Genomic DNA, 57,671 nt, shown 5'->3' on the forward strand with positions numbered 1-57,671 from the left:
CATGTATTAGGCACGCCGCCAGCGTTCGTCCTGAGCCAGGATCAAACTCTCCATAATAGAGAACTTAAAAAGCTCATTTTGTTTTGCTGGCATCATCATTAAATGATGTCAAAATTGTTTGCTATCGAACTAACCGAAGTTAGTCTTTCAAGCTATATGTCTTAACGTTTTGCATGTTCAGTTTTCAATGTTCATGTTGCCGTCTTGTTTTGACGACTTTATTAGTATAACTTCTTTCAGATTCGAAGTCAACAACTTTTTTTAAATATTTCAAATTGTTTGACTGTCGTTCTGAAGGACAAGTATTAGTATATATAGTAATAAGATAAAAATCAACTACTTTTTTTAAAAAAGACTCGTTTGATAAATTGTTCATCCATAACAAATAGTAAAATCCCTATCATAACAACGATTCCACCGACTAATTGAATCGTTGTTATCAGTTCATTAAATATGTAATAAGCCAATATTGCAGCTCCAACTGGCTCAAATATAATGGCAATCGACAGTGTATTTGTACTTACATACTTTAGAGACCAGTTAAAAAGAGTATGCCCTAACAGATTTGGTATTAATGCTAGTAATAAAAACCAAAACCAATCTATTGAAGGATGACCAACAAACGACTCCCCTTTTATTAGTACATAAAAAAACAATGTAATGGAGCTAATACCATAAACAACATACGTATAAGTAATAAGTGATAGACGCTTACGAACATCTTGTCCAAAAAGTAAATAAGCCGTCACTAATGCACAAGCAATAAGAGCTAAAACATCCCCAAATAATGCAGTCCCGCTTACTTTGAAGTCACCCCAACTGATAATCACGCTACCAGTAATTGCAATTAGTCCTGATAGAAATGTCTTTAGCGTAATTTTTTCTTTAAAAAATAAGTATGTTCCTGCAAAAGCAAAAATAGGTTGCAACGTTACTAAAACTGTAGAACTAGCTACTGATGTGTAATTTAATGATTCGAACCACAATATAAAATGAAAGGATAAAAACACTCCTGCTATTGTGGAAAAAATCCAGTCGCGTTTGCTCATCAATTTTAGTTCTCTAAAATATTTCATGAAAAATAAAGGTGTCATGAGTAATACTGAAAAAAACATACGGTAAAATGCAATAACTCCTGATTCAGCAGAAGCTAATTTAACTAGTATCGCAGATATAGAAACAGATATTACTCCAATAATAATAGGTATGTAGGGGTTGATTTTAGGCTTTTCCATTTGAAGCACTTCACTTTCTTACTGATATTGCGTTTATAGATGTAGGAATAAAAGGTATTGTATATCTTAACCTTAACATTTCCACATACATTTTATTATACACAGAAATAAGAAGTGGGGGAATAGCACATGGAATTGCTTCAACATTACGTTTACGATACTGAAATATTATTTAAATTATGTTTTGCTGCGTTATTAAGTTTAATAATAGGTATTGAAAGGGAACTAAAGAAGAAACCTATTGGTTTAAAAACAAGTATTGTTATCGCAACCTTTAGTTGTTTATTAACATATATTTCAATTGAATCGGCCTATACCGCTCACTCTCGTGACGGTATCAATATTACAATGGATCCTCTTCGTCTTGCTTCTCAAATAGTAAGCGGGATTGGTTTTTTAGGTGCTGGTGTAATTTTACGAAAAGGAAACGATAGTATCACAGGTTTAACAACTGCTGCAATGATATGGGGTGCAGGCGGGATTGGAATTGCAGTTGGCGCTGGGTTTTATATAGAAGCTGCATTAACTGTTTGTATTGTGCTAATTGGCATTGAAATAATCCCTCCACTTCTGACGAAATTTGGACCTAAACGATTACGCTCAAAAGAATTATTTTTGAAAGTACTAGTCCCTAATACAGAGAGCATTACAAAGATCCATCAATTATTAAATGAACGTGGAGTATATATTGAAAGTATTCGGATTAAAGACATGATTTTAGAGAATAATGCAATAAAACATGAAATTGAAATGCGTTTATCCATTCTTACCCAAAAAAATACAATAGAATTTTATCACATGATGAAACGTGAGGACTTTATAGAACGTATAGAAGTCGAATCCATCTAATAAAGGAGAAACTATATGAGTGAATTTTTCAAACTACTTAAAGGCGGTAATAAACCTTCTTTAACTGCGGCGATCGTTAATACAATAATTGCAGCATTAAAAGCTGGTGCATTCTTTATAACAGGAAACGTAGCAATGTTTGCAGAAATGATGCACTCCATAGGAGATGCAGCTAATCAATTTTTCGTATTTATCGGCTCTGCACTATCTAAAAAAGCTCCAACACCAAGATTTCCGAACGGCTTTGGACGTTTAGTCAATCTAGTATGTTTAGGAGCAGTTTTATTAGTTGGTATCCTTTCTTATGAAACTATTAAAGAAGGGTGGCATCATATACAACATCCTGCTGCTTCTTCTGGTATGGCAATTAGTCTTATCGTTTTAGGAATAGGGATTATTTTAGAATTTGTTGTTCTATATAAAGCCGGAAAAGAAATTTTACACGATGTTAGTGTAAAAGGCTCCTTTCTTGCACCTCTTACAACTAGCTTCGCCCACTTAAATCGTGCTAAACCTGCTACAAAGCTTGTTTTTATGGAAGATTTAGTAGCTACGTCAGGTGGAATTCTTGCGTTTATTGCCGTATTGATTTCACATTTCACAGGATTTTTACAGGCAGAAGGAATAGCTTCTATTATGATTGGTCTTATGATGTTTTATGTTGTAGGAAAAGTGTTTCTAGATAATGCAAGAGGTGCACTTGGTGAAACGGATGAACAGATGCTAGTCCACATTGCACATATAATTTCCGAAAATCCTCATGTAAAAGATATAAGTGAATTAGAAGTAATAAAAGAAGGTGAATTTTTGCATGTTAAGTTAGTTGCAGAAGTAGATCCTTCATTATCATTTGCTCAAGTAGATGATATACATGATGTATTAAAAGATCTCATTCTGAACCAACAAGGTGTTACTGACGTAACAATCGCATTTGATGAAGATGACGGTATCAAAAAATGGGTTCACCATAAAGATCCGCAAACTATATTAAAAACACATGACTGAGCTAACGCTCTGGTCATGTGTTTTTTTATAGACATGCAGTAAGTATTTGTTTCGTATCTTCTGCATTTAATTTATTAAAATTACCATATTCTCCTAGAGCCATTGCTTTTTCAACCATTAAATCGATTTTTGAATCATCAATGTTGTAATCTGATAAATTGGTTGGAGCGTCTAATGAAGCCCAAAACTCTGCAAGTCGATCTATACCTTCCATTGCAATCTCTTCAGTTGACTTGCCAACAGGATTAACATGAAATACTTTCTGTGCAAGCTTAGCAAAACGTTCTGGATTTACGTTTACGTTATGACGCATCCATCTTGGGAATATGATGGCTAATCCTCCTGCATGAGGGATGTCGTATACTGCCGAGACAGCATGTTCGATATTGTGACTAGCCCAATCTCCGTTGTATCCCATTCGTAAAAAGCCATTTAACCCCAAAGTACCGGCAAATAAAATCGTTTTACGTAGTTCATAGTTTTCAAGATCCTTAACTAGTTTTGGTGCAGTTTCAATCACAGCACGAAGAACACCTTCAATCATTTCATCTTGTACAGGTGTATTCGTTGCTTCATTGTAGTATTGCTCAAACATATGAGACATCATATCGACAATTCCATAGACTGTCTGATCTAGAGGTACCGAAAATGTATTTACTGGATCTAGAATCGAAAATTTAGGGAACACAAGTGGATTACCCCATCCATATTTTTCTTGGGTTTCTTCATTCGTTATAACAGAACCTGCATTCATCTCAGAACCAGTCGCTGCTAACGTTAAAATGGTTCCAAATGGAAGTGCTTCTGTCGGGATTGCTTTACGCGTCACTATATCCCACGCATCTCCATCATATTTTGCCGCAGCTACGATAAGTTTTGTACAATCTATAACAGAGCCTCCTCCAACTGCTAATACAACATCAATTCCTTCTTTTTTACAAAGGTCTCCACCACGTTTTGCTGTAGACAATCTCGGATTGGGTTCAACACCTGCTAATTCAAATACTTCCATATTTGCTTCCTTTAAAGCGGACATGACTTGTTCATATAAACCGTTCTTCTTTATACTTCCCCCACCATAAACAACAAGCACCTTTTTACCATACTGAGTAAGCTCTTCAGTTAATTTGGTAATTTGACCTTTACCGAATATTAATTTGACTGGATTATAAAATGAAAAAGCGTTCATCTAAACATCCTCCTTTACCATATCTATCTAAATGATATAAAAAACCGCTTGTAATATACAAGCGGTTCGTCTTTGATCAATTATTATACCCAGCCACGGAAGCGTGATGCTTCTGCAGTTCTACGTACTCCTACCATATAAGCGGCTAAACGCATATTAATATTACGAGTAGTTGCTACATCATATATATTTTCAAAGGCTTCTACCATTTTCTTAATAAGCTTTTCATTTACTTCTTCTTCTGACCAGTAGTAACCTTGGTTGTTTTGAACCCATTCGAAGTAAGAAACTGTAACCCCACCAGCGCTTGCTAGTACATCAGGAACTAATAGAATACCTCTATCGTAAAGTATTTTTGTAGCTTCCGAAGTTGTCGGTCCATTAGCAGCCTCTACTACAATATTAGCTTTAATATTATGAGCATTTTCAGCTGTAATTTGGTTTTCGATTGCAGCTGGAACAAGAATATCACAATCTAACTCTAATAATTCTTGGTTAGTGAGCGTATTTTCAAATAGAGTTGTTACAGTACCAAAACTATCGCGACGATCCAATAAATAATCGATATCCAAACCGTTTGGATCATGTAATGCACCATAAGCGTCAGAAATACCAATAACTTTCGCGCCTTGATCACTCAAGAACTTCGCTAAGAAGCTTCCTGCGTTACCAAAACCTTGGATAACTACTCGAGCACCAGTCATATCAATTCCACGTTTTTTGGCAGCTTCGTTAATCACAATCGTTACACCTTGCGCAGTAGCGCGGTCACGACCTTGTGAACCCCCTAGTACTAGAGGTTTACCAGTAATAAATCCAGGAGAGTTAAATTGGTCCATACGACTATACTCATCCATCATCCATGCCATGATTTGCGCATTTGTGAAAACGTCTGGAGCAGGAATATCTTTTGTCGGTCCAACTATTTGACCAATAGCTCTAACATATCCGCGACTTAAACGCTCGATTTCTCCCATAGACATTTCACGTGGATCACAAGTTACTCCACCTTTACCACCGCCATAAGGTAGATCTACAATTCCAGCCTTTAGAGTCATCCACATAGAAAGTGCTTTCATTTCCTCTTGTGTTACTCCTGGATGGAATCGAACTCCACCTTTAGTTGGTCCCACTGCATCATTATGTTGAGATCGGTAACCAGTGAAAACTTTCACTGTGTTGTCATCCATTCTCACTGGAATTCGAACTTCCATCATTCGTAGTGGTTCTTTTAGTAACTCATACATCGCTTCGTCATAACCTAATTTTTGCAGAGCCTCTTTAATGACAGCCTGCGTTGATGTGAACAGGTTTAAATTTTCAGCCATTTGATTGTTTCGCCTCTTTAATTCATAATGATTTCTTCGGTACAATTGTAACATATCTTACTTGTTATTTGTCTATCAAATATTATTTAGTGAATACTTTTTTAATTTTTTCAATAGCCCAGTCTAATTCTTCTTTTGAAATAACTAGTGGTGGAGCGAATCGAATTACAGTATCATGTGTTTCTTTACATAATAATCCTAGTTCTTTCAAAGCTTCACAGTATGGACGTGCTTCTTCTGTTAATTCCATACCAATAAATAATCCACGACCACGTACTTCTTTAATAGAAGAATGTTGAATTTCTTTTAATGCGTCCATGAAGTAATTTCCTAGTTCAAGAGAACGTTCTGCTAACTTTTCATCTACTAGAACATCAAGAGCTGCTAAAGAAACAGCACATGCCATTGGATTTCCACCAAATGTAGAACCATGTGAACCTGGGTTAAACACGCTTAACACATCACGGTTAGCTACTATACATGAGATAGGGAATACTCCGCCTCCAAGCGCTTTACCTAAAATGTACATATCTGGCTCTACTTCTTCCCATTCACATGCAAACATTTTACCAGTACGACAAAGTCCAGCTTGAATTTCATCGGCAATAAATAAAACATTATTTTCACGACATAATTCACGTGCAGCTTTCATGAAACCTGCAGAAGGAATAATGATACCAGCTTCACCTTGAATTGGTTCGATTAAGAATGCAGCAGTATTTGGTGTAATTGCAGCTTTAAGTGCTTCTAAATCACCGTAAGGAATTAATTTAATTCCTGGAAGCATTGGTCCAAATCCACGTTTGTATTCAGGGTCAGATGATAAAGATACAGCTCCCATTGTACGACCATGGAAGTTACCATTACATGCAATTACTTCTGCTTTATCTGTTTCTACACCTTTTACATCATAAGCCCATCTACGAGCAGCTTTAAAAGCTGTTTCAACAGCTTCTGCACCAGTATTCATTGGTAATACCATTTCTTTGCCAGTAAGTTCACTTACTTTTGCATACCATGGACCTAATTGATCATTGTGGAACGCACGTGAAGTAAGAGTTACTTTATCCGCTTGATCTTTTAAAGCTTGAATAATCTTCGGATGACGATGACCTTGGTTTACTGCAGAATAAGCAGAAAGCATATCCATGTATTTATTACCTTCTGGATCTTTTACCCATACTCCCTCAGCTTCTGAAACAACTATTGGAAGTGGATTATAGTTATTAGCACCAAATTTCTCAGTTTGTTCAATTACTTTTTGTGAAATAGTCATGGATACATACTCCTTTGTTTTTAAAGGGTAGGTAGACACATCATTGTGATGTGTCTACCTCCGTAAATATTAAAGCATTTCAGAAGTTGTTTTTGCTTGCATATGAAGTCCGATATAGTCAGGACCACCTGCTTTTGAATCTGTACCTGACATATTGAATCCACCAAATGGTTGGTATCCAACAATTGCACCAGTACATCCACGGTTAAAGTAAAGGTTACCTACGTGGAAGTCTTCACGAGCTTTTTCTAAATTCATGCGGTTATTAGTAATAACAGCACCAGTTAAGCCGTATTCAGTGTTGTTAGCAATTTCGATTGCTTCGTCGAAATCTTTAGCTTTTGTAATACCTACAACTGGTCCAAAGATTTCTTCTTGCATAATACGTGCTGTTGGAGATAGGTCAGCAATTACTGTTGGTTGAATGAAGAAACCTTTTGAATCATCACCAGTACCACCAGATACTAGACGGCCTTCTTCTTTACCGATTTCGATGTATTCCATAATTTTATTGAAAGCAGCACCATCAATAACTGGTCCAACAAAATGTTCGTCGTTATCAGGAACACCAACTGTTAATGCGTTTGTTAACTCTTCTACACGAGCAACTACTTGATCATAAACGTCTTCAACAATTACAGCACGAGAACAAGCTGAACATTTTTGTCCGCTAAATCCAAATGCTGATTTCACGATAGATTGAGCAGCTAATTCTAAATCTGCTTCTTTATCTACAACGATTGTATCTTTACCGCCCATTTCAAGGATTGTACGTTTAATCCAAATTTGACCATCAGATAATTTAGATGATTTTTCAACGATTCCTAAACCTACATCACGTGAACCTGTGAAGCTGATTAAACGTGTACGTGGGTGTTCAACTAGGAAGTCACCAATTTCAGCTCCTGATCCTGGGATGAAGTTTACAACTCCTGCAGGCATACCAGCTTCTTCTAATACTTCAACGAATTTATAAGATACGATTGGAGTAGTTGAAGCAGGTTTTAGTAATACTGTATTTCCAGCTACCATAGCTGCAACAGTTGTACCAGCCATGATTGCAAATGGGAAGTTCCAAGGAGAAATAACAACTGTTACACCTAATGGAATATAGTCATAACGATTGTATTCGCCTGGACGGCTTTCTACTGGTTGACCATCTTTCAAACGAAGCATTTGACGACCATAGTATTCTAAGAAATCGATCGCTTCAGCTGCTTCAACGTCTGCTTCTACCCAAGTTTTACCTGCTTCTCTTGATAATAAAGCAGAAAACTCAAACTTACGACGACGCATAATTGCTGCCGCTTTGAAAAGTACATCTGCACGTACTTCTGGTTTTACTTTTTTCCAAGTGTTAAAAGTTTCATCTGCAATTTCCATTGCTTTTGCTGCAATATCTCTAGTTGCTTTAGAAACAATACCAACTACCTGTTCTTTATTTGCTGGGTTATAAGAAGTGATTTTACCTTCTGTTGTAATTCTTTCCCCACCAACAATTAGTGGATACTCTTCACCTAAATATGCGTCAACTACTTTATAACCTTCTTTAATCGCTTTTTTGTTTTCTTCTTTAGAAAAATCTGTAAATGCTTCATGTTTATAAGGTATCATGTAAATCCTCCTTTAATTGTTAGAGCAAAAAAAATTTGCGCTTTTAATTCAATTACATATATAATAATGCAAAAGATTGTTGCGTATTTCAAGTATTAAATTTTAAAATGTATAATTTTTTTTGAGGTGAGTCAGATGGATATCCAATTAGATAAGCTCCTCCCTTTTTATAAATTTGCAACGGAACAAGTAGCTGTCGGTATTCATGCAGTTGATACGACAGGAAAAACAGTTATTTACAATGAAAAAATGAAAGAAATTGAAGGATTAAATTCTGTTGATGTGGTCGATCGAACGATACTCGAGCTTTTTCAATTTGAACAACAAGATAGTACACTCCTGAAAGTACTCCATAGTGGTGAAGCAGTATTACGGGTAAAACAAACATATTGGAACAGAAACGGGCAAGAAATTACTACGATTAATGATACATACCCTATATCAGAGGATGAAAAACTAATCGGTGCCATTGAATTTTCACGGGATATTACTGCTTTAGAAAGACTCATTTATCAACCTTTAAAACGGTATAACGAATCGATTTCACTTTCTACGATTACCGCTGTCTCTCTACCCATGCAAGAAGTAATGGATCGGTCCATAAAAGCTGCCCAAGTTCGAATGCCAGTATTACTAATTGGAGAGGCTGGTACTGGAAAGGATTTAATTGCAGAAGGTATTCACAACCAGCTTTCTCCAGCAAATCATCAATTCATTTCTCTTTATTGCCATAGTTCCGATAGTCATTTAATCAATAAATTTCAAAAAGAACTAGAGAATATCACGAACTGTACAATATTTTGTGAAAGAATCGATTTATTATCCATCGAACTTCAAAATCAACTTTTGCATATTTTAAATTCGAATAAAGGTAAAAACAATTTATTCATTGCAAGCATTGGACAAGATCCTGTGGATTTAATATCCACGAATAAATTAAGTAAGGAACTATATTATTATTTTGCAACGGTAGCAATCACCATTCCGCCTCTTCGTAATCGAACAGACGATATCCTACCTTTTATTCATGATTATTTTCATCGATATCTAAATCGTTACGGCTCAACGATTCAAGAAATCGAGGATGAAGTAATACAAGCATTTTTAACTTATGAATGGCCTGGAAATTTAAAAGAACTAGAGCTACTTTTAGATGAAATAAGCTCTATGATTACAACAGAAAGTGCATTAAAGTTTGATATGCTTCCACTTCACTTTAAATTGAAAGTACAGGATTTTAATGAAACAACAAAAAAAGCGGAAGACTTTGTCGTTTCTTCTGAAAAGGAAATGCTCCCACTTGACGAGTATTTAAGGGAAGCGGAAACATATTATTTACGAAAAGCAATGGATAAATACGATGGAAATATAACAAAAGCAGCTGAAGCATTAGGTATGAGTCGCCAAAATCTACAATATCGACTGAGAAAAATGAAAAACGATAAATAAAGGTTATTGGGGAATTTGCGGTTAAACGGCGGCAATTTGCACATAGCTAAGATGAAGATGAATTTGCGTTTTCACAGATGAATTTGCGCATAATGAGATTGAATTTGCGATTTGTATATTTCCCAAAAGAATTGATGCGGAGTTTGCGATTAAGCGACATCAATTTGCACATGGCTAGGATGAAATTGCGATTAGCAGAGATTAATTTGCGCATAATGAGATTGAATTTGCGGATAACGCTTATGAACTTGCGATTTGTATATTTTCCAAAAGAATTGATACGGAGTTTGCGATTAAGCGGCATCAATTTGCACATGGCTAGGATGAAATTGCGATTAGCAGAGATTAATTTGCGCATAATGAGATTGAATTTGCGGATAATGCTTATGAACTTGCGATTTGTATATTTCCCAAAAGAATTGATAGATACGGAGTTTGCGATTAAGCGGCATCAATTTGCACATAGCTAAGATTAATTTGCGATTAGCAGAGATTAATTTGCTCATAGAGAGATTCAATTTGCGGATAATGCTTATGAACTTGGGATTTTTATAAATCCTTCAAAAAAGGGTGTTCCCTAGGATTGTTTCAACAATTCTAGGGAACACCCTTTCGCTTATTACTGAACGGATTGTTTAATCCAATCAGCTAGCTTCTCTTTTAATGTGTTAAAGCCTTCTTCGTCGTGCTCGTCAACACGAGCTTGGAGTGATTTACGTGGTCTTTCGTCTTTTTTGGGTGCGACAGGTTTTTCTTGTAATTCGCGGATTGACAAACTTATTTTACCAGCCACTTCGTCTACTTCAAGTACCTTTACTTCTACTTCTTGCCCAACGGTTAGAAATTCACCAACTTCTTTGACATAGCCGTACGTAATTTCGGAAATATGCACAAGTCCTTGTGTATCTTCATCTAAACTAACGAAGGCGCCGTATGGCTGAATACCAGTAACTTTTCCGGTGACAACATCCCCTACCAAATAATCTTTGCTCATAGTGTCCACTCCTACTTTTCTCTATGTTCGTATCTACCTAAATGGTCATCATAAAGTATAGCATAGTAGAAAGGGAGCGAGCAAAAATCACTGTGTCGGCATAAATGCAGCTCTCCAACCGTTTTCGGTGTGAATAAGTTGGAAACCGATTACCGTATCTTGCGTATATAATGTCTGATTCGGATGAAGCGTTAAAATTGCTACTCCCTCCTCAGCAGAATTCTGTTGAAAACGAATCGAAGAAATTTCATTACGAATGTCGCCAATTTTTTGCTTAGGAGCATTCATATATTCTTCTTTTGGAATTTGTTGATACTGGTCATCTTTAATATACAATTCATATTTAGTTTCATCATCTTCTAATTGTATACAATAATAATAAAGTCCAACTATTTCTTCTGCACCTGCATCTTTCAAAACCGTTTGATCATGTGTTCCGGTAAAAGATTTATACAAAGAGTGGACGTTTTGAACGAAATCATCATCTATAAGACTTTCACTGTCGTCATAAACAGGGTACTCAAGGAACTTTTCCAAATCACCAGTTATCGCTAGATGAAGTGCATCATCAATGTCATTATAGTCTAGTTTTGCCCAACTATCAGATTGTACCCAATTAGTTGCTTCAAATTCACTTACAATTGGTGTTAACAAAAAGTCGACTGGTGAATTGCTCGTTTCGGCAATCATTACTTTCCAAAGCTCTCGATATTGTTGTTTCACTGTTCCATCATGATTATAGATTGATTGATCGTTAGTCCCTTTCACAACTGCATGAAAGATTTCTGTGTAGGCTGCTTTCATTTTGTCGTTATCCTTATAGTAATCCGAGCTTTCCAATAAATAATTTTCAAATAAAAACATTAGAGCTACTGAATCCTCAATAGAATATATGAGTTCCCCTGCGTATGTGAATGGTTCCTTTTCAAGCATAATAAAATACCCTTCGGCAGATGGGGCTAAAGATTTTATTAAATTATTATACAGGTCATTTTCTTTTATTTGATAGTGCAATTCCCCCTCCACTAAGTAAAGCCACTCTTTCTCAAGCATCTTAATTTGTTCATCCGAAATACTCCTCATAGCATCATAGGACTTTTTCAAGTCTTCAATTCTATAAGAATACAAATCAAAAAATTGGGCTGTTTCTTTTTCAGGTAAAGTTATTTTATTCTGTACGAGCTCTTCTATCATCTCTGAAGGAAGATATGGATTAAATCTTAATTTTTGTATAAATTGATCTACCGTCATTTTAGCTTCTTCCTCGCGTTGGTTCTGAACGATGTTAACTTCCTCATTTATTAATGGTGCTCCTAGTATTCCAATAATAAATACACAAGCCATGCTAATTGCCCATATAGTAACATTCTGCCATTTGGAACTAATATTCTTTGTTATCTTTGTTAATGGAAGATTTTCCTTTTCAATCATTTTTATTACATCTTCAATATTTAAGGAATGTGGTAATCGATCATAAGAATTTTTCAACAAATCCAATCGTTCTTCCAGTTGTTTATCGTCCATACTTTGCACCCCCACTCATTGAAAGTTGCTTTTTTAGTTGTCCTTTTGCTCGGAGTAATCTTGTTTTGACTGATGTAAGTGGAACATTTAAAACATCTGATATTTGCTCGTATGATAAATCATGAAAGTAAAATAAAATGATAGGATGGCGATACTTTTCATCTAGTGACAAAATGGCGAGATGAAGTTGTTTATCCTCTTCAAAAACAAGTACTCGATCTTCTGCCGATTTTGAAAAGGTTGTATTTCCATCGTTGTGATGTAGCTTATCCTCTTTTTCTTTCTCCTTTGTTTCTTTTCGATAATAATCTCTCGTTGCATTTAAAGTTATTTTGTATAACCATGTTGTAAATCGCTCACGCTTGAATTGATGCAAAAAACAATATAGCTTTACAAATACCTCTTGGGTAACATCAGGAATATCATTTACTTTGACTCCACATTGAAATGCAAACTTCTCTACAGTGCGATGATGTTTTTGGATAAGCTCGGTATAGGCTGCTTTGTCGCCTAATTGTGCTCGCTCGATTAAATCGTTATCTGACATTGTTCCCCCTCACTCTCTCTGTATGGGTGATACGAAAGTTCTTTCCATTATGTTTCACAAATAACTATACATTTTATCTAAAACCTCGTGTACAATAAGACAGTCCTATAAAAGGAGGAATTACTATGACAAAACGAGATCACTTTGGTTCGAAAATAGGATTTATTCTAGCAGCAGCAGGCAGTGCTATAGGCTTGGGGGCTATCTGGAAGTTTCCATATATGGCTGGAACTAATGGAGGAAGTGTTTTTTTAATACTATTTATTATTAGTACACTTTTGATAGGCCTACCTATTCTGCTCGCAGAATTCATCATTGGGAGACGTGGGCAAGCAGATCCCGTAACTTCTTTAAAAAAACAAGCACCAGGAAAACCATGGTATCTAATTGGATGGTCTGGTTTAATATTTTCTGCTATTATTTTATCTTTTTATAGCGTTGTTGGAGGATGGATTTTAAGCTACCTTGTACGCTCTCTATTTTTTAAACTTGAAGGTGGAAGCGATAATTATTTCAGTGAGCTGTTCGGTTCTATTATTCAAAATCCTTGGGAGGTAATTATTGCACAAGGAGCATTTATGTTTTTGACGATATGGATTGTGCAAGGTGGGATTAAAGGTGGGATTGAACGTGCAAGTAAATGGATGATGCCACTATTATTTGTTTTCTTCATCGCACTTGTCATTCGTTCTTTAACACTCGATGGAGCTATAGACGGACTAAAATTTTTGTTTGTTCCAGATTGGTCTTATTTTACCGGAAAAACGATTTTATTGGCTCTTGGACAAGCGTTCTTCTCCTTGAGTGTTGGTGTAGCAGTAATGATTACATATGCTTCCTATTTGTCTAAAGAAGAAAAGCTAGGAAGTTCTGCATTGAATGTTGCTCTTATGAATATTGGTGTATCGATCTTAGCTGGACTTGTAATATTCCCGGCTGTCTTTGCACTTGGATATACTCCTGATCAAGGACCTGGTTTAGTATTTATCATTTTACCGGCAGTATTTGAACAAATACCTTTCGGTGCATTTTTTATGATAATTTTCTTCATTTTATTATTATTCGCGACACTTACATCGTCCATCTCGATGTTAGAGATAGCAGTGTCGATTGGCATTCGTTCTAAATACAATCGCCGCAGAAAAGCCTCTTGGGTATATGGCTTAATTATTTTCTTAGTTGGTATTCCTAGTGCCTTATCTTTTGGGGTGTTATCGGATTTTCATATTTTAGGAATGACGTTCTTCGATTTTGCAGATTTTATCACTAGTAGCTTCGGCTTACCTTTAGGTGCATTGTTCATCTCCATTTTTGCAGGATATAAGTTAACAAAATTGGAGCTTTCAAATGAGTTAATGTTAGGGGATTCATTGTTTAATGCATGGTATCTGATTGTTCGTTATGCTGCACCTCTTGCAATCATTGTTATTTTTGTTCAAGGGATTATTAAAGTATTTATGTAAAAAAAGTGCTTTTTCTGACATTTATTCTTTCAAGTTCTAAAAAGAATCGTGCTATAATATATAAATACTTACGACTTCTTTGAAAGGATGGATGTAATCATGAAACAACATTTACACGAACAATTACGTCAATTAAGAGAAGAACGAAATATTTCATTAGAAACACTTTCACTAAAAACTAGAATTGGTACAGGAAAACTAGAAGCTTATGAGGCTGGGATTGAAACTCCTTCTGTACAAACATTATTAAAACTATCGAATGCATTGGAAGTACCAGCATCTAACCTTCTAGACGGGTTACAAAATGCATAAAAGCTTTCGGTTTTTACACCGAAAGCTTTTTGCTTTAATAAGTATATTATGTCATTCCTTATAAAATATAGGGTGCTCTTAGGCACTTTAATTTAAATTATGCATTTCATCTCGTATTTTAAAGCTATTAATTTATATGATATCTCCACACATTTTTCGAGTGGAATCCACTGTTCAAAAGAATGTTCATAAATTGTTTGGATCCTTTTTGCTAGTTCAGAAGGGTGATCAATACTTTGTAAATCTGCAACAACATCTGCAGCTTCAGTATCATAACTATCGACGCCTAATTCAAAAGGGTCCCATTGCTGTAGTGTCCAAACTGCTTTTCTATTCATTTCAATTGTGTCCATTTATTTTCACCTTACTAGTTTTTATTAGTTAGGGTTATAATAACATAATAATCTCAAATTGAAAGGGGTAATTATTTTGCCTGATTTTACTACTGTTTATGAAAGACGTAACACAAATTGCGTGAAGTGGGATCTAATTGAACAAATCTATTCTATTAAAGATGCGTCTGAGATACTTCCAATGTGGATTGCAGATATGGATTTTGCTATACCATCTGTCATTGTTGACGCTTTACATAGAAGACTAGAACATCCAGTTTTCGGTTACTCTATAGCACCTGAAGAATCTAAAGCAGCTCTCTCAAATTGGTTATATAAAAAACATGAACTTCAAATCGAAAATAACTGGATTTTATTTCAACAAGGTGTAATTCCTGCTATGGCAGCAGTTATCGAAGCTTTTACAGAAGAAGGAGACAAAGTATTAATACATTCTCCTGTATATCCCCCATTTACGCAAGTACCAGAAAGACTAGGACGAATTGTTGAAACTTGTTGTTTGTTAGAGCAGGATAATTCATACGAAATTGATTTTTATGATTTCGAGAAAAAATTACAACAAGGCGTAAAAGCATTTATCCTTTGTAGCCCACATAATCCAGGCGGAAAAGTATGGAGCAAAGAGGATTTAACAAAAATAGCAACTCTTTGTCAACGTTATAATGTCCTAGTTGTATCGGATGAAATACACTCTGATCTTGTTTTCAAACCAAATAAACATATTCCTATTTTATCTGTTGCAGAAGATCCTAATAATATTATTACCTTCTTTGCACCAACTAAAACTTTTAATTTGGCAGGAATTCAAGCGGCTACTATTATTGTTCCTGATGAGCGCAAACGAAAAATTTTAGAAGAACAAGCAATGATGCGCGGTCAAATGGAGTTAAGTATATTTTCATTAACAGCTTTTCAAGCAGCGTACGAACATGGAGAAGCATGGTTAGATGAACTATTAGAAATAGTATCTTCTAATATGGATTATGTAGCAGAACAACTGACTTCTAATTTGAATGGGGTAAAAGTAACAAAACCGGATGCTACCTATTTATTATGGATTGATTACCGTGATACTGGATTATCTGAAAAAGAAATAATGGATCTACTTTTAACAAAGGGTAAATTAGCATTAGAACCTGGAACTAAATATGGAAAAGCAGGAGCTGGCTTTTTACGTATGAATGTTGCATGTCCTAGAAAAACTTTGGAAGATGGAGTAGCTCGAATTATCAAAGCGTTGTCATAAGAAAAGCAAAAGGAGTCACCTCAGTTTGAGATGACTCCTTTTGTTGTAGACTAAATTTAGTAATGTGAGTTTGAGACCCTGCAGGGAGCATGGTAAGGGCACTGAAAAAGTGTTATTCTAATAAATTCCATTAAATAGTCGTTAAGAGAGTTTATCGCTTTGGCATTCGCTTTCCGCGGGCGAGCAACGAGCCTCCTCCTTCGCTCCGCTTCGTGCGGGGTCTCGTCTGTCTCGCGAAGACCCCGGAGCGAAGCGAGGAGGCTGAGCTACGCCCGTGGAAAGGGAGCCGTTTCAACGATTTTCTTTTTCTTGGAGTTTCGCACAACCTCATCTGGTAGCGTCGAATAATAGGGACTTTTTCAATGCCCTCACGCGTAGCGAAGGAGTAGGCTCGGCGGCCATGCAGAGCACTAAATCCTACTTGCATAATAATTTCATAAAGTTTCATATCTATTAAAAAAAAGAGTCATCTCAATTCTGAGATAACTCCTTTTCCAATGCTTCTTTTCTAGCTTGCATTACTTTCTCTTCGATCTCTCTTGCTTTTGCAGCTTCTTTAACGGATTTTCTTTTTAGCCATCTAAAAACAAGTGTACAAATAATGATTAATAGGATTAACTCTAATACTACAGGAATGTATTCTGTTTTATCTTCTGGAAAATATAAATATAGAAAACCTGGCTGTAAAAAATGTAACATCTCGACACTTCCCTACTTATTTTTGAACGATTTCAATTGAATCAATTGTAATATCTTCTAGTGGTTTGTCATTAGCATCTTTCTCTACTGCCGCAATTTGGTCGACAACATCCATGCCTTCAATAACTTGTCCAAATACTGTATGCTTTTGGTCCAAGTTCGGTGTTCCACCAATTTGTCCGTACGCATCTGCAATCTCTTCTGGCCATCCACCTGATTTTAATTGGTCTACCGAATATTGTGATTGTGAGGCTTGGACGATAAAAAACTGACTTCCATTCGTATGTGGTCCAGCATTCGCCATGGATAGAGCTCCTCTAAAGTTAAAAAGGTTCATGGAAAATTCGTCTTCAAACTCTTGTCCGTAAATACTTTCGCCACCCATACCTGTTCCTGTTGGGTCTCCACCTTGAATCATAAAATCTTCAATCACTCGATGAAAAATAATACCGTTATAGTACCCATTTTCTGCGTGTGTTAAGAAGTTTTCTACCGTTTTTGGTGCAAGTTCAGGAAATAGCTTTATTTTTATAGCTCCCTTTGAAGTGTTCATGATAACTACTGCTTCATTTGAAGCGATTTCTGTAGAAAGTTGTGGATACATATTATTTTCTCCTTGTTGTTCAGCTTTTGTTGCTTCTTTAGACTCTGTGTCAGTTTCATTTACTACTTTTTCTTTTTGTGCATCAACTGATTTTGTACCGCATGCACTTAATAAAAACAGCGCACTAACAATACATAAAAATAATAATTTTTTCACGAATCTTTCACCCCAAATAAGTTTATCATAATGAATTCTCTTTTTCAGTGACAAAGTATCTAACTTTCTTAGATACATGAAATGCCCTATAATAGGAATTATGACAAAGTACGCGTCAAATAGAAAGAAGGGATTTGGATGAGCGTACAAAAAAGAAACTTTATCATTATGTGGTTTTCGAATTTTCTAGTTGCTGGAACTATGACGATGATTATGCCCTTTTTATCCTTATATATAAAAACAATGGGAGACTTTTCGGATGCATATGTCCAAAAGTGGTCTGGACTTGTATTTGGTGCTACATTTGTTTCTGCTTTTATTATGTCGCCTATATGGGGACGAATTGCTGATAAATATGGGTACAAGCCAATTTTGATTATCAATGGTTTCGGTATTGCAACTAGTGTTTTTTTGATGGGATTCGTTCATTCCGTCGAGGCATTTTTTGTTCTTCGATTATTCATGGGGGTTGTTACTGGCTTTATCCCAACTTCTTTAGCATTTATTAGTTCCCAAACACCCAAGAAAATTGCGGGAAAAACGATGGGAACACTACAAATGGGAAGTGTTTCTGGAACGCTTTTTGGACCAGTTTTCGGTGGTTTTCTAGCTGACACTTTCGGATTTCAATATACATTTGTCATTACTTCCTGTGCTGTATCAGCTGCTGCGTTACTCGTTATATTCGGTATCCATGAAGTGAAAAAAGCGAAAGCAAAAGGTGCTCATGAATACACTAGAAAAACAATTATCTCTGGTATTTTTCATCATAGGCTAATTTTAAACGTCTTAATGATTACATCACTTATCCAAATTGGATTATTTAGCATTCAACCACTTTTATCTTTATATGTATCTCATTTAACGAATTCAAATGAAGTTGCCCTACTTGCTGGTATTACATTTAGTGCAACTGGTGTAGGTAATTTATTGTTTGCAAGAACTTGGGGGAAACTAGGAGATTCAATAGGGTACGAAAAAATATTATCTACATTACTTGTCCTTGCATTTATTTTCATTGTTCCTCAAGCATTGGTAACAGATTTATGGCAACTAATCGTGCTGCGCTTCCTTTTCGGAATTGCTGCAGGAGGACTAATTCCAATCACCACTGCACTTATTAGAAGAGAAGCTCCAATTGAAGTACAAGGTGAATTAATGGGTTATAATACAAGCTTCCGCTTTTTAGGGAATATTATCGGTCCTATGTTTGGTGGTTTTATTAGCGGATTTATCGGTATTTCTTCTGTTTTCTTTGTTACGGGGGCACTATTCCTTATTGCTTTCCTAGTCATTTATTTTGCAAGAAAAAAACCTCTTCAAGATTTTGAAGAAGTTTTGTTAGAAGAAGAGTTACATGAAAAAGTAAGTAGCTAAAAATGAGCACACTTTCTATATGAAAGTGTGCTATTCTTTTTTTAGAGTTTATATGATTGGAGTGCAGCAGCAAATGCGTCAAGCAATAGGGTTTTTCATCATTCTTATATGCTTCCCGATGATATGGATATTATATTCTTTCATCCATTCAGAATTATTATCAGCTTCATCATATAAAGAGGATTTGGCTCAATCTATCCAATTGTCTAGTCCAACTATTTCCTCGCCTATTGTTTTGTTAGATGAAAGCGACAATGTTTTTTCAGAGGATTACGTAGAATGGCGAGATCCAATTCCGTTAGAGTCCATCCCATTATTTGCTCAAGAGTTGTTTATTCAAAGTGAGGATGTTGAATTTTATAATCATATTGGTTTTAACTTTAGTGCGATTTTTCGAGCAGTATTTGCTAATGCTTCTGCAAACGCTAGAGATCAAGGAGCAAGTACAATTACGCAGCAATTAGTAAGGCTACGATATTTATCTACAGAAAAAACTTATGAACGGAAAGTAACTGAACTCGTCTATGCATATGAGATGGAAAAACAATCTACAAAAGAAGAAATACTATCCAATTATTTAAATGAAATCTATTTTAGTAACCAAGTATATGGAATTGGAGCCGCCGCTACCTATTATTTTGGACGTCCGTTAAACCAATTAACTGAAGCCGAGCTAGCATTTATTAGTGCCATTCCAAACAATCCAACCATTTATAATCCTTTAGAGAACTTTGATGCAACTAAGAAGCGACAAGAACTACTGATAGATATACTAGTGAAAAACGGGAAAATTTCATCAGAACATGGCAAATCATTAAAGGCAGACCCAATTGTTCTAGTAACAAAAACGAAAAAGCAACTATATCCCGCTTATAGTACGTATGTGTTGGAAGAGTTAAAGGATCTCATTGCAACAAAAGAAGGATTTACGGAAAAGATAGAAGCTGCTCAAAATGAACAACAAAAACTTCAGCTCGAAAATGAGCTCCAAACGAAAGTGAACGAAGTCATTGCAAAAGGCGTTAAAGTTTATACTGCTCTTAACCCTTTGAAACAAAACGATGATGAAAAGTATGTTAATAGTCTATTAAATAAAACACCTAACCTGCAAGCAGCATCAGTTGTCATAAACAATGAAACAAGAGAAATTATAAGTTTATTTGGTGGAAAAGATTATAAAAAATTTGATTTCAATCGCGCTTATCAAGCAGTTCGGCAGCCTGGTTCTTCTTTAAAACCGTTACTTGTGTATGCACCTGTTTTCGAGATGACAACCTTAACACCAAATAATTCGATTAATGCAGGAAAACTATGTATAGGTACTTATTGCCCTCAAAACTATGGAGGAGCAGTATATGGAAATGTAACAATAAAACAAGCTTTTCGTTTTAGCCATAACACTCCTGCTGTTAGACTTTTAAATACTGTGGGGATTGAAAGTGCTTTCGCAAAACTAAATCAGTTCCAATTTAGTCATTTAACGAATGAAGATTATTCATATGCCTCTGCATTAGGTGGCCTTACAAAAGGTGTAACAGTACTTGAAATGGCAGATGCATATACTAGTTTTATTAATGGAATGTATAAGCCAGCTCATGCTATTCGAAAAGTAACAGATAAAAATGGTGTTATATTGTACGAATGGAAGGAAGATAAAGAAGAGGTATGGACTCCTAAAACAGTGCAAACAATGAGAGGTTTGCTTACAGATGTCGTTCAAAATGGGACAGGAAAAGGGATATCTACCTCATCTTCTTATGTAGGCGCTAAAACAGGAACAACAAATGATTACTACGATTATTGGATTGCTGGTCTGACAGATTCCTATACATCAGCTGTTTGGATTGGTTACGATATACCTAAGAATATGAAACAAATTGAATCAAAAAAAATCCATCATTCCATTTTCAATAAAATCATGAAAGACTAACTTCCTGCTTTTATCACTCTTCTGAGGTACAGAGACGCACTCCTGTACCTCTTTTTTTAATACAAAAAGTTGTAAGCAATATATATCAAGACCTATTTTGGATAATAGGAAAAACTAAAAAGTGAGGGATCCTCAACAATCCACACTCTACTTTTTTAGTTCAAGAAAATCGTTGAAAAAGGCGACACTCCTGCTGGAAAAGCATTAGTCGAAGACCCCACAGCGAAGCGAGGAGGCCACTGAAAAACTCAAAATTATTATTTTTATAGGAACTATTTGCTGTATATCATTCAAAGAATTTAGCGCGACGCATGAGACTCCTGCGGGAAAGCGAGACAGACGAGACCCCGCACGAAGCGAAGCGTAGGAGGAGGCTCGTCGCTCGCCCGCGGAAAGCGAATGCCAAAGCGCTAAATTCTCTTAGGACTATTTGATAGATAATTTATATGAATGACACTTTTTCAGTGCCCTCAAAGCGAGGAGGCTGAGGCAACGCCCGCGGAAAGGGAGGCCACTGAATAACCAAAATTCAGAAAATAAAGTCACCACTTGAGAAGTATATTTGTATCAAAATTGGCATGACGTCCCCATAAACACCCTAAAAAGTGAAGGAATTATGGGATATCGTTTTTATTTTTTGAAAAAAAGTGACTTTTTCAGTGACCTCCGGAAAGGGAGCCGTTTCAACGATTTTATTATTAACTGGGTTATTGGACACCCCCCTCTAGCAAAGTCAGATTATAAGGACCTTTTTAGTGCCCTCATCCACACTCTACTTTTCTAGAAAATCGTTGAAAATGGCGACACTCCTGCTGGAAAAGCATTAGTAGAAGACCCCACAGCGAAGCGAGGAGGCCACTGAAAAACTCAAAATTATTATTTTTATAGGAACTATTTGCTGTATATCATTCAAAGAATTTAGCGCGACGCATGAGACTCCTGCGGGAAAGCGAGACACACGAGACCCCGCACGAAGCGAAGCGTAGGAGGAGGCTCGTCGCTCGCCCGCGGAAAGCGAATGCCAAAGCGCTAAATTCTCTTAGGACTATTTGATAGATATTTTATATGAATGACACTTTTTCAGTGCCCTCAAAGCGAGGAGTCTGAGGCAACGCCCGCGGAAAGGGAGGCCACTGAAAAACAAAAATTCAGAAAATAAAGTCACCACTTGAGAAGTATATTTGTATCAAAATTGGCATGACGTCCCCATAAACACCCTAAAAAGTGAAGGAATTATGGGATTTCGTTTTTATTTTTTGAAAAAAAGTGACTTTTTCAGTGGCCCGCGGAAAGGGAGCCGTTTCAACGATTTTCTTATCGAAAAGTGAGAGGTAAGCTTGGAAAACCTTATCTATCCCTATATAAAAAACAAAAAGACTATAGACAACTCGTTTTGAGTTTATCTACAGTCTGAAGGATAGATACAGCAATATTTGCACTGTTCATTCACTTGTTTATAAAAATGGTAAACTTGCAATAATTCCATTGTACAGTTTAACAATCACATAAATTACTAAAGCTAAAAATAAACTCCATACAAGAATCTCAAACATGATTAAACCTATTGTTCCTAATAAACTCATCGAACTGCTTAATTTAAACACGACATAAACAAAATATATCAAAGCAGTCACTAAGAAAACAATAAGCAAAATTTGAATAGATTGAAATCCTACAGTAGAAATAACAGCTCCAATAAAGAAAATGACATAACCCCCACGTGCTTGGGAAATAGTCTTTCCTTCTAGGTCTCTCGAAAAAAATAGCATTCCTAACTCATGTATCGTTTCTGCCATAAGTTTTAACGCAGAAAACATCATAAAATAAACAAGTGCAAATACAATAAGTAAAAATAATTTCAGCTCTAAGTCGGAAAGAAATTCTCTCATCCCACTATACACGCCGATGACTTTGAATAGATCCATTGCTTTATTCATTGTAAATATAGAAAAAGACAAACTAAATAATAAAATCGTTATTAATGGTAGAAATCCAAACACGTATGGGTTTTTCATAGCTGCTCCTCTTACTCTAAAATTATATATTCTTTCTTAATAGTTAAGAGAGTTAAATAACTTTCTAATCTCCATGCAATTACTCTTTTCTCATCATATCGAAGAAAAGGTAAGTTCTGCAAGTATGTTTCGGTTTTTACGTCATGCAATTACTGGTCTTTTACGTTATAATCTTATAGATGCATTTAAATACATACCTTTGAAAGGAGGATTCCATTGTCCTTAGTTTTTGCAATATTCACACCTGTAATTGCTGCGTTGTTGATTCCTTTATTGTATAAGAGAGTTTCTGCCATTCATACAGGTTGGTTTGTTCTACTTATCCCTGTTGCTCTTGTTTCTCTCTACGCAACCTACATACCTCCTATTATAGATGGAACGACGTATAAAGACGAGTTACCTTGGATTCCATCATTAGGACTATCATTTATCTCTTACTTAGATGGTTTAAGTTTACTTTTTTCACTTTTGATTACTGGTATTGGAGCTCTTGTTGTTCTGTACTCGATTTTTTATTTGGATAAGAAAAAAGAAAAACTAGGAAACTTCTATGTTTACTTATTATTGTTTATGAGTGCTATGCTTGGAGTCGTTCAATCTGATCATTTAATTAGCTTATATTTCTTTTGGGAGTTAACATCTATATCCTCTTTCCTTCTTATTGGATATTGGTATACGAAGGATCGCTCCCGTTTTGGTGCTTTAAAGTCCATGATGATCACCGTTTTTGGTGGACTTATGATGCTCGGAGGGTTTGTAATACTTGGTATCCTTGGTGATACTTATTCGATACGTGAATTGATTGCACAAGCTCCTGATCTTGTAGACCATAAGTTTTTTGTTTGGGCGCTAGTTTTAGTGTTGCTAGGTGCATTTACGAAATCAGCACAGTTTCCATTTTATATTTGGTTACCAGATGCTATGGAAGCGCCTACACCGGTAAGTGCATATTTACACTCTGCAACGATGGTAAAAGCAGGTTTATACTTGGTTGCAAGATTCACACCTATATTTGCTCTTTCTGAAGTTTGGGTTTGGCTTGTTACCGGGATTGGTATTCTCACGTTATTATGGGGTTCATTTTTTGCTGTAAAACAGACTGATTTAAAAGCAATATTAGCTTTTTCTACTGTTAGTCAGCTTGGTTTAATCATGTCTTTATTAGGTATTGGTTCAATTGCGTATCATGTTACAGGTGATTTAGTAACTACCTTTACATTTGCAACTTTCGCAGCAATTTTCCATTTAATGAACCATGCAACCTTTAAAGGAAGCTTATTCATGATTGCGGGAATTGTCGATCATGAAACGGGTACGAGAGATATTCGAAAACTCGGTGGTCTTATGAGTTTAATGCCTATCAGCTTTACGATTGCTTTAATTGGAAGCTTATCGATGGCAGGTGTCCCACCTTTTAATGGATTTTTGAGTAAGGAAATGTTTTTAGATGCTGTTTTGAATTTAAAAAATTTTGACCTTCATGCATTGGATTCTTGGTGGATTTTATTCCCGATTATCGCATGGATTGCAAGTGTATTTACATTTGTATACAGTTTGTATTTTGTATTTCACACATTCCGTGGAAAGCATAAACCAGAGCAATTACCGAAAGCTGCTCATGAAGCTCCAGTTGGGATGCTTCTGTCACCAGGGATATTAGCTTCACTAGTAGTTATTATTTTCTTTGTTCCAAATTTTTTCGGTAATACATTTATTAAACCAGCTGTAGCAGCTATTCAGCCGCTTGCATATCAAGTACCAGCAGATGTTGGATTCACGATTAAAGCATGGCATGGTTTTGACTCGTTAGCTATGTATATGACGCTTGGAGTATTCTTAGTTGGCTATTTATTGTTCAAAACGATCCCAAAATGGTCACCTATTTATAAAACATTTCCTACCAAACTTTCTTTAAATGGAATGTATGATGGATTAATGAGACTTGGCGACAGTGGGGCTAATCGTTTTTCATCTATCTATATGACTGGTTCGATACGGTCCTATTTTGTATACATGTTTACCGCAATTATTGTATTGCTAGGCGGTACAATGTGGATTAAAGACGCATTTGTAATTAGTTACGAAAACTTGGCACCAATCCGATTCTTTGAAATACTAATTTCCATCATATTAATTGTTGGTACGATTACTATTCTAGTTACGAAGTCGAGACTAACTGCAATTATTGCACTTGGGGCAGTTGGATATACGGTAGCGCTGTTCTATATCCTCTTTAAAGCACCGGATCTAGCGCTAACACAATTGGTTATCGAGACAGTTTCTGTAGCATTGTTTTTAGGTGCATTTTACCATTTACCACAAATGAATAAGCATGAAAAAGGTAAAGAGGATAGAGGTTTCCGATTAGGTAATTTCCTCATTGCACTTGGAGTTGGTGTGATGGTGACACTGATCGCTATTTCTTCACATTCCCAAAAACTTATCCCATCTATCTCTGAGTATTATAAAGAAACAGTCTACTCTGAAGCTGGTGGAGGAAATATCGTAAACGTTATTTTAGTAGATTATCGTGGATTCGATACATTATTTGAAATAAGTGTATTAACAATTGCTTCACTTGGTATCATCGGGATGATTACATTACGACTTGCAAAAAAGAAAGGAGATAGAAAAGTTGAAAACAAATGATTTAATTATTCAAACGACAACAAAAGTAGTTTTTTACATCATCTTTCTATTCTCCATTCATATCTTTTTTGCAGGTCACTACACTCCTGGTGGGGGATTTGTCGGAGGTTTATTAATGTCTAGTGCTATTGTTTTATTACTACTAGCATTTGACTTAAAAACGGTACAAGCTATGTTACCAGTCAACTACACTGTCGTAACAGCAATTGGATTATTAATCGCTCTTGCTACAGCATCTGGCTCTATTTTCTTTAATGTTCCATTTTTTACACATGCGTTTGATTATTACAACTTACCTTTGTTAGGTAAAACTTCTATTCATACTGCTATGTTTTTTGATACAGGTGTTTACTTAGTAGTTGTTGGAGTAACAATGACCATTATTCAAATGATAGGAGGAGATGAGTAATGGAAATATTAATGTCCATTTTAATCGGCTTTCTATTCATGGCAGCCATTTATCTAATTCTTTCTAGAAGTTTACTTCGAATCATCATTGGAACAGGATTATTAAGTCATGGAACGCATCTGTTACTAATAACAATGGGAGGCTTAGGCGGGAAAAACGCTCCAGTGTTATCCGAGGGAGTGACAGATTATGTAGATCCCCTTCCACAAGCATTAATATTAACTGCCATTGTAATTAGTTTTGGTGTCACAGCATTTTCTTTAGTACTTGCTTATCGTACATATAAAGAGCTTGGCACAGATAATATGAGTTTAATGAAAGGAACAGAAGACAATGATTAATTTATTATTATTTCCAGTCCTCATACCGTTCCTTTTTGCTACTATCTTGTTGTTTTTCCCTAAGAAAGTAAAGGCACAGCGTATAATGGTTACGATTGGACTCTTACTTTCACTTATATCAGCAATCATGCTGCTTATAAAAGTAAAAACAGACGGTGTTCAAGCTATTACTTTAGGTAGTTGGGCTCCTCCTTTCGGAATCACAATGACTTCTGATATGATTTCAGCATTATTGGTTACTTCATCTATTATTATTTCTCTATTTGTTGTTTGGTATAGTTTCACCTCTATTGGAGAAGATCGTGAGAAAGCATTTTATTACCCAGCGATCCTATTCATGTTAACGGGTGTAAATGGTGCTTTTACAACGGGTGATATTTTCAATATGTTCGTTTTCTTTGAAGTATTATTAATGTCTTCCTATGTACTGATCGTATTGGGCGGAGAAAAAGTTCAGTTAAGAGAATCTATTAAGTACATACTTGTGAATATCGTATCATCTTCCTTATTTGTTATTACAGTAGGTTACTTATATTCAGTTGTTGGAACACTTAATATGGCGGATATTTCAGTTAAACTAGCTACTATTGGACAATCTGGAATTGTTACAGTAATTGCTGTACTATTTCTCGTTGTATTTGGTATTAAAGGAGCCATTTTCCCACTGTTCTTTTGGTTACCAGGGTCATATGCAGCTCCGCCCCTACCTGTACTTACACTTTTCGGAGCATTACTGACAAAGGTAGGAGTATACGCGATTATGCGTACATATACTTTGTTCTTTACAACAGATGTTGGATTCACACATGAACTACTCATGATTCTCTCTATCATCACTATCGTCGCAGGTTGTATTGGTGCACTAGCTTATTTCGATCTAAAACAAATCATTATTTACAATATTGTAATCGCTGTTGGTGTCATCCTGTTCGGTGCATCTACTATGAATGAAAATGGAATGTTAGGTTCTGTATTTTATTTAATTCATGATATTCTAATTAAAGGTGCATTGTTCTTATTGATCGGGATTATTATTAAAATTACGGGCACTTCCGATTTGCGTAAAATGGGCGGGCTAATGAAACGTTATCCTGTTCTAGCATGGAGTTATTTAATTGCCGCATTTGGACTCGCTGGGATTCCTCCACTAAGTGGATTTGTAGGCAAGCTCCTTATTGTTCAAGGTGGATTTGAAGGAGAATATTTATGGCAAAGCATTTTCATTCTTGCTTCCAGCTTAATTGTTTTACTTTCTGCCATTCGTATATTCATCTATGCATTTTGGGGTGAAGAAAAAGGAGTAAAGGATATTAGTATAAAAACGTACCGTCATTTATTAGCTCCAACCATTTGTTTAGTTATTGTAACGGTTTTATATGGAATTGGTTCGGAGTACTTAGTTCCATTTATGACGGATGCAGCAACCGTTTTACTTGATCCTTCTGTTTACACAGATGCAGTATTTGGAGGGGTGAAATAATGGCTTTTCAAATATTATTGAATGTATTTATTGCTATAACTTGGATGTTTTTATCTGTATCCTTTAAACCAACTACCTTTATCATCGGTTATATATTAGGTTTACTTATGCTACTTATGCTTAGAAAATCTTTTAGCTCCAGATTTTATTTGGATAGAATATGGGCAGTTATTAAATTAGCTTTCTTATTTTTAAAGGAACTCACATTATCCAACTTTTCTGTTTTAATGTTGATTATTAAACCGAAGATGCCGATACGCCCTGCTATTTTCGCAATGCCAACTGTGCTTGAGAAAGATTGGGAAATAACATTGTTATCGAATCTTATTACTTTAACTCCTGGGACAATAGTAATTGACGTCTCAGATGATAATAAAACTCTTTATATACACTCAATCGATTTCGATAACGTGGATGAAGCGATTAATTCGATAAAAGAAACGTTTGAAAAAGCAATTTTGGAGGTGAGTAGGTCATGACAACGTTTCTATGGGTAATAGTTGTATTAATTGGCGTATCCCTTTTAGGCTTCTTATATCGTCTTGTGAAGGGGCCTACTACACCTGACCGAGTAATAGCATTAGATGCAATTGGGGTTGGCTTAATTGCATTAATTGGCTTAATTTCTATCCTATTCGATACAGGCTTCTTCTTAGAAGTAATACTTCTTTTAGCAGTCCTCTCTTTCATCGGAACTGTTGCGTTTTCTAAATTCACGGAGAAGGGAGAAATCATTCAACGTGACCGTAATAGCTAATATATTAATAATTGCTACAATCTCTTTTGGAACGATATTTATTTTAGTTACTGCCCTTGGATTGATTCGCCTACCGGATGCATATTCAAGAGCACATGCTGCGTCGAAAAGCGCAACGCTTGGTATCATGAGCATATTACTCGGTGTATTTTTTCATTTTTGGTTAAAAGAAGGTATTTTTAACTCCCGAATATTACTTGGAATTGTGTTTCTTTTCGTTACTGGACCAGTTGGAGGTCATATGATGGGAAGAGCAGCATATTTATCTGGTGTGAAGTTGTGGGATAAATCTGTACGAGATGATCTTGCTGAAGTAGTGAAGAAAAAAAGGGAACAACAATAAAAAGCTTTTGCAACCGCATAATTCTGCTGGTTGCATAAGCTTTTGTTTTTCTATTAATAACCTCCATAATAGTTTTGATAAGGATATGGCGGATAGTAATATGGATATGGTGGATAGTAATATGGATATGGCGGATAGGTTGGCTGTCTATAACCTCCATAACCTCCATAGCCACCTAGTGAAGAACCTAGAAGTCCCCCGACAAAGCTTCCTAGAAATGGACCTCCAAAGCCCCCAATAAAGGGACTCCTAAAAAAACCACCTCGATGAAATCTTCCCATGCTGTTCCTCCTTTCATCCCAGTGTATGCGACTTAGGAGCAACAGGCTGTGCGCTTTCCCTATTCTTCTTCCGCCATTCTTTCTATCAGCGTTGCAAGTGTACGAACCATTACACCTGTTCCACCTTTAGGTCCAAAATCATGAGAGGACTTTGTATCAGATGTTCCAGCAATATCTAAATGAATCCAAGGTGTATCCTCTACAAATTCTCCTACAAATCCTCCACCAAAGATCATATGACCATCACTTCCTGGCGAATTATTTAAATCAGCAACATCACTTTTACGAATTCGTTTTTTATCGTTTTCTGTTAACGGTAATCTCCATGTAAATTCTCCTGTTTCAAGAGATGATTCCATGAATGTTTCAAAAAACTCTTCATTATTCGTAAGAGCACCAGTTTTATCATATCCGAGTGCTGTAATGACGCCTCCAGTTAAAGTAGCAACATCGACGATGAAATTTGCTCCTTGTTGCTTCGCATAAGTCACCGAGTCTGCTAATACTAAACGGCCTTCCGCATCAGTATTTAATATTTCTATTGTTTTACCACTCATTGATGTAATAACATCATCTGGTTTAAAGGCATTACCGGAAATCATATTATCAGTTGATGCGATAACAGCAAGGACGTTTTTATTAGGTCGAAGCTCACCGATAATTTTCATCGCGCCTAATACAGCTGCTGCTCCTCCCATATCACCTTTCATACCAACAATTCCAGTTTTTGGTTTAATCGAATACCCACCAGTATCAAACGTAATCCCTTTACCAACAAGAGCCACTACATCTTCCCATTTATCAGTTGCTTGGTACTTTAATACAATTAATCTTGGTTCTTCAACAGATCCTTGGTTAACTGCAAGTAGAGCACCCATACCTAGCTCTTCTATTTCTTTCTTGCCTAATATTTCAGTTTCAAAATCATATGTACTTCCTAGTTCTCTAGCATATTCACCTAACTCTGTTGAAGTTAGAATATTTCCTGGCATATTTACTAGAGTTCTTGCTTCATTTACCGCTTCTGCATAAATAGAACCTACTTCAAAATAAGAAACAACCTCTTCTAAATCTTCCTCTGATAAAAGTTCAATTGCAGGTAAATAGTAATCAGGTAGATTCGATGAAGTTTTATATCCATCATATTTGTATGCACCCATGCCTAGCCCTTCTGCTGCCAAATAAGCTACATCAAAATCAGAAATCGACTCTGTTGTAAATGAAGGTATCCAAATAGATAATGATTCTGGCTTGCTCGCTAATAACTCTTTCCCTACAAGACCAAAAATCTCTCTTACGTTATCTTGTGTTAATTGTTTACGATCACCAATTCCAACAAAAAGAATTCGTTTTAAGTCTCCTTTTCCACTAACAGGAATTGAACTAATCTTTTTTAAGTTAGATGAAATATCTCCACTTTTCACCCATTCCGTTATTTCGTTACCAAAATACCCTAAAAATTCATTCCACTTATTTGTATTTTCCACATGCTTCGAAACACCTACAACTAGGCTTTCTGATTGAATTTCTTCAAATAACACTGCATTTGTACTTATTATCATCATTTTTCCTCCTACTAATTCGGATACAATTTTATTATATAGGAAGAAGTCGTATTTTTCGAATAGTATGAATGTGTTATACTAGACTTACTTAATGTATTTAACGAAAGTTGGTGTCTACTTGGCAATCCTCCAAAACACTCCATTAATGGCTGCACTTTTTTCTATTTTCTTTGCACAATTTGTAAAAATTCCAATACATTTTTTAATGACCAAAAAGTTAGATTGGAAATTATTCACTTCTACTGGTGGAATGCCTAGCTCCCACTCTGCTGCCGTAACATCTCTTTGTACTGCAATTGCATTTGAAACTGGGCTAGATTCTCCACTCTTTGGAGTAGCAACTGTTTTTGCTGTAATCGTTATGTTTGACGCAACAGGCGTTCGCTTTCAAGCGGGACAACAAGCAATTATTATCAATCAAATGAGGGCTGACTTTCAGATGTTCGTAGAGCAAACAAAGGGATGGGCTCATAAGAAAAACGAAGAAAAGATGAAAGAGTTAAAAACTTTACTTGGTCATAAACCTATGGAAGTGTTCATGGGTGCGCTTACCGGAATTATAATATCTATCATTATTTACACAACAATCCTATAGAAAATGGCTGACTAAATAAAGTCATTTTAGACTGAAGATAAACTCGATTTTATCTTCAGTCTTTTTTCTTATTAAATAGAATGAGGACTAATTGAGTTCGGAAAAAGCCACTCGCTTTCCGCGGACGAATCGCGAAGACTCCTCGCAACGCTGCGGTCACTGAAAAGGTGTCATTCAAATAAATTATCCATCAAATTAGTCCTAAGAGAATTTAGCGCTTTGGCATTCGCTTTCCGCGGGCGAGCGACGAGTCTCCTCCTACGCTTCGCTACGTGCGGGGTCTCGTCTGTCTCGCATTCCCGCAGGAGTCTCATGCGTCGCGCTAAATTCTTTTAAATGGAATACAGAAAATAGTTCCTATAAAAATAATAATTTTAATTTTTTCAGTGGCCTCGCGACGCTCGTGCGGTGTCTTGAACGCTCCGTTTTTCCGCAGGAGTCTCGCAGCTTTTTCCTCTACTTATTGAATCAAGGAGTGCTATCCCAGATGTCTAAAACAACCAAAATGACGCGTCTAGTTAGTTACGTCTTTTTTCTTATTAAATAGAATGAGAACTAATTGAGTTCGGAAAAAGCCACTCGCTTTCCGCGGACGAATCACCAAGCCTCCTCTTCGTTACGCTCATGCGGGGTCTTGGACGCTCCGTTTTTCCGCAGGAGTCTCGCGGCTTTTCCTCTATGTATTGAATCAGGCAACGTCCGCGGAAAGGGAGCCATTTCAACTCTTATTTATTGGAATATTGAACACCCTATCTGGTAAAGCAGAATTATAGTATCTTTTTCAGTTCCCTCCCTACGCTTGAAGCACTGAAAAGCTGTCATTTATTTTAAGAAAAATACTAGAAAATCGTTGAAAAAGGCGACACTCCTGCGGGAATAGCGTTAGTCGAAGACCCCACAGCGCAGCGAGGAGGCTGAGGCAACGCCCGCGGAAAGGGAGCCATTTCAACGATTTTCTTTTTATTGGAATATTGAACACCCTATCTGGTAAAGCAGAACTATAGTAACTTTTTCAGTTCCCCCTACGCTTGAAGCACTGAAAAGCTGTCATTTATTTTAAGAAAAATACTAGAAAATCGTTGAAAAAGGCGACACTCCTGCGGGAATAGCGTTAGTCGAAGACCCCACAGCGCAGCGAGGAGGCTGAGGCAACGCCCGCGGAAAGGGAGGCCNGAAAAGCTGTCATTTATTTTAAGAAAAATACTAGAAAATCGTTGAAAAAGGCGACACTCCTGCGGGAATAGCGTTAGTCGAAGACCCCACAGCGCAGCGAGGAGGCTGAGGCAACGCCCGCGGAAAGGGAGGCCACTGAAAAACAAAAATTCAGAAAATAAAGTCACCACTTGAGAAGTATATTTGTATCAAAATTGGCATGACGTCCCCATAAACACCCTAAAAAGTGAAGGAATTATGGGATTTCGTTTTTATTTTTTGAAAAAAAGTGACTTTTTCAGTGGCCTCCGGAAAGGGAGCCGTTTCAACTCTTATTTATTGGAATATTGAACACCCTATCTGGTAAAGCAGAATTATAGTATCTTTTTCAGTTCCCTCCCTACGCTTGAAGCACTGAAAAGCTGTCATTTATTTTAAGAAATATACTAGAAAATCGTTGAAAAAGGCGACATTCCTGCGGGATTAGCATTAGTCGAAGACCCCATCGCGCAGCGAGGAGGTTTAGGCAAAGCCCGCGGAAAGGGAGCCGTTTCAATGATTTTCTTTATGATTGGAATATTGAACACCCTATCTGGTAAAGCAGAATAATAGTAACTTTTTCAGTTCCCTCCCTACGCTTGAAGCACTGAAAAAAACTGTCATTTATTTTAAGAAAAATACTAGAAAATCGTTGAAAAAGGCGACACTCCTGCGGGATTAGCGTTAGTCGAAGACCCCACAGCGCAGCGAGGAGGCTTAGGCAACGCCCGCGGAAAGGGAGCCGTTTCACCGATTTTCTTTTTTATTAGAATATTGGACAACTACCCTATCTGGCAAAGTCATTTTTATAATTGAAAATAAGAATTCTTGAGGTGATCGAAATTGATGAGGAGAAACCAAAGTGGAACGTTTTAGTATTGATTCCGTTGTCTTAATTTAAGATGATGTTTATTCAATAAGTATTAAGGATTCTCTCAATGCGCTAAACTAAATCGCTTCTACAAATTCATGGCAGAAAAAAGTAAAAAGGCATTTGGAATGAGTTCATTCCAAATGCCTTTTTTCTTCTATCTAGGATGACTTAATGATGTCATCCTTTTTCTTATTAGAACATTTGATATCCACTTTTTCGAAGGAATTTCATCACAAAACCTGCAACGATAGCTCCAACTAAACCACTAGATAAAACAATGATGTCCGCTGCATGAAGCGAAACTATTTTATCGCCCAAAGCAGAGAAAGCCATTCCTGGTTTAGTAAAATAATCAAAAAAGGCAACTTCATCAATGATTAACACAACAACAATTGGATAAAGCATAGCCATAAACCATGTCATCCGTAGAAGCATGTTTATAAGGAAGGCGATTCCAAAAAACATAACAAAAAATATGAGAACTGAAAGTATCATTTGAACGATCATAAAATCCATAATCTATTACCTCCGTAGCATCTTTAAATAGTTTACCTTAACGGAAGTTAGTATTCAATGGACTTATTCGTTTTCACTCAATTGTCATAATAACTTCATTTTTTTCCCGAACCATTGCAGCGGTTACAAGTTTCGGATCCGCCTAATCGGAGTTGGAAATAACCTTCGCCTTTACAATATGGACAGTGATTCGAAGTTTCTTCTTTTTTCAATCTCAACATTTAAATCGCCTCCTTTTTATTAAATTTTCTTAATAATCAGATAATATATCATATAATTTATTTTTTGTAAAGAAAAAACACAAAACATTTTTTGTGTTTTAGCTTATTTATTAAAAAAATAGTTTATAGCTGTTATAACCGAATATATCCCCAGGATTAATCCCTTCGATTTTCATAAATCCACTATTCATTGTATTCTGTGCAAGTTCACGAATCATAACAGAAGCATCCTTATCTACCAATAAGTCATTTGGATGAACCCACTTCACTTCGTAAAGTTCAGATAGTTGCGCTTGTAGAATTGGTGCTTCCTCTTTTGGTGAAAGTAAAAAAATAGCCATATTATCACTAATTTTATGTTGAATTACTCCACTTCTAAATCCAATCATCTTTTGAACTGTACACACTACACCAGTTTCTTCAAGAACTTCTCTACATACCGCTTCATCTACAGTCTCATCTTTATTTACAAAACCTGCTGGAAATGACCATCGACCATGTAATCCACCGTATCTTTTTTTTACGACTAGCCATTCTCCACGATTATTTACGACAACCCCTGCTACTCCTAACCATATACTTCCCCTATCTTCTCTCGCCACTTTCATATCCCCTTTAAAAAAGCTCCCACTAATTTGTTAGTGGGAGCTAAGATCATACGATTATTATAAACTAAATTTACCTTTTTTCAATACAAGTGGAATTCCACCGATCATGTAAAGTGCACGGTTATCAATGACTTTTTTCATAATAGATGCTTTAGTTCCAGTAAGTTTTCTACCCATTACATCACCAATTGCATCATGTTCTCCAAGTGAACATACTGTACCTTTTAATGCAGGAACGAATTCTTCTGTTTCATTCCCTTTCATTAGAGCAACAATATTTTTAGCAACAGTTACTGCTTGTTGCATTGCAATTTGAGCAGTTGGAGGGTATGGACGGTTAACTTCTTCGTTGATCATAAGTGCACAGTCCCCAACGATAAATACATCTGGGAATCCAGGAGCACGCATGTCTTTTTCCACTTTTACTCGAGCACGCATGTTTTCGATACCTGATGATTCGATTAGGCGATTTCCACGAACTCCAGCAGCCCATACAACTGTTCCAGCTGTAATAAACTCGAATTCCTCTTCACCTTTTTTAATTTTTACACCCTCAGGAGTAGCTTCAACTACTGGAGTTCCAATAGAGAATTCAATACCTTTAGACTCTAATTGTCTTACTGCATACTCTACTAATTCAGGATCAAATCCAGGTAATACCATTGGAGCAGCTTCAACGCAAACTACACGAACTTTTTCTTTTGGTACATCGTATTCTTTGCAAAGTTCAGGAATACGATTTCCTAATTCACCTAAAAACTCGATTCCTGAGAATCCAGCTCCTCCAACAACAATTGTTAAGCGTGTATCGTCATGTACTTCTTCTGTTGACCACGTAGCAAATTGGTATTCGATATGATCACGAATTTGACGAGCTGCATTTACGTTTGCAATTGAAAGTGCGTATTTATCTAAGCCAGGGATTCCGAAAGTTTCTCCTTCAAATCCTAAACCGATTACTAAATAATCATATGTATACTCACCAGCACTTGTTGCAACTTTTTTCGTATTTACGTCAATTGCATCAACTGTAGCTTTCACAAATTTTACTTTGCTTGTGTTAATTACATCTTTAACATCATAACGAACTTGGTCTGGGCGTAAAGTCCCAGCAGAAGCCTCATGCAACCAAGTGGACTCGTAATGGTAGTCATTTTTGTTCACTAGAATAATATCTGCTTCATCTGTTCCTACTAATTTTTGAAGGTTCACTACAGTAGATAATCCACCGTAACCTGCACCTAATACTAGAATTGTTGGTCTTTTCACGAAGATCGCAACCACCTTTAATATATTTTTTAGAAGACCTTTATGACACAAATTATTAATCACGCAGACCTTTTACTTTTGTCTAATTTGCGACAAAAAACCTTATCTCCTATATTAGCCCTTTTAACATGCTATTTCAATACATTGTTAGCGGAATGTAAATTTTAGAATTTTGTGATAATTTTCACAAAAAAGAACGTTTTCTACTAGGAGAAAACGTTCACTAATCTCTTTTAACAACTTTCTGGTGTACCTTCTTTTTTAGCCGTTCTAAATGACGACCCACATCCGCATGAAGCAATTGCATTCGGATTATCGATTGTAAATCCGCCGCCCATTAAAGACTCTTTATAATCTATCTTAGTTCCATCTAATATAGATGCATCTTCTTTTGAAACGATAATATCTATATCATGTTGTTGGAGCTCTATATCTTCTTCCTGTTTTTCTTTTTCAAAACCCATTCCGTAAGAAAGACCGCTACATCCACCACCATTTACTGAAACACGAAGCAAAGAACCTTCTTCTCCGTTATGCACCATCATTTCTTTTATGCGGTAAGCGGCCGCTTCAGATATAATTACTATTTCCTTCATCTGAAATCACCATTCCTTCCTTTTTTATATAATATCAATGTTTTCACTATATCGACAAGAAAAACAGCTTGAATAATTACTTCGCATTCAAGAGAACGATAAAGTATAATAGAACTATGCAGGTTTAGATTGAAATGAGGTTTTATAATGGAAATATCTCCATATTATCAAAAAAGTATTGAATGTTTGCATTGCAAAAAGAAATTTATTACGACAAAAGTACGAACAAAGTATATTAAGGTAGAAAAACATGATACAGACTTTCAACCAATATATCAAAACAAAGAAGTTAATCCATTGCTCTATAATATGTTTGTATGTGAACATTGTGGCTTTTCCTTTACAGAAGAATTCACAAAATACTTTGCACCTGGTGTAAAAGAGACAATAGAAGAACAAGTCGCAAGTAAATGGATATCTCGATCTTTTGGAAACGAGCGTTCTATTCAAGAAGGAATTATTACATATAAACTCGGCATTCATTGTGGAACACTAAAGAAAGAGAAATTTGTCAATATAGCTGGACTAGCTTTACGTACTGCTTGGCTATATCGTTTACAAAATAAAGAGGTGGAAGAAAAACGATTTATGGAGATCGCACGCGATCGCTATGCAGATTCCTATTCTAATGATGATTATAGTGGAACACAAATGTCAGAAACACGTATGCTCTATTTAATAGCCGAATTATCAAGAAGAATTGGTGATATTGAATATGCTACACGATATTTTTCCAAAGTAATTGAAAAACAAAATACGTCATTAGAACCAAAAGTAGTTGAAATGGCGAAAGAACGTTGGCAAGAAATCCGAGAAAATAAAGAAAAAGAAGCCAAAGTATAATGGCTTCTTTTCATATCAAAAAATAAAGTAAATTTCTGTCTTAGTTCAGTGCTCTATTTCTAATTAAAATACTTGTTCTACTTCTACTACTCCAGGAACTTCTTCAAGAAGTGCACGTTCAATACCTGCTTTTAATGTAATTGTTGAACTTGGGCAGCTTCCACAAGCTCCTAAAAGGCGTAGTTTTACAATACCGTCTTCAATGTCAACTAGTTCACAGTCTCCACCGTCACGTAGTAAAAATGGTCGTAATTTATCTAAAACTTCTTGAACTTGTTCAGTCATTGTATCTGTCATATCTATCGACTCCTTTCGCTATAATCATTATAATCAGAAGTAAGAAAAAAATCCATTAAAGAATCTGAAGGAGACATCTAATTATGGAACAACAAGTTTTAACAATTGAAATTTATGGTGCAGACATAGTATGCGCAAGCTGTGTAAATGCTCCATCCTCTAAGGATACATACGAATGGTTGCAAGCTGCTGTCGACCGGAAATTTCCGGCTCATAAAGTAACATTTACATATATCGACATTGAGAAACCAATTGAGAATGAGAAACAACAAATGATTGCGAATCGAATTGCGGACGATGAATTTTTCTATCCACTAGTCATGATTAACGAGGAAGTAATAGGTGAAGGATATATTCAATTAAAACCAGTATATGCTGCACTCGAAAAATATGGGTATGTGACTGAAGCAGAATAATAAAAGACAAGCAGCGTGAAAGCTCTGCTTGTCTTTTTTACTTATTTAATAATTTACTAGGGTGTCTAGTGTTCATGCCTAATATCTTGAAATATAAACTAGAAAATTCTTCCAGTAATAATTTGAACAAGACAAAATCCCCCTAGCAAAATGCTAGGGGGATTTAAGTATGATTAATTTTAATCTAATCCACTTTTCCTTAACCGTTATGGCGCTTATACATCCAGAGCAAACCAGATTTCATTAATCTTGCAATACGACCTGTCACTGAGATATCTGCCAAGTAAGCAAATCCTTGTTTTTTTCCTAGAGATCCCATGAAACCTTTTAATTTAATGTCCGGCATTTTTTCTGGAAGTGGCATGTCTTTCCATCGTGCTTGTAAAACTTTTACGATTTGTTCCGCTTGTTCTTCTGCTAGTTGAGCACTAGGTGCAAATGGTAGAGAAGCACAATCACCTACGACAAATACGTTTTCAAAATTAGGTAGATCATGATATTGAGTTAAGATAACACGTCCTGTATTATCCTTTTCTCCAGGTAATGCACGTACTGGTGCGGCTGGTTGGATACCAGCTGTCCATACGACAACATCTACTGGAATAACTTCTTCATGATTATATAACTTGTTTGGTTCTACTTTTGTGATGTTTGAGTTACTTACGACTTCTACATCATTTGAATCGAACCATTTTTTCACATAATTACTTAATCGTTCTGGGAAGTCTCTCAAAACACGTGGACTACGGTCAAACAGTTTAATTTTTAAATCTGGGCGGCTTTCACGAAGTTCACTCGCTAGCTCAATCCCACTTAAGCCTGCACCAACAATTCCAACAACGGAACCTGCTGGAAGTCCCCCTATTTTGCTATACGTTTCACGTGAACGGCCAATTGTCTGAATACTGTAAGTAAATTCATCTGCTCCTGGTACACCATGGTATTTATCTTCACAGCCGAGTCCAATAACTAGATCATCATAAAGAATTGCTTTTCCATCGGCTAATAATACCTTTTTACTTTCTACATCAATTTCTAGTATTTCTCCATACGTTATCGTTAATTTATGGCTTTCCGGAAAGGCTACTCGAATTTCTTGGTCAGAAGATGTTCCAGCTGCTAACGCATAAAATTCTGTTTTTAAACTATGGAATGGTGTTCTGTCTATTAATGTGATTTCTACATCATCTGGCAAATTATTTGGCAATAAGCGAAGTAATACTCGCATATTACCGTATCCTCCACCTAGCAATACTAATTTTCGCATAATATTCTCCCTCGTCTTTCAATGTCACTTAAAATTATAAATGATTGTGATGGATTTCACAATAAGACTTCTAAATTGACGAATTAATTAAAATGGAGTAGCATGACGATGTGGTGAGGTGACAGCTATGAATCCTATGGTTGAATTTTGTATAAGCAACCTTGCAAATGGTTCTCAAGAAGCTTTTGAAATCTTAGAACAAGATCCGAATTTAGATGTACTTGAATATGGCTGTTTAAGTTATTGTTCCTTGTGCTCCGAAACTTTATTCGCAATCGTAAATGGAGATGTAGTAGAAGGTGATTCTCCAGATGATCTTGTGAAAAAAATATATGCATACATCGAAGAAAATCCTTTATTTTAAAAGACTGCGAAATAAAATTCGCAGTCTTAGGTCATAGACAAAATCAGATTTCGAAGGTGCCACTTCAGACTGTCTTGAAAACGCTTGTCAGTCGAGGCGCGCCAGTACGAGGCGGAAGCGAATAGAACTTAAGTTCATGAGCTTACAACGATGTGCAAGTAACGAAGAATGAAAGCGTTTGTCAAACAGTCTGAGACTGCGAAATAAAATTCGCAGTCTTTTTATTTGATCCATTCACTTAATGATTCTAAGAAATAAGTTGGTTGCTCTAATTGATTTCGGACGTCTTCTGTTCGAATCACGCCACTGTTTACATGAGCTGTGTGAATACCCATATGTATCCCAGTTAATATATCCGTCTGATAATTATCTCCAATCATAATCATGTCCTCTTTATCAAAACCATACTTTTTTTGAATAATTTCTAACATATATGGCTGAGGTTTCCCCATAAACATAGGTTCTATACCTGTTGAATGTTCCACAAGCTTTGTGAAAGCTCCGTTTCCTGGAACTAAGCCTCTTTCGGTAGGAAATGCATGATCACTATTTGTCGATATAAATGCTGCTCCTTCACGGATTGATATACAAGCCGTAGCTAGTTTTTCATAATTGATATGATGGTCAATTCCCATAACAACTACCTCTGCAATACCTTCCGTTCTTTTGATTTGTTTAGAATCAAGAGCATCTTCCAAGCCTTTTTCCCCTATCATAAATACAGACTTTCCTTTGAAGTGTTCATCAATATAATTTGATGCAGCAATTGATGAGGTAATAATATGCTCGGAATCTGTATGAACTCCCATATTGGCAAGCTTTTCTTGCAATTGTTTTTGAGTTTTGGAAGAATTATTTGTTACGAAAAAAGGTTCTACGCCATTTGTTTGTAGATAATTAACAAATTCTACAGCTTCTTTAATTGGGGTACTTCCCTTGTAAACTGTTCCATCTAAATCTAAAAAATATGCTTTATAATGTAACATTAGAATCCTCCGGTAAAAAAGCGGAAACCGGACCTAATTCGTTTATTAAATATGCTTCTACTTTTGGAGGAAATTGTTTTAAGATTATTATATTGGACACTAAAACATGATATAGCTTTTCATGATTCACTGATTGAAATTCACGAACAAGGTGCTTTCTAAATTCAATCACTTCTTTCAGTGGTGCATCCATTTCTTTCGTAATGACGGACTCGTCCGTTAATATATCAATAATATCTTCATAGCTGCCAGGGTCTCGCATGATAAATCCATCAATCATTGAGTTACCTACATCTATAATGGATTCGATAATATTTTGTCCAATACGTTCAAGAGCTAATTGGGATACTTGATCTTGCTCCCACTCTTTCTTACTTTCCAGAATATCCAATAAAGAATTCATATACGATAATGTAATAGTAATTTTTTTCCGATCTACAAAATACATCGAAGCGCCTCCTAATTTTGTTCAGTTGATATTTGCTTCTATTATATAGTACCATAAACGATAGTGAGGAAGGAGTGTCAACGGTTGGAACGATTTTTTTTATATGATGATGTGGAAGATACAAAAACAAGATTTGTTGGATTTACTGGAGATTCTCAACGATATGATTTAGCCATTTTACAAAGCTCTCGTTTCTTTGGAAAAGTTCTTGTTATGGATATACAATATGGACGAGCTGCAATTTTAGGTCCAGACGACTTAGAAGAACCAGGATATTTAGAGCATGTTTATAATAGAAATGAAGTAGAAGCATCAGAACTAAGAGATTACTTGAGAGAGTTATTGAACTAGTAATCGAAAGAAATGATATGTGACTAGTAGCCGAAAAAAACCTTGAGCAATGATCATGAATGATCTTGCTCAAGGTTTTCGTTTATTGGTTCAGTTATTTTTACAGATACTTCAGGAGCAATGCCTGTTTTCTTCACAAGAAAATAAGCACAACCAAAATTACAATACTCGTACAAATAGTCTTTCATCGTACTTATCTTCGTATCAAAGGTAGCTTTGTGATTACGATCTTCAAAGAAACCTTTTAAACGAAGCTGTCCGTAACCCCAATCACCCATAATATAGTCATATTTTGATAAAATTTCACTATATCGCTCTAAAAAAGCTTCTTCCTTAAACGCTTCACGGTAATCTTCTATGACTTCATACGTAAATCCTTCTGCGATAATCATTCGGTCACCATCCATTAGCTATTTTGACTAGCTAGAAGTTCCTCACCTTGCAGTTGTCTTTGTTTTGCTGCAGCATTTACTTGCTCATCCGCATGGTAACTACTTCTTACAAGCGGTCCTGCTTCACAATGTGAAAATCCTTTGCTCATTGCTATTTTACGTAATTCACCGAATTCAGCTGGTGAATAATATTTTTGTACTGGTAAATGTTTTTTCGTTGGTTGCAAATACTGACCAATAGTCATAATATCCACATTATTAGCACGAAGATCATCCATTACTTCTAAAATTTCTTCATGCGTTTCACCTAAACCTAACATTAAGGAAGATTTAGTTGGTATCGTTGGTTGCATTTCTTTAGCACGACGTAGTAATTCAAGAGAACGATCATATTTTGCTCTTGCACGAACCCTTGGTGTTAAACGACGCACTGTTTCGATATTGTGGTTTAAAATATCTGGTTTCGCATCCATGATATTTTGTATATTTTGTTCAATTCCTCCCATATCAGAAGGCAATACTTCAATAGTTGTGAATGGGTTTTTACGACGAATTGCACGAATTGTTTCAGCAAAAATTTCTGATCCACCGTCTTTTAAATCATCACGAGCTACTGCTGTCACAACCACATGTTTTAAATTCATAATAACAACAGAATCTGCTACACGTTCTGGTTCAGCCAAGTCCAATTCGTTTGGAAGTCCTGTTTTTACAGCACAGAAACGACATGCACGAGTACAAACTGCCCCTAAGATCATGAAAGTAGCCGTTCTTCTTGAACCCCAGCATTCATGAATATTTGGACATCTTGCTTCTTCACAAACTGTATGTAAATTATTCTCACGCATTAATTTTTTTAGACCTTTATAGTCTTCATTTGTATTTAACTTTATTTTTAACCAATCGGGCTTACGTTGATGTTCTGTTTTCGTTGGTTTACACGATGTCATTAATTTTCCACCCCATTCTTAATAAACTAACTACACTGTTGTCAATGTAACATATTATTTAAATTCAAACAACCTTCCAATACCACGTATATCCAGTTATTATGAAGAAAAAAGCAGGGCAAAATTATTGCCCTGCACTACTATTATTCACTCACTGAATTTCTGTTGATTGTTTTTTTCCCATAGAATTCCACACAATAAATAATCCTATTAAGATAGCTACAATTGTAACAAATCCAATCATAACAGAGCCTGTTAATCCTAATATTAAGTACCCGATTGCAGCAATGATCGCACTTATAATAGCATAAGGCAATTGAGTCATTACATGATCTATGACGTTCACACCTGCTCCAGTAGCAGACATAATCGTTGTATCCGAGATCGGGGAACAATGATCACCAAAAACTGCTCCGGCTAATACCGCTGCAAGTACCGGTAATAATAACTCCGGCTCAATCGCCATAATGATACTTGCACCGATCGGAAGTAATATTCCGAAAGATCCCCAAGAAGAACCAGTTGCAAAAGCCATAAATGCAGTTAATACAAATAATAATAATGGAACAACTCCAACTGGTATATTATTTTCAGTTACTAGTTTGGCTAAATAACTTCCCGTTTCAAGCTCATTAATCAAAAATGATAAAGACCATGCAAATATTAAGATAAATATTGCTGGAATCATCGAACTAATCCCAGAGTATAATGCTTTCCAAATAAGAGCAAAACTTGCATTCGGATTAGATTTGAATTGGCGAAGATATAATAATATAGCTAAAATAGTTGCTGATAGACCACCGATCAACAAGGACAATGGAACATCTGTATTTTCAAAAATCGTAAAAGGGTTTAATTCTTTCCCAGATAGTTGATATCCTGTCCAAAACATGGAAAACAATGTTACAACGACTAATGTTACGATTGGCAAGACTAGATCCGTTACTTTACCATACTTATTTTCCGGGAAATTTCCTTGTAATACCCCTGGATTTGGCTTATTTGGATCAAATAATTGGCCCGTTTCTCTAGCTCTCGTTTCATGTTTTTTCATTTCCAATAAATCGAATTCCGTCCATGCAATAAAAAATACAATTGCTAGACTTGCAATAACATAAAAATTCATAGGAGCCATCAACATAAATGCTTCAAGTGGTGTATGGTTGGTCACTGCATGGGTAGTAAATATAACACCTAGCTGGCTTATTAAAAATGCTCCCCAACTCGATACAGGGGAAATAACACAAACTGGAGCAGAAGTGGAATCAATAAAATAAGCTAACTTCGCACGTGATACCTTATGCGAATCTGTAATTGGTCTCGCAATTTGACCTACAGCTAATGCATTAAAATAATCATCTACAAAAATAATTATACCTAAAAATGCTGTCAATAATTTAGATCCTCGACGCGTTGTTATCCTTTTTACTGCCCAGGCTGCAAATGCAGTGCTTCCTCCAGATAAATTAACAAACGCTGTAACAACACCTAATAATAATATAAATAGTAATATATATATATTATAAGTATTTAATCCTTCTTTCCAAAAGGATACTTGAAAAGACTTCCATAACAACAGGAACGAATCAACTGGTGCGAAACTATTCACTAATAACGCAGCAGAAACAATCCCAACTCCTAGGGATAACAATACCCTTTTTGTAACAAGAACCATTATAATCGCTAATAATGGTGGTAATAAAGAATAAATAGTGTTTTCCAAAACAATTTCCTCCTTTTGAGGTGGAGGCACAGAACATTAAACAAAAAGACCAACCAAAAAAATTATTGGCTGGCCTCTACTATTGAATTCAAGAATTAACTTTCATCCATACTCTGTAGCTCACCATTTATATGATTCCATATAAATGACAGTGTTATTCCTCTTCAAAATAACCCCAACTAAATGCGCCTGACAAACTGCATTTAATTTCGGCAAAGCTTCCTTTCGTATACGATCAACGTTGTCATCCTCACGTATAGTACTCTTAAGCAATGCAGCCTCTACCTATTAATTTTGCATCTATTACTTTAACATCAACTGCATCATATTGCAATCATCTTTGATTATTAGGTATTGGTGCGATTGGAACCTCAACAGATGGAGGATTTCCTTCCCCTTTTGTATAAATTTGTGGAACCTGACCTTGTATTAATCCCATTGCAACTGGAATCGTTTGCTCAACCGTACTCATCTTACTTGCTAAAGGCACTATAACTTGAACGTTTACTTTTATACGAATATTTATTTCTACAAAGGCATTATTAATACCAAATTCTTGTATATTTTGTTCGACCGTAGATTGTACATTTCCAATAACATGAAATCGAATCGGAATCTTAGGACCTAAGTTCCCGATTAATGGAATTTTAGCCGCCTGCCCAATCGGAACAAAAAATACGACACCACCTTGGTCTTCCATTGTTTGTTTATCATACTCAATGTCATCTAAATAGGGTAAGCTTGATAGATTCCCCTTTTCCGCTTGCTCTAAATGGGATTGTACTAAACTTTGGGTTTCAGACAAAACTCGATTAATAATTTCCGTGTTAAATTTTGTAGTCACCATATTATTTGCACTTTCAGATGGAACATGCTCGATTATGTCATTCACATCTAATACATTTGCAATTCTAGTATTAATCGATTTGCTAATAACCATCGACGCGATTTTATTTGTTTGAACTTCTGCATAATCTAGGTAGGTGGGTGTTAGTTGAGCATTAATCCAATAAAACAAACCTGCTACCGAAAGTAGAAAACAAGCTATAAAAATTGCAAGCTTGCGCTGTATACTCAAAAACTTGAATTGTTTCTTTTTACGATAGAACAAAAAAAAATCCCCCTAGTTACTAATATGTAACAGAAGGATTTTTTATCACTTGAATTTTGAAGTCTCTTGTAGCTTCCCATACCATTTCACAACATCACGTATAAACTCAGGCATATAATATTGTTTTTCAATAAATTTAAAGGAAGGAAAAAAATATCCAAACGTAAACATGTCTAAAGTGGCTAGTAAATATTTTTTATCAAGTTGAAGAAGGTCTCCTTGTATGTAGACGTCTCCATTTTCCTTCTCCAATAATTGCTCAAACTGCATTGCCCCTAAATATTTCCCTCTAAAACCTAATCCTTTTACTTCAAGAGATGGCCATTTTTCATTTTTGGATAACGTTACTGCCTCTAATAATTCTGCACCATTTAATGTTATAACACATGGATTAATTGGATGAGGTAAAAGTGAATGCAAATCGCTGCCAGTAATAACACCCTTCTGCAGATCCGTTAAAAAAATTCCTGCTGGGAACATAGCACAATCTGCTTTTGTAAATGTCAATAATGCTTTCCCAAAGAAATCAGATAAATTGGATCTATCAAACCAATTTTTCGTTAGTAAAGATGGATTTTGAAATACACTATATGCCATTTCATGCTTACCAAGCTGCTCCCATCTTTCCAGCTGTTCCATGTAATTTAAAGGTTGCTTCAACCTTTCGGTATTATAAAGAATCGCTTCCTTGGATGTTACAGTACGAGAAAAATGATCGTATTCCATTTTCACATGTCCTACATATGCCCCAAACTTCCCTGCAGCAGCTAGGAGCGTATTATTAAGTATTTTTCCATGTTCAAAGAAATGATGTGTATGCGCTCCAAAAATAACATCAATTTGTGGTATTTCTTGCGTAATTATCTCATCCTGTGATATTCCTAAGTGAGACAAACAAACAATAACATCCACTTTGTCTTGTATCAACGCGCACACTTCTTTTAAGCGCTGGATTGGTTGTTGAACATGCCAGCCTAATTTTTCATAATAAATACCAAAATCAGCTGTAGCAGCAACTATTCCAATTCGTATACCTGAAAGAGTTTCATGAATTTTAAAAGGAATTATCCAACTAGGAATATCACCATGTTGATCTGTAAAATTAGAAACAACGACTTCAAAATTTGCATTATGATAGAGAGTATCTAAGTCTTCATGACTTAATGTAATCCCTTCATTATTTCCAATTGTGACATAATGATAACCTGCATCATTTAATAAGCTGACATTCCCTTTTCCTAGCGTTCCTTCCGTAAAAATATTCGATCGATCAATATGATCACCGATATCAAAAATAATGTATGAATCATTATCTTCATGCATTTTTCGTTTTTCAGAGAGAAACTCATGAATAGCCGGCCAGTTTTCTAAATGACTATGCAGATCATTTGTATGATACATGTGAATAGTCTCTCTCATATTAAGTCCACCTTTTTTATATTACATTAGTCCAGCAATAATCGAACGAATTCCAAGAAGGAGCAAAATTATTCGTAGAGCAATTACTAGTGCATCGGAATTCAGTTTTTGATTTAATTTTGCACCAACCTTTGCTCCAATATATGCAGCAGGAATAACAGGTAATGTATATAACCAAGGAACATTTCCTAAAGAAACATGTGTAACAGAATTGACTATGGAAGATAGAAATACCATAAACATGGACGTTGCAACTGCAACATGTGGAGGAAATAAAAATAATAATATCATTGCAGGAACGATTATAGAACCTCCACCAATGCCAAACAGACCAGAAGCAAAACCAACAGCAAAAGTTAAAAGAAGCGCAAACCATATTGGAAAACCGTACACATATGTATCTTTACCATCTGTAAATGTTCTTTTCTTGCCATTTTCTACAAACCACTTTACTGGCTTTAATCGATTACGAACGAGCAATAAGGTAGATAAAATAATAAGCAAAATTCCAAAATATAAATTAAAAGATGGTAAATCCAGTCCTTTATTTACCCAAGCACCAAGTATAGTTCCTGGTATACTTCCTATGAAAAATATAAATCCACTTTTGAAATCTACTGTTTTCGTTTTCATATAAGAGAGTGTGGAAGAAAGACCCGTGAAAATCATCATTACGACAGATAGTCCAACCACACTTTGAGGTGTAATATTAGGAATTAGCCCTAGTGTTGTGCCAAAAAACAATACAGCTGGAACTAAAATAACTCCACCACCTAAACCAACTAATGCTCCGACCACCCCTGAGAAAAGTCCAGCGATTGCTAGTAGTACCCACTCCATCATATCCCTCCTTCAAATAAATCTAATTGTTTCGGAGCCAAACCTTCAAAGTCAATACGAAGCATTTGTTGAAAGGCTTTCGCATTTTTGGCGGCATGTCCTCCAGAATTATTATTAAATAATACCACTACATCTTCTGCTTGTTTATGTAATTGCTCGCTTACATTTTGAATTGCTGATAACTCTTCTTTATTGTAGTCATATAAGTAACGAACTTCTCGCCAATTCTCATTATTCCCTGGATTTAACCATCCATATGTATTTCTTCCATGCAAGCGGACAAGTACTTTTTCTGAAGTAGCAATTGGTATTAATGGCACACAACCTTCCCCTACTTGTGGCTCATCACAAACAGTGTGATGAAAATGATGACTCTTAAGGAAATTAATAGTTCCTTCTTTAAATGGTGAAGAGTACCATGATTGGTGGCGGAATTCAATTGCTACCTCGAAATCTTTCAATTCTTCCCTCACTCGAAGAATATATTCAACATTTCCTTTTTCACATCGAAACCATGGTGGAAATTGGACTAGCACCATCGATAGTTTTCCGTTCTCTTGTAAAGGTGCTATTGATTGCCGGTAAACTTCAAACATTTCTTCCTTAGAAGAAAACTGCGATTCTCCTCTTTGATGTCCAGTTATTTCTTGATACGCTTTTACTACAAATTGAAAATTATCTGGTGTTTCTTTTATCCACTTTTCTATATTTTTTTTGGATGGAATTGCATAAAACGAGCTATCCAATTCTACGATTGGAAAATGAGCACTATAGTCTTGTAGTCGCTCTTTTGCTGATGATACGTATAATTCTGGATGATCTCCCCAGCCTGTTAAACCGATTTTAATCATGTGTTCACCCCACTGTGTATACATTAGTATCATATCACTTAACAATATCTAACAACAGAAAAATGCAAAAAAGCGACCGAATAGAATTATTTATTTTTCATTAGATTAAGTTCCTTTTTGATTAAATTACAGAATATATTTTTATCTAGGATAGATATTCCGGACAGGTGTTTTTGGGTAAATTCATGCTTTTCATTTTTTTAAAATAATACCACCGTCTATACTAATAGATGGTGGTTTCAGCTTGTCGACATATGCATTTTTATAAATCAAAATGTATTAAGAACATAGTGATTATTGTGCTTTTCCTTTATCAATCGCTCCAGGCGGGCGCTTTCCGCGGGCTCGCGCCAAGCCTCCTCGGCTTTGCCTGTGGGGTCTTGGACTGTCTCGCTGTCCCGCAGGAGTCGCCGCCTTCCGCTTATTTTTAACTTCAATAAACAGAAAAGAGGACAATTAAAGCTTATCAATTTGATGAGATGGGATAGTCAATCGTTTATTTTTTTCAGATATTCCGAGAAACATTGATTGGATCACAGCATCTTCTGATTTCCACTTTCAACTTTTGAAAAATAGGCAGGGCCCGCCACGGAGACTCCTGTGGGAATAGCTTGAGCTGAAGACCCCGCAGGAACGGCAGTGACGAGGAGGCTGAAGCCAAGCCCACTGAAAGCGAAGTGGCGGGCCCTGCTGATTGGGACATAAAACCTCAAAACAACTGCTGACACGTATCTAGATATTACCGAAAAATAGAAGAAGACGAACTAAAAAAGTTCGCCTCCTACACTTCTAGAAAAATCAAGTCGGCACGAAATCGGCACGAATGATTTTCTTTTATTTTTTTGTAGCTGAAAACGTTGTTGCACCAACGTTCTTAGCTTATTATCCTATACTGCCTTCCATTTCGAACTTGATTAGACGGTTCATTTCAACCGCATATTCCATTGGAAGTTCTTTTGTAAATGGCTCGATGAAGCCCATTACGATCATTTCTGTTGCTTCTTCTTCACTAAGACCACGACTCATCAGGTAGAATAATTGCTCCTCTGATACTTTTGAAACTTTCGCTTCATGCTCAAGAGAAATATTATCATTCAAGATTTCGTTGTAAGGGATAGTATCTGAAGTAGACTGATTATCCATGATTAAAGTATCACATTCGATATTTGCACGAGCACCAGTAGCTTTGCGTCCGAAGTGTACAATACCACGATATGTTACTTTTCCACCTTGTTTCGAAATAGATTTAGAAACGATAGTAGAAGAAGTATTTGGTGCTAAGTGCATCATTTTCGCACCAGCATCTTGGTGTTGTCCTTTACCAGCTAATGCGATTGAAAGTGTCATACCACGAGCACCTTCACCTTTTAAAATAACAGCTGGATATTTCATCGTTAATTTCGATCCGATATTTCCGTCAATCCATTCCATTGTTGCGTTAGCATCACAAACAGCGCGTTTTGTAACTAAGTTATAAACGTTGTTTGCCCAGTTTTGGATAGTTGTATATCGGCAATATGCATCTTTTTTAATGATAATTTCAACAACAGCACTATGAAGTGAGTTAGTAGTGTAAACAGGAGCTGTACAACCTTCTACGTAGTGTACAGAAGCACCTTCATCCACAATAATAAGTGTACGCTCGAATTGACCCATATTTTCAGAGTTAATACGGAAGTACGCTTGTAGTGGTGTATCCACTTTCACACCTGGTGGTACATAAATAAATGATCCACCTGACCAAACTGCTGAGTTAAGCGCAGAGAATTTATTATCCGATGAAGGAATAACAGTTCCCCAATGCTTTTTGAAAATATCTTCATTTTCACGAAGAGCTGAATCTGTATCTTTAAATACAATACCTAAATCTTCAAGTTCTTGTTTCATGTTGTGGTAAACAACTTCTGATTCATATTGTGCAGATACACCTGCAAGGTATTTTTGTTCAGCTTCAGGAATACCAAGTTTATCAAACGTACGTTTAATTTCTTCTGGTACTTCATCCCATGATTTTTGAGTAGCTTCAGATGGTTTTACATAGTACGTAATTTCATCGAAGTTTAATGATCCTAAATCTCCACCCCATTGTGGCATTGGTTTAGAATAGAAAATTTCTAAAGCTTTTAAACGATAATCTAACATCCATTGTGGTTCATTTTTCATACGAGAAATTTCTTCTACGATCTCTTTCGTTAATCCACGTTTCGAACGGAAAATGGATACGTCTTTATCGTGGAAACCATATTTGTAATCACCAATTTCAGGCATTTTTTTTGCCATCGTATTTCCTCCGTTCTGATTTTATTTCTGTTCTTCTGAAACGCCTTTTTCCATAGCTTTCCACGCAAGTGTTGCACACTTAATACGTGCAGGAAACTTAGAAACGCCGTTTAATGCTTCAATATCCCCAAGGTCAATTGAGTCATCATATTCTTTCCCAAGCATCATATCTGAAAAGATTGTTGAAAGCTGAAGTGCTTCCTCTACTTTTTTTCCTTTTATTGCTTGTGTCATCATCGATGCAGAAGACATGGAAATGGAACAACCTTCTCCGTCGAACTTTGCGTTTTGTACTACCCCATCTTCCACTTGAAGTGTTAAATGAATGCGGTCTCCACAAGTTGGGTTGTTCATGTCAATTGTTAAAGCTCCATCCTCTATGCTACCTTTATTACGAGGATTTTTATAATGATCCATAATTACTTGTCGATATAGTTGATCTAAATTATTAGAAGACATCGTTAAAATACTCCTTTGCAGTACGCAATCCAGCAACAAGTCTGTCAATATCTTCTTCCGTATTGTAGAGATAAAAACTTGCTCTCGCAGTTGCCGTGCATTGTAACCATTTCATCAATGGCTGTGCACAATGATGACCTGCACGAACAGCAATACCGTTCATATCCAGTACAGTTGCTACATCATGAGGATGCACATCATTTAAGTTAAACGTTACTATTCCAGCTCGTTTAGATGGATCTACTGGCCCATAAATGGATAAACCTTCTATAGTAGACATTTTCTCCATCGCAAGAGCAGCAAGTTCATGCTCATGTTTTTCAATTTCATCTAATCCAATTTCTTCAAGGAAATCAATTGCAGCTGCAAGACCAATAGCTCCTGCAATGATTGGTGTTCCGCCTTCGAATTTCCAAGGAAGCTCTTTCCATGTAGATTCATACAAACCTACAAAGTCAATCATTTCCCCACCAAATTCGATTGGCTCCATTACTTCCAGCAATTCTTTCTTTCCATAAAGTACACCAATACCTGTAGGACCGCACATTTTGTGACCCGAAAAAGCTAGGAAATCACAATCTAAGTTTTGAACATCTAACTTTAAGTGTGGCGCAGCTTGAGCTCCGTCTACTACCATAATAGCTCCATGCTCATGCGCAATTTGTGTGATTTCTTTAATTGGGTTCATTGTACCTAATACGTTGGATACGTAAACAATAGATACGATTTTTGTTTTATCTGTAATAGTTGATCTAACCTGATCTAAAGACAACGTCCCGTCTTCTTCTAAGTCAATATATTTAAGTGTAGCGCCAGTTTCTTTCGCAAGTTGTTGCCAAGGAATAATATTTGAATGGTGCTCCATATGCGTAATAACAATTTCATCGCCTTCTTTTACATTTGCACGGCCGTAGCTTTGTGCAACTGTATTAAGAGAAGTTGTTGTCCCACGAGTAAAGATAACTTCTTGTGTAGATCTAGCATTAATGAATTTACGAACCTTTTCACGGGCTCCTTCATAGCTTTCAGTCGCACGGTTACCTAGTGTATGAACACCACGATGTACATTAGAGTTTTCAAATTCATAATATTTTTTAATGGCTTCAATTACTTGAACTGGCTTTTGTGAAGTAGCTCCACTGTCTAAATATACTAAAGGATAACCATTAATCTCTTGATTTAATATGGGAAAATGGCTTCGAATCTCTTTACTGAGCATTAGCGAACTTTCCTTTCAATAACCTCCGTCAGCTGTTTCTTCACGCCTTCGATTGGTAATTCATTAACTACAGGAGCAAGGAATCCATGGATTACTAGACGCTCTGCTTCTTTTTGTGGAATACCACGGCTCATTAAATAATACAACTGAAGTGGATCTACTCGGCCAACAGAAGCTGCATGGCCTGCTGTTACATCATCTTCATCGATTAATAGAATTGGGTTTGCATCCCCACGAGCTTTTTCACTCAACATAAGGACACGAGATTCTTGTTCTGCATTCGATTTAGTTGCACCGAATTCAATCTTCCCAATACCATTGAAAATAGAAGAAGCTTCATCTTTCATCACACCGTGTTTCAAGATTTGCCCTTCCGTATGTTTGCCCCAATGGATTACTTTTGTTGTAAAGTTTTGTTTTTGTTTTCCACGACCTACAACAACCATTTTGACATGACCTTCAGAATTATCCCCAACTAAATGAGTAACATTTTCAGAAATAGTATCGCTATCGTTCATCATGCCAAGAGCCCATTCAATGACCGCATCACGACTAGTTACACCACGGCGATTTACATACGTAGTAAATCCTTCAGCAAGAACATCAACTGTTCCAAACGTTACTTTCGCGTTGTCTTTTACAATTACTTCCGAAATGATGTTTGCTTGACCATTCGTTTTTTCAACAGTAGACAAGTAGTTTTCTACGTATGTTACAGAACTATTTTCATCTGCCACAAGTAATGTGTGATTGAATAAAGAAGCTGTTTCATTATCATGTAAATAAATAACTTGTACTGGCTCTTCTACTACTACATTTTTCGGTACGTAAACAAATACTCCCCCGTTTAAAAGTGCAGCATGAAGAGCAGTAAGCTTATGTTCGTTTACTTTTACGCCATCAGTCATAAAGTATTTTTGAACAAGATCACTATGTTCGCGAATTGCTGTGTAAATGTCTGTTAAAATGACACCTTTCGCTTTCAACTCTTCAGATAAAGAAACAAAAGCAGGTGTATTATTATGTTGAATATAAATATTTTTTTGTTCTTCTGTATTTACAAGTGCTTTTACTTCTTCAGGTAATTCCTCTAAAGATGTGTAAACATTGCTTTCTACAGTATGTGTAGGAAATTCTGTGAAATTCCAATTAGTAATTTTTGTTTTGTCTGGTGTTGGCATTGGAAGTGTTTCAAGCTCACCAAGTGCTTTTAGACGAAGATCCGTCATCCAGCTTGGTTCTTGTTTGCCTTCTGAAAAGGAGCGGATATCCTGCTCGGTTAATGCCAATTTCGTTTCAACCGTCATGCTGATTGGTCCCCTTTCTTATGCTTCTTGTCCAACTGTCTCGTCTTCAATTCCTAACTCATCTTTAATCCAGTCATATCCTTGTGCTTCTAGTTTTTGAGCAAGCTCAGGACCACCAGATTTAACTACACGTCCTTGCATCATTACATGTACATGATCAGGTGTAATGTAGTTTAGAAGTCGTTGGTAGTGAGTAATGACTAAGCTACCGAAACCTTCTCCACGCATTTCGTTGATTCCTTTTGATACAACTTTTAGTGCATCGATATCAAGACCTGAGTCAATTTCATCTAGAATAGCGAATTTTGGTTTTAACATCATTAATTGAAGAATTTCATTACGTTTTTTCTCTCCACCTGAGAATCCTTCATTTAAGTAACGTTGTGCCATGTCAACATCCATTTCTAAAAATTCCATTTTACTATCTAATTCACGGATGAACTTCATTAATGAAATTTCATCGCCTTCTTCGCGGCGAGCATTAATAGCCGAACGTAAGAAATCAGCGTTCGTTACTCCAGTAATTTCACTTGGGTATTGCATAGCTAAAAATAAACCAGCTTGTGCACGCTCGTCTACTTCCATTTCTAATACATTTTCTCCATCCAATTCAACCGAACCAGAAGTAACTTCATATTTAGGATGTCCCATAATAGCAGATGCTAAAGTAGATTTACCAGTACCATTAGGACCCATAACTGCATGAATTTCATTTGTATTAATAGTTAAATTAACACCTTTTAAAATCTCTTTACCGTCGATAGCAACGTGTAAATCCTTAATCACTAAAGTTGACATTTAATAACCTCCATTAAGTAACTATGAATGGGGAACCATTCTAATTTATTATCATTCTAATCTTAACCGAAAGTCTACTGCCTTGCAAATCTTTTGAAATACTTTCTCATTTGGAATATAAATCTATTAAAATTCATGATTTCTATTCACTTTCCTCTAATACTTTATGCATTGGAGGAATCGTCACTTATTTTCAATAAGAATACACTAATTGAGAATTGATTTCATTATGAACTATTTATTATCACCAAAAAATCCATGGGGATTTAGGATCTCCATGGATTTTTATATATTATCCGCTAAATATCTGTGAATCTATTTTCGCGACCAATCTTATACTTTTTTCATAATCTCTTTGTCTTCGCTGCTCTACTTTCATTCGCAACGTTTGACTGTTTCGTAATTCTACATAACCAAAACCATGAACACCTCTAAATGCATGGTCCATTTGTTCTGTATAAGGCAAGCCTTCTGAACTGATAATGAATCATTCCTTCCGATTTATATTGTTGTACATTTAACATATACCCGCTATATATCGGATGAAACATATTATTTTCCTTTTGAGAATTTGTCTACAATTATTGCAAGCGCTCCGTCCCCAGTTACATTAGTAGCTGTTCCAAAGCTATCTTGTGCAATGTAAAGTGCAATCATTAAACCTAACATTGCTCCATTGAAGCCTAGCATACTATCAAGTAATCCAATAGCAGCCATTACAGCACCGCCAGGAACACCTGGAGCTGCTATCATCGTAATACCAAGCATAAAAATAAACGGAATAAATGATGATAATAAAATATCCTGACCATTAATAAGCATTACTCCAATTGCACAAGAAACAATTGTAATTGTACTACCGGATAAATGGATTGTTGCAAACAACGGAACTGTAAAATCTGTAACTTTTTCAGAAGCTCCAGTTTGACGAGCTTGTCTCAACGTAACAGGAATCGTTGCAGCTGAAGATTGTGTACCAAGTGCTGTAAAATAAGCTGGAGACATTACTTTCAGAAGTTTCAACGGATTCTTCCCAGTTAAAGTTCCTGCTGTTGTATATTGCAATAAAAGCATGAATACATGAAGAATTATAATCAAAACGAACACAACACCAAAAACAGACAAAACTTTTGCAACTTGACCACCAAAAGTCATATTCATAAAAATACCAAAAATATGAATTGGCAATAAAGGGATTATTATATATGAAATAACTTTTTCAATAATAACACTGAATTCTTCAAAACCTTTTTTCAACACATCGCCTTTAAGAGCTGATATTCCAAGTCCCATAATAAATGAAAAAATAAGTGCACTCATAATATCTAACATTGGAGGCATTCCAATTTCAAATAATCCCCCAACTAAAAATTCCTCTGGATTTTCTAGCTCAATACTTCCTGTTCCACCGACCAACTTAGGTAATAAATTTGAAGCTACAAAATATGCAATAAACCCTGCTATTAAAGTGGAGAGATATGCAATTAAAGTTGATATCCCTAATAGCTTACCCGAACCTTTTCCTAGCTGTGCTATTCCAGGTACGATAAATGCAATAATAATTAGCGGAACTACAAATCCTAAAAATCCATTAAAAATACTATTAAATGTTGCCATGATTTCTACTATTACTTTTGGTACAACTAGTCCTAATAGAATCCCTAGCACAATTGCCAAAAAAATACGTGGCAATAAACCAAACTTCCCTTTCACCTTATGTCCTCCTTGTATGTACAAATGTATTTTCGAACATTAGTACACTTTAGCACACTCACTTATTAAAGTGAATACAATTATTAATATACATAATATTCTCAATTATAAGGGAGATCGATGAGTTGACTTGCTAACACTACCTATTAGGAAGGGGCATTTTATATTGTGTAGATTTATTCGAACCAGTTTTGTTTAAATGGAAGTTGGTTAAAATTCGATTTGCTTCGTGTCGATTGTTTAATTGCAGAAAATCTCTACATTCTTTATTGGTGATCGAATCTTTAAACAAGTGAAAATAGGTGTGGATTGCATGTTTGTAAGCGATAGGATCACTCTTCCTACATTTCGGGCAGATCCATGTCCGCGTTACTTTATACATACCAATAAAACCACATGTTAGACATTCCACACCACGGACAAGTTCATTTGGATTTATGGAAAAGTATTTCGTAAGAGGAAAATAATTAAATGGAGTAATCTTTTTCAATAGTACATCTTTAATTTTTTCAATATCTTCGCCAGTATGTGTGGGATTGGAATGTTGGAATTTTCGAAGGAAAGAACGGACTTCATTTCTATAAAGTATCTTCGCTTTATTAGTAGTAACTTTCACAAAACTATTTCGGGCTGCAAAAACGACAGCACCATAAATCTGAATGGGGATATTTTGATCGATGAAAAATTGGGAGAGTTGATACTTATATTCGTTCAACTGTATTGCCGGGCAAGCGTATTTATTTACTTCCCCCGTCTCTTTTTGTTGGACAAGCTGTG

General features: G+C 36.0%; 58 protein-coding genes and 1 riboswitch (1 of these 59 running past the window's edge). Of the genes, 20 read left to right on the plus strand and 38 right to left on the minus strand.

Annotated elements, in window-relative coordinates:
- Positions 1 to 332: 332 nt before the first annotated feature.
- Positions 333 to 1,235 (minus strand): DMT family transporter, encoded by a 903-nt coding sequence (locus tag FG384_RS16095; RefSeq protein WP_142643730.1) that lies wholly within the window; start codon positions 1,233 to 1,235, stop codon positions 333 to 335.
- A gap of 129 nt (positions 1,236 to 1,364) precedes the next feature.
- Here FG384_RS16095 and FG384_RS16100 point away from each other — a divergent pair, with 129 nt between their 5' ends.
- Together FG384_RS16100 and FG384_RS16105 are read left to right on the plus strand one after the other, a co-directional pair.
- Complete coding sequence (locus tag FG384_RS16100; protein ID WP_142643731.1) at positions 1,365 to 2,084, plus strand: MgtC/SapB family protein; 720 nt, start codon at positions 1,365 to 1,367, stop codon at positions 2,082 to 2,084.
- A 15-nt stretch (positions 2,085 to 2,099) separates the two neighbouring features.
- Positions 2,100 to 3,089, plus strand: coding sequence for a cation diffusion facilitator family transporter (locus tag FG384_RS16105; protein WP_142643732.1), 990 nt, complete (start codon positions 2,100 to 2,102; stop codon positions 3,087 to 3,089).
- A gap of 25 nt (positions 3,090 to 3,114) precedes the next feature.
- Here FG384_RS16105 and FG384_RS16110 read toward each other — a convergent pair whose 3' ends face one another.
- From FG384_RS16110 to pruA, 4 genes are all read right to left on the minus strand, one after another.
- Positions 3,115 to 4,278, minus strand: coding sequence for an iron-containing alcohol dehydrogenase (locus tag FG384_RS16110; protein WP_142643733.1), 1,164 nt, complete (start codon positions 4,276 to 4,278; stop codon positions 3,115 to 3,117).
- A gap of 83 nt (positions 4,279 to 4,361) precedes the next feature.
- On the minus strand, positions 4,362 to 5,606 hold the full coding sequence (locus FG384_RS16115; RefSeq protein ID WP_142643734.1) for a Glu/Leu/Phe/Val family dehydrogenase: 1,245 nt from the start codon (positions 5,604 to 5,606) through the stop codon (positions 4,362 to 4,364).
- A gap of 82 nt (positions 5,607 to 5,688) precedes the next feature.
- Complete coding sequence (locus FG384_RS16120; protein WP_142643735.1) at positions 5,689 to 6,882, minus strand: ornithine--oxo-acid transaminase; 1,194 nt, start codon at positions 6,880 to 6,882, stop codon at positions 5,689 to 5,691.
- 69 nt (positions 6,883 to 6,951) lie between these two features.
- A complete protein-coding gene (gene pruA / locus FG384_RS16125; RefSeq protein ID WP_142643736.1) occupies positions 6,952 to 8,496 on the minus strand; it encodes an L-glutamate gamma-semialdehyde dehydrogenase in 1,545 nt (514 codons plus the stop codon).
- A gap of 135 nt (positions 8,497 to 8,631) precedes the next feature.
- Between pruA and FG384_RS16130 the strand changes: the two genes are divergently transcribed.
- Positions 8,632 to 9,945 carry a sigma 54-interacting transcriptional regulator gene (locus FG384_RS16130; RefSeq protein WP_142643737.1) on the plus strand — a complete coding sequence of 438 codons (1,314 nt, stop codon included), beginning with the start codon at positions 8,632 to 8,634 and terminating at the stop codon, positions 9,943 to 9,945.
- 619 nt (positions 9,946 to 10,564) lie between these two features.
- Here the strand turns inward: FG384_RS16130 and yugI are convergent.
- The 3 genes from yugI to FG384_RS16145 form a co-directional block, all read right to left on the minus strand.
- A complete protein-coding gene (yugI, locus tag FG384_RS16135) occupies positions 10,565 to 10,939 on the minus strand; it encodes a S1 domain-containing post-transcriptional regulator GSP13 (protein WP_142643738.1) in 375 nt (124 codons plus the stop codon).
- Positions 10,940 to 11,026: 87 nt separating this feature from the next.
- Complete coding sequence (locus tag FG384_RS16140; protein ID WP_142643739.1) at positions 11,027 to 12,463, minus strand: hypothetical protein; 1,437 nt, start codon at positions 12,461 to 12,463, stop codon at positions 11,027 to 11,029.
- Complete coding sequence (locus tag FG384_RS16145) at positions 12,453 to 13,010, minus strand: RNA polymerase sigma factor (protein WP_142643740.1); 558 nt, start codon at positions 13,008 to 13,010, stop codon at positions 12,453 to 12,455. The genes FG384_RS16140 and FG384_RS16145 overlap by 11 nt, the downstream gene beginning before the upstream one ends.
- A 125-nt stretch (positions 13,011 to 13,135) precedes the next feature.
- Here FG384_RS16145 and FG384_RS16150 point away from each other — a divergent pair, with 125 nt between their 5' ends.
- The gene (locus tag FG384_RS16150; RefSeq protein ID WP_142643741.1) at positions 13,136 to 14,473 is read left to right on the plus strand and encodes a sodium-dependent transporter; all 1,338 of its coding nucleotides are present in this window, start codon (positions 13,136 to 13,138) and stop codon (positions 14,471 to 14,473) included.
- Between the two features lie 99 nt (positions 14,474 to 14,572).
- A complete protein-coding gene (locus tag FG384_RS16155) occupies positions 14,573 to 14,785 on the plus strand; it encodes a helix-turn-helix domain-containing protein (RefSeq protein WP_142643742.1) in 213 nt (70 codons plus the stop codon).
- A 92-nt stretch (positions 14,786 to 14,877) separates the two neighbouring features.
- On the opposite strand, the gene FG384_RS16160 is transcribed toward FG384_RS16155, so the two are convergent.
- Positions 14,878 to 15,138, minus strand: coding sequence for a DUF1871 family protein (locus FG384_RS16160; RefSeq protein ID WP_142643743.1), 261 nt, complete (start codon positions 15,136 to 15,138; stop codon positions 14,878 to 14,880).
- Between the two features lie 76 nt (positions 15,139 to 15,214).
- Here FG384_RS16160 and FG384_RS16165 point away from each other — a divergent pair, with 76 nt between their 5' ends.
- Positions 15,215 to 16,384, plus strand: a complete 1,170-nt coding sequence (locus FG384_RS16165) for a MalY/PatB family protein (protein ID WP_142643744.1) — start codon at positions 15,215 to 15,217, stop codon at positions 16,382 to 16,384.
- Positions 16,385 to 16,855: 471 nt separating this feature from the next.
- On the opposite strand, the gene FG384_RS16170 is transcribed toward FG384_RS16165, so the two are convergent.
- Both FG384_RS16170 and FG384_RS16175 read right to left on the minus strand, forming a co-directional pair.
- Complete coding sequence (locus tag FG384_RS16170; RefSeq protein WP_142643745.1) at positions 16,856 to 17,083, minus strand: hypothetical protein; 228 nt, start codon at positions 17,081 to 17,083, stop codon at positions 16,856 to 16,858.
- A 16-nt stretch (positions 17,084 to 17,099) separates the two neighbouring features.
- Positions 17,100 to 17,843: a peptidylprolyl isomerase gene (locus FG384_RS16175; protein ID WP_240793457.1), complete on the minus strand. Its 744-nt coding sequence runs from the start codon at positions 17,841 to 17,843 to the stop codon at positions 17,100 to 17,102.
- A 138-nt stretch (positions 17,844 to 17,981) separates the two neighbouring features.
- Between FG384_RS16175 and FG384_RS16180 the strand changes: the two genes are divergently transcribed.
- Together FG384_RS16180 and FG384_RS16185 are read left to right on the plus strand one after the other, a co-directional pair.
- The gene (locus tag FG384_RS16180; protein ID WP_142643746.1) at positions 17,982 to 19,220 is read left to right on the plus strand and encodes an MFS transporter; all 1,239 of its coding nucleotides are present in this window, start codon (positions 17,982 to 17,984) and stop codon (positions 19,218 to 19,220) included.
- Positions 19,221 to 19,293: 73 nt separating this feature from the next.
- Positions 19,294 to 21,150, plus strand: coding sequence for a transglycosylase domain-containing protein (locus FG384_RS16185; protein WP_142643747.1), 1,857 nt, complete (start codon positions 19,294 to 19,296; stop codon positions 21,148 to 21,150).
- A gap of 1,454 nt (positions 21,151 to 22,604) precedes the next feature.
- Here the strand turns inward: FG384_RS16185 and FG384_RS16190 are convergent.
- A complete protein-coding gene (locus FG384_RS16190; protein ID WP_142643748.1) occupies positions 22,605 to 23,165 on the minus strand; it encodes a DUF5366 family protein in 561 nt (186 codons plus the stop codon).
- Positions 23,166 to 23,381: 216 nt separating this feature from the next.
- On the opposite strand from FG384_RS16190, the gene FG384_RS16195 reads away from it, so the two are divergent.
- From FG384_RS16195 to mnhG, 7 genes are read left to right on the plus strand one after another with little or no spacing between them, the layout of a single operon-like run.
- Positions 23,382 to 25,814 carry a Na+/H+ antiporter subunit A gene (locus FG384_RS16195; RefSeq protein WP_142643749.1) on the plus strand — a complete coding sequence of 811 codons (2,433 nt, stop codon included), beginning with the start codon at positions 23,382 to 23,384 and terminating at the stop codon, positions 25,812 to 25,814.
- Positions 25,801 to 26,223, plus strand: coding sequence for a Na(+)/H(+) antiporter subunit B (locus FG384_RS16200; protein WP_142643750.1), 423 nt, complete (start codon positions 25,801 to 25,803; stop codon positions 26,221 to 26,223). The genes FG384_RS16195 and FG384_RS16200 overlap by 14 nt, the downstream gene beginning before the upstream one ends.
- The gene (locus FG384_RS16205; RefSeq protein ID WP_142643751.1) at positions 26,223 to 26,564 is read left to right on the plus strand and encodes a Na(+)/H(+) antiporter subunit C; all 342 of its coding nucleotides are present in this window, start codon (positions 26,223 to 26,225) and stop codon (positions 26,562 to 26,564) included. The genes FG384_RS16200 and FG384_RS16205 overlap by 1 nt, the downstream gene beginning before the upstream one ends.
- A gap of 49 nt (positions 26,565 to 26,613) precedes the next feature.
- Positions 26,614 to 28,044: a Na+/H+ antiporter subunit D gene (locus tag FG384_RS16210; RefSeq protein ID WP_420849974.1), complete on the plus strand. Its 1,431-nt coding sequence runs from the start codon at positions 26,614 to 26,616 to the stop codon at positions 28,042 to 28,044.
- A complete protein-coding gene (locus FG384_RS16215) occupies positions 28,044 to 28,523 on the plus strand; it encodes a Na+/H+ antiporter subunit E (protein ID WP_142643753.1) in 480 nt (159 codons plus the stop codon). The genes FG384_RS16210 and FG384_RS16215 overlap by 1 nt, the downstream gene beginning before the upstream one ends.
- Positions 28,520 to 28,801 (plus strand): Na(+)/H(+) antiporter subunit F1, encoded by a 282-nt coding sequence (locus FG384_RS16220; protein WP_142643754.1) that lies wholly within the window; start codon positions 28,520 to 28,522, stop codon positions 28,799 to 28,801. The genes FG384_RS16215 and FG384_RS16220 overlap by 4 nt, the downstream gene beginning before the upstream one ends.
- Entirely contained in the window at positions 28,785 to 29,144 is a 360-nt protein-coding gene (gene mnhG, locus FG384_RS16225) for a monovalent cation/H(+) antiporter subunit G (RefSeq protein WP_142643755.1), read from the plus strand. The genes FG384_RS16220 and mnhG overlap by 17 nt, the downstream gene beginning before the upstream one ends.
- 53 nt (positions 29,145 to 29,197) lie before the next feature.
- On the opposite strand, the gene FG384_RS16230 is transcribed toward mnhG, so the two are convergent.
- Positions 29,198 to 29,425 carry a hypothetical protein gene (locus FG384_RS16230; protein WP_142643756.1) on the minus strand — a complete coding sequence of 76 codons (228 nt, stop codon included), beginning with the start codon at positions 29,423 to 29,425 and terminating at the stop codon, positions 29,198 to 29,200.
- Between the two features lie 59 nt (positions 29,426 to 29,484).
- Positions 29,485 to 30,987 (minus strand): leucyl aminopeptidase, encoded by a 1,503-nt coding sequence (locus FG384_RS16235; RefSeq protein WP_142643757.1) that lies wholly within the window; start codon positions 30,985 to 30,987, stop codon positions 29,485 to 29,487.
- Between the two features lie 121 nt (positions 30,988 to 31,108).
- Between FG384_RS16235 and FG384_RS16240 the strand changes: the two genes are divergently transcribed.
- On the plus strand, positions 31,109 to 31,585 hold the full coding sequence (locus FG384_RS16240; RefSeq protein WP_142643758.1) for a divergent PAP2 family protein: 477 nt from the start codon (positions 31,109 to 31,111) through the stop codon (positions 31,583 to 31,585).
- A gap of 2,257 nt (positions 31,586 to 33,842) precedes the next feature.
- On the opposite strand, the gene FG384_RS16245 is transcribed toward FG384_RS16240, so the two are convergent.
- The 5 genes from FG384_RS16245 to FG384_RS16260 form a co-directional block, all read right to left on the minus strand.
- Complete coding sequence (locus FG384_RS16245) at positions 33,843 to 34,166, minus strand: YuiB family protein (protein WP_142643759.1); 324 nt, start codon at positions 34,164 to 34,166, stop codon at positions 33,843 to 33,845.
- A gap of 95 nt (positions 34,167 to 34,261) precedes the next feature.
- A complete protein-coding gene (locus tag FG384_RS19885) occupies positions 34,262 to 34,387 on the minus strand; it encodes a YuiA family protein (RefSeq protein ID WP_166462467.1) in 126 nt (41 codons plus the stop codon).
- 110 nt (positions 34,388 to 34,497) lie between these two features.
- Positions 34,498 to 34,995, minus strand: coding sequence for an NUDIX domain-containing protein (locus tag FG384_RS16250; RefSeq protein ID WP_166462468.1), 498 nt, complete (start codon positions 34,993 to 34,995; stop codon positions 34,498 to 34,500).
- Between the two features lie 57 nt (positions 34,996 to 35,052).
- Positions 35,053 to 36,264: an NAD(P)/FAD-dependent oxidoreductase gene (locus FG384_RS16255; RefSeq protein WP_142643761.1), complete on the minus strand. Its 1,212-nt coding sequence runs from the start codon at positions 36,262 to 36,264 to the stop codon at positions 35,053 to 35,055.
- A gap of 233 nt (positions 36,265 to 36,497) precedes the next feature.
- Entirely contained in the window at positions 36,498 to 36,860 is a 363-nt protein-coding gene (locus FG384_RS16260) for a HesB/IscA family protein (RefSeq protein ID WP_142643762.1), read from the minus strand.
- 147 nt (positions 36,861 to 37,007) lie between these two features.
- Between FG384_RS16260 and FG384_RS16265 the strand changes: the two genes are divergently transcribed.
- A complete protein-coding gene (locus tag FG384_RS16265) occupies positions 37,008 to 37,703 on the plus strand; it encodes a DUF2225 domain-containing protein (protein WP_142643763.1) in 696 nt (231 codons plus the stop codon).
- Positions 37,704 to 37,766: 63 nt separating this feature from the next.
- Here FG384_RS16265 and FG384_RS16270 read toward each other — a convergent pair whose 3' ends face one another.
- Positions 37,767 to 38,000, minus strand: coding sequence for a NifU family protein (locus FG384_RS16270; protein WP_016429002.1), 234 nt, complete (start codon positions 37,998 to 38,000; stop codon positions 37,767 to 37,769).
- A gap of 83 nt (positions 38,001 to 38,083) precedes the next feature.
- Between FG384_RS16270 and FG384_RS16275 the strand changes: the two genes are divergently transcribed.
- Positions 38,084 to 38,416: a YuzD family protein gene (locus tag FG384_RS16275; RefSeq protein WP_142643764.1), complete on the plus strand. Its 333-nt coding sequence runs from the start codon at positions 38,084 to 38,086 to the stop codon at positions 38,414 to 38,416.
- Between the two features lie 199 nt (positions 38,417 to 38,615).
- On the opposite strand, the gene FG384_RS16280 is transcribed toward FG384_RS16275, so the two are convergent.
- A complete protein-coding gene (locus tag FG384_RS16280) occupies positions 38,616 to 39,683 on the minus strand; it encodes an NAD(P)/FAD-dependent oxidoreductase (RefSeq protein WP_142643765.1) in 1,068 nt (355 codons plus the stop codon).
- A gap of 127 nt (positions 39,684 to 39,810) precedes the next feature.
- Between FG384_RS16280 and FG384_RS16285 the strand changes: the two genes are divergently transcribed.
- Positions 39,811 to 40,047: a YuzB family protein gene (locus tag FG384_RS16285; protein ID WP_142643766.1), complete on the plus strand. Its 237-nt coding sequence runs from the start codon at positions 39,811 to 39,813 to the stop codon at positions 40,045 to 40,047.
- A 221-nt stretch (positions 40,048 to 40,268) separates the two neighbouring features.
- Here FG384_RS16285 and FG384_RS16290 read toward each other — a convergent pair whose 3' ends face one another.
- On the minus strand, positions 40,269 to 41,033 hold the full coding sequence (locus tag FG384_RS16290; RefSeq protein ID WP_142643767.1) for a TIGR01457 family HAD-type hydrolase: 765 nt from the start codon (positions 41,031 to 41,033) through the stop codon (positions 40,269 to 40,271).
- Entirely contained in the window at positions 41,020 to 41,481 is a 462-nt protein-coding gene (locus FG384_RS16295; protein WP_142643768.1) for a DUF86 domain-containing protein, read from the minus strand. Before FG384_RS16295 ends, FG384_RS16290 begins: the two co-directional genes overlap by 14 nt.
- 84 nt (positions 41,482 to 41,565) lie before the next feature.
- Here FG384_RS16295 and FG384_RS16300 point away from each other — a divergent pair, with 84 nt between their 5' ends.
- A complete protein-coding gene (locus tag FG384_RS16300) occupies positions 41,566 to 41,832 on the plus strand; it encodes a DUF3055 domain-containing protein (protein WP_142643769.1) in 267 nt (88 codons plus the stop codon).
- Between the two features lie 53 nt (positions 41,833 to 41,885).
- Here the strand turns inward: FG384_RS16300 and FG384_RS16305 are convergent, their stop codons facing one another.
- The 15 genes from FG384_RS16305 to FG384_RS16370 form a co-directional block, all read right to left on the minus strand.
- The gene (locus tag FG384_RS16305; protein ID WP_142643770.1) at positions 41,886 to 42,224 is read right to left on the minus strand and encodes a YutD family protein; all 339 of its coding nucleotides are present in this window, start codon (positions 42,222 to 42,224) and stop codon (positions 41,886 to 41,888) included.
- A 14-nt stretch (positions 42,225 to 42,238) separates the two neighbouring features.
- Positions 42,239 to 43,174, minus strand: a complete 936-nt coding sequence (gene lipA, locus FG384_RS16310) for a lipoyl synthase (RefSeq protein ID WP_142643771.1) — start codon at positions 43,172 to 43,174, stop codon at positions 42,239 to 42,241.
- Between the two features lie 151 nt (positions 43,175 to 43,325).
- Entirely contained in the window at positions 43,326 to 44,897 is a 1,572-nt protein-coding gene (locus FG384_RS16315) for a Na+/H+ antiporter NhaC family protein (RefSeq protein WP_142643772.1), read from the minus strand.
- Positions 44,898 to 45,005: 108 nt separating this feature from the next.
- A riboswitch (Lysine riboswitch) is annotated at positions 45,006 to 45,189 on the minus strand.
- Positions 45,190 to 45,231: 42 nt separating this feature from the next.
- A complete protein-coding gene (gene yunB, locus FG384_RS16320) occupies positions 45,232 to 46,008 on the minus strand; it encodes a sporulation protein YunB (RefSeq protein ID WP_142643773.1) in 777 nt (258 codons plus the stop codon).
- 45 nt (positions 46,009 to 46,053) lie between these two features.
- Positions 46,054 to 47,427, minus strand: coding sequence for a bifunctional metallophosphatase/5'-nucleotidase (locus FG384_RS16325; protein ID WP_142643774.1), 1,374 nt, complete (start codon positions 47,425 to 47,427; stop codon positions 46,054 to 46,056).
- 21 nt (positions 47,428 to 47,448) lie between these two features.
- Positions 47,449 to 48,267: a sulfite exporter TauE/SafE family protein gene (locus FG384_RS16330; RefSeq protein ID WP_142643775.1), complete on the minus strand. Its 819-nt coding sequence runs from the start codon at positions 48,265 to 48,267 to the stop codon at positions 47,449 to 47,451.
- Complete coding sequence (locus FG384_RS16335) at positions 48,267 to 49,118, minus strand: DUF72 domain-containing protein (protein ID WP_142643776.1); 852 nt, start codon at positions 49,116 to 49,118, stop codon at positions 48,267 to 48,269. Before FG384_RS16335 ends, FG384_RS16330 begins: the two co-directional genes overlap by 1 nt.
- Before the next feature lie 882 nt (positions 49,119 to 50,000).
- Positions 50,001 to 51,398, minus strand: a complete 1,398-nt coding sequence (gene sufB / locus FG384_RS16340; protein ID WP_142643777.1) for a Fe-S cluster assembly protein SufB — start codon at positions 51,396 to 51,398, stop codon at positions 50,001 to 50,003.
- A gap of 21 nt (positions 51,399 to 51,419) precedes the next feature.
- Entirely contained in the window at positions 51,420 to 51,857 is a 438-nt protein-coding gene (gene sufU / locus FG384_RS16345) for a Fe-S cluster assembly sulfur transfer protein SufU (protein WP_142643778.1), read from the minus strand.
- On the minus strand, positions 51,847 to 53,076 hold the full coding sequence (locus tag FG384_RS16350) for a cysteine desulfurase (protein WP_142643779.1): 1,230 nt from the start codon (positions 53,074 to 53,076) through the stop codon (positions 51,847 to 51,849). The genes sufU and FG384_RS16350 overlap by 11 nt, the downstream gene beginning before the upstream one ends.
- Positions 53,076 to 54,383, minus strand: a complete 1,308-nt coding sequence (gene sufD, locus FG384_RS16355; protein ID WP_142643780.1) for a Fe-S cluster assembly protein SufD — start codon at positions 54,381 to 54,383, stop codon at positions 53,076 to 53,078. The genes FG384_RS16350 and sufD overlap by 1 nt, the downstream gene beginning before the upstream one ends.
- Positions 54,384 to 54,401: 18 nt before the next feature.
- Positions 54,402 to 55,181, minus strand: a complete 780-nt coding sequence (sufC, locus tag FG384_RS16360) for a Fe-S cluster assembly ATPase SufC (protein ID WP_142643781.1) — start codon at positions 55,179 to 55,181, stop codon at positions 54,402 to 54,404.
- Between the two features lie 292 nt (positions 55,182 to 55,473).
- Positions 55,474 to 55,629: a YuzK family famiily protein gene (locus FG384_RS20525; protein ID WP_476748479.1), complete on the minus strand. Its 156-nt coding sequence runs from the start codon at positions 55,627 to 55,629 to the stop codon at positions 55,474 to 55,476.
- Positions 55,630 to 55,733: 104 nt separating this feature from the next.
- Positions 55,734 to 56,894 carry a dicarboxylate/amino acid:cation symporter gene (locus FG384_RS16365; protein WP_142643782.1) on the minus strand — a complete coding sequence of 387 codons (1,161 nt, stop codon included), beginning with the start codon at positions 56,892 to 56,894 and terminating at the stop codon, positions 55,734 to 55,736.
- Between the two features lie 139 nt (positions 56,895 to 57,033).
- A protein-coding gene (locus tag FG384_RS16370; RefSeq protein WP_142643783.1) for a nuclease-related domain-containing protein crosses the window boundary here: on the minus strand, positions 57,034 to 57,671 show its 3' portion. Its footprint extends 319 nt past the window's final position; the window shows 638 of its 957 coding nt (coding positions 320-957); its start codon lies beyond the right edge, outside the window — the gene reads right to left on this strand; its stop codon occupies positions 57,034 to 57,036.

Origin of the sequence: Psychrobacillus vulpis (genome assembly GCF_006861825.1) — a bacterium.
Taxonomy (GTDB): Bacteria; Bacillota; Bacilli; order Bacillales_A; family Planococcaceae; genus Psychrobacillus; species Psychrobacillus vulpis.

Excerpts from the sequence above, each read along its gene's own strand:
- FG384_RS16110 (WP_142643733.1), bottom strand. The coding sequence starts at position 4,278 with ATGAACGCTTTTTCATTTTATAATCCAGTCAAATTAATATTCGGTAAA.
- FG384_RS16190 (WP_142643748.1), bottom strand. The coding sequence starts at position 23,165 with ATGAAAAACCCATACGTGTTTGGATTTCTACCATTAATAACGATTTTA.
- FG384_RS16180 (WP_142643746.1), top strand. The coding sequence starts at position 17,982 with ATGAGCGTACAAAAAAGAAACTTTATCATTATGTGGTTTTCGAATTTT.
- FG384_RS16325 (WP_142643774.1), bottom strand. The coding sequence starts at position 47,427 with ATGAGAGAGACTATTCACATGTATCATACAAATGATCTGCATAGTCAT.
- lipA (WP_142643771.1), bottom strand. The coding sequence starts at position 43,174 with ATGACATCGTGTAAACCAACGAAAACAGAACATCAACGTAAGCCCGAT.
- FG384_RS19885 (WP_166462467.1), bottom strand. The coding sequence starts at position 34,387 with ATGTTGAGATTGAAAAAAGAAGAAACTTCGAATCACTGTCCATATTGT.
- FG384_RS16260 (WP_142643762.1), bottom strand. The coding sequence starts at position 36,860 with ATGAAGGAAATAGTAATTATATCTGAAGCGGCCGCTTACCGCATAAAA.
- FG384_RS16275 (WP_142643764.1), top strand. The coding sequence starts at position 38,084 with ATGGAACAACAAGTTTTAACAATTGAAATTTATGGTGCAGACATAGTA.
- FG384_RS16205 (WP_142643751.1), top strand. The coding sequence starts at position 26,223 with ATGGAAATATTAATGTCCATTTTAATCGGCTTTCTATTCATGGCAGCC.
- sufC (WP_142643781.1), bottom strand. The coding sequence starts at position 55,181 with ATGTCAACTTTAGTGATTAAGGATTTACACGTTGCTATCGACGGTAAA.
- FG384_RS16215 (WP_142643753.1), top strand. The coding sequence starts at position 28,044 with ATGGCTTTTCAAATATTATTGAATGTATTTATTGCTATAACTTGGATG.
- FG384_RS20525 (WP_476748479.1), bottom strand. The coding sequence starts at position 55,629 with ATGGACCATGCATTTAGAGGTGTTCATGGTTTTGGTTATGTAGAATTA.
- sufD (WP_142643780.1), bottom strand. The coding sequence starts at position 54,383 with ATGACGGTTGAAACGAAATTGGCATTAACCGAGCAGGATATCCGCTCC.
- FG384_RS16140 (WP_142643739.1), bottom strand. The coding sequence starts at position 12,463 with ATGGACGATAAACAACTGGAAGAACGATTGGATTTGTTGAAAAATTCT.
- FG384_RS16305 (WP_142643770.1), bottom strand. The coding sequence starts at position 42,224 with ATGATTATCGCAGAAGGATTTACGTATGAAGTCATAGAAGATTACCGT.
- FG384_RS16120 (WP_142643735.1), bottom strand. The coding sequence starts at position 6,882 with ATGACTATTTCACAAAAAGTAATTGAACAAACTGAGAAATTTGGTGCT.
- FG384_RS16170 (WP_142643745.1), bottom strand. The coding sequence starts at position 17,083 with ATGTTACATTTTTTACAGCCAGGTTTTCTATATTTATATTTTCCAGAA.
- FG384_RS16235 (WP_142643757.1), bottom strand. The coding sequence starts at position 30,987 with ATGATAATAAGTACAAATGCAGTGTTATTTGAAGAAATTCAATCAGAA.
- FG384_RS16220 (WP_142643754.1), top strand. The coding sequence starts at position 28,520 with ATGACAACGTTTCTATGGGTAATAGTTGTATTAATTGGCGTATCCCTT.
- FG384_RS16115 (WP_142643734.1), bottom strand. The coding sequence starts at position 5,606 with ATGGCTGAAAATTTAAACCTGTTCACATCAACGCAGGCTGTCATTAAA.
- FG384_RS16160 (WP_142643743.1), bottom strand. The coding sequence starts at position 15,138 with ATGGACACAATTGAAATGAATAGAAAAGCAGTTTGGACACTACAGCAA.
- FG384_RS16265 (WP_142643763.1), top strand. The coding sequence starts at position 37,008 with ATGGAAATATCTCCATATTATCAAAAAAGTATTGAATGTTTGCATTGC.
- FG384_RS16105 (WP_142643732.1), top strand. The coding sequence starts at position 2,100 with ATGAGTGAATTTTTCAAACTACTTAAAGGCGGTAATAAACCTTCTTTA.
- FG384_RS16130 (WP_142643737.1), top strand. The coding sequence starts at position 8,632 with ATGGATATCCAATTAGATAAGCTCCTCCCTTTTTATAAATTTGCAACG.
- FG384_RS16150 (WP_142643741.1), top strand. The coding sequence starts at position 13,136 with ATGACAAAACGAGATCACTTTGGTTCGAAAATAGGATTTATTCTAGCA.
- FG384_RS16335 (WP_142643776.1), bottom strand. The coding sequence starts at position 49,118 with ATGATTAAAATCGGTTTAACAGGCTGGGGAGATCATCCAGAATTATAC.
- FG384_RS16185 (WP_142643747.1), top strand. The coding sequence starts at position 19,294 with ATGCGTCAAGCAATAGGGTTTTTCATCATTCTTATATGCTTCCCGATG.
- sufB (WP_142643777.1), bottom strand. The coding sequence starts at position 51,398 with ATGGCAAAAAAAATGCCTGAAATTGGTGATTACAAATATGGTTTCCAC.
- sufU (WP_142643778.1), bottom strand. The coding sequence starts at position 51,857 with ATGTCTTCTAATAATTTAGATCAACTATATCGACAAGTAATTATGGAT.
- FG384_RS16245 (WP_142643759.1), bottom strand. The coding sequence starts at position 34,166 with ATGGATTTTATGATCGTTCAAATGATACTTTCAGTTCTCATATTTTTT.
- FG384_RS16145 (WP_142643740.1), bottom strand. The coding sequence starts at position 13,010 with ATGTCAGATAACGATTTAATCGAGCGAGCACAATTAGGCGACAAAGCA.
- FG384_RS16095 (WP_142643730.1), bottom strand. The coding sequence starts at position 1,235 with ATGGAAAAGCCTAAAATCAACCCCTACATACCTATTATTATTGGAGTA.
- FG384_RS16230 (WP_142643756.1), bottom strand. The coding sequence starts at position 29,425 with ATGGGAAGATTTCATCGAGGTGGTTTTTTTAGGAGTCCCTTTATTGGG.
- FG384_RS16330 (WP_142643775.1), bottom strand. The coding sequence starts at position 48,267 with ATGGAGTGGGTACTACTAGCAATCGCTGGACTTTTCTCAGGGGTGGTC.
- FG384_RS16270 (WP_016429002.1), bottom strand. The coding sequence starts at position 38,000 with ATGACAGATACAATGACTGAACAAGTTCAAGAAGTTTTAGATAAATTA.
- yugI (WP_142643738.1), bottom strand. The coding sequence starts at position 10,939 with ATGAGCAAAGATTATTTGGTAGGGGATGTTGTCACCGGAAAAGTTACT.
- FG384_RS16100 (WP_142643731.1), top strand. The coding sequence starts at position 1,365 with ATGGAATTGCTTCAACATTACGTTTACGATACTGAAATATTATTTAAA.
- FG384_RS16295 (WP_142643768.1), bottom strand. The coding sequence starts at position 41,481 with ATGTATTTTGTAGATCGGAAAAAAATTACTATTACATTATCGTATATG.
- FG384_RS16155 (WP_142643742.1), top strand. The coding sequence starts at position 14,573 with ATGAAACAACATTTACACGAACAATTACGTCAATTAAGAGAAGAACGA.
- FG384_RS16350 (WP_142643779.1), bottom strand. The coding sequence starts at position 53,076 with ATGCTCAGTAAAGAGATTCGAAGCCATTTTCCCATATTAAATCAAGAG.
- FG384_RS16285 (WP_142643766.1), top strand. The coding sequence starts at position 39,811 with ATGAATCCTATGGTTGAATTTTGTATAAGCAACCTTGCAAATGGTTCT.
- FG384_RS16290 (WP_142643767.1), bottom strand. The coding sequence starts at position 41,033 with ATGTTACATTATAAAGCATATTTTTTAGATTTAGATGGAACAGTTTAC.
- FG384_RS16250 (WP_166462468.1), bottom strand. The coding sequence starts at position 34,995 with ATGAAAGTGGCGAGAGAAGATAGGGGAAGTATATGGTTAGGAGTAGCA.
- FG384_RS16280 (WP_142643765.1), bottom strand. The coding sequence starts at position 39,683 with ATGCGAAAATTAGTATTGCTAGGTGGAGGATACGGTAATATGCGAGTA.
- pruA (WP_142643736.1), bottom strand. The coding sequence starts at position 8,496 with ATGATACCTTATAAACATGAAGCATTTACAGATTTTTCTAAAGAAGAA.